This is a genomic window from Burkholderia sp. RF7-non_BP4, from assembly GCF_001521935.1.
Classification (GTDB): Bacteria; Pseudomonadota; Gammaproteobacteria; order Burkholderiales; family Burkholderiaceae; genus Burkholderia; species Burkholderia diffusa.
Genome location: NZ_LOTA01000048.1, coordinates 112,512 through 166,830, shown reverse-complemented (window position 1 = coordinate 166,830; position 54,319 = coordinate 112,512). Strand labels below are relative to the sequence as shown.

53 protein-coding genes and 1 tRNA gene (1 of these 54 running past the window's edge) are annotated in these 54,319 nt (G+C 66.9%); 17 read left to right on the top strand and 37 right to left on the bottom strand.

Features of this window, described 5'->3' with window-relative positions; all coding sequences use genetic code 11:
- Window positions 1–402 precede the first annotated feature (402 nt).
- A complete protein-coding gene (locus WS49_RS18245; protein ID WP_059531397.1) occupies window positions 403–936 on the bottom strand; it encodes a cytochrome b in 534 nt (177 codons plus the stop codon).
- Window positions 933–2,021: a catalase family peroxidase gene (locus WS49_RS18240; protein WP_059531394.1), complete on the bottom strand. Its 1,089-nt coding sequence runs from the start codon at window positions 2,019–2,021 to the stop codon at window positions 933–935. The genes WS49_RS18245 and WS49_RS18240 overlap by 4 nt, the downstream gene beginning before the upstream one ends.
- A 157-nt stretch (window positions 2,022–2,178) precedes the next feature.
- Between WS49_RS18240 and WS49_RS18235 the strand changes: the two genes are divergently transcribed.
- Window positions 2,179–2,697, top strand: coding sequence for a sigma-70 family RNA polymerase sigma factor (locus tag WS49_RS18235; RefSeq protein ID WP_059531391.1), 519 nt, complete (start codon window positions 2,179–2,181; stop codon window positions 2,695–2,697).
- Window positions 2,694–3,455, top strand: coding sequence for an anti-sigma factor family protein (locus WS49_RS18230; protein WP_059531388.1), 762 nt, complete (start codon window positions 2,694–2,696; stop codon window positions 3,453–3,455). The genes WS49_RS18235 and WS49_RS18230 overlap by 4 nt, the downstream gene beginning before the upstream one ends.
- A gap of 633 nt (window positions 3,456–4,088) precedes the next feature.
- On the opposite strand, the gene WS49_RS18225 is transcribed toward WS49_RS18230, so the two are convergent.
- Window positions 4,089–4,412: a hypothetical protein gene (locus WS49_RS18225; RefSeq protein WP_059531384.1), complete on the bottom strand. Its 324-nt coding sequence runs from the start codon at window positions 4,410–4,412 to the stop codon at window positions 4,089–4,091.
- Window positions 4,403–5,314 (bottom strand): Imm72 family immunity protein, encoded by a 912-nt coding sequence (locus tag WS49_RS18220; RefSeq protein WP_059531381.1) that lies wholly within the window; start codon window positions 5,312–5,314, stop codon window positions 4,403–4,405. Before WS49_RS18220 ends, WS49_RS18225 begins: the two co-directional genes overlap by 10 nt.
- Window positions 5,315–6,008: 694 nt before the next feature.
- Between WS49_RS18220 and WS49_RS18215 the strand changes: the two genes are divergently transcribed.
- Window positions 6,009–6,085 (top strand) — tRNA-Val (locus tag WS49_RS18215).
- 210 nt (window positions 6,086–6,295) lie between these two features.
- On the opposite strand, the gene WS49_RS18210 is transcribed toward WS49_RS18215, so the two are convergent.
- Both WS49_RS18210 and WS49_RS18205 read right to left on the bottom strand, forming a co-directional pair.
- The gene (locus tag WS49_RS18210) at window positions 6,296–7,177 is read right to left on the bottom strand and encodes a sigma-70 family RNA polymerase sigma factor (protein WP_059531379.1); all 882 of its coding nucleotides are present in this window, start codon (window positions 7,175–7,177) and stop codon (window positions 6,296–6,298) included.
- Window positions 7,177–7,653, bottom strand: a complete 477-nt coding sequence (locus WS49_RS18205; protein WP_059531377.1) for a carboxymuconolactone decarboxylase family protein — start codon at window positions 7,651–7,653, stop codon at window positions 7,177–7,179. Before WS49_RS18205 ends, WS49_RS18210 begins: the two co-directional genes overlap by 1 nt.
- Window positions 7,654–8,236: 583 nt before the next feature.
- Between WS49_RS18205 and egtB the strand changes: the two genes are divergently transcribed.
- From egtB to WS49_RS18180, 5 genes are all read left to right on the top strand, one after another.
- Window positions 8,237–9,466 (top strand): ergothioneine biosynthesis protein EgtB, encoded by a 1,230-nt coding sequence (gene egtB, locus WS49_RS18200; protein ID WP_059531374.1) that lies wholly within the window; start codon window positions 8,237–8,239, stop codon window positions 9,464–9,466.
- The gene (gene egtD, locus WS49_RS18195) at window positions 9,450–10,463 is read left to right on the top strand and encodes an L-histidine N(alpha)-methyltransferase (RefSeq protein WP_059531371.1); all 1,014 of its coding nucleotides are present in this window, start codon (window positions 9,450–9,452) and stop codon (window positions 10,461–10,463) included. Before egtB ends, egtD begins: the two co-directional genes overlap by 17 nt.
- Window positions 10,464–10,712: 249 nt before the next feature.
- The gene (locus WS49_RS18190) at window positions 10,713–11,015 is read left to right on the top strand and encodes a hypothetical protein (protein WP_059531368.1); all 303 of its coding nucleotides are present in this window, start codon (window positions 10,713–10,715) and stop codon (window positions 11,013–11,015) included.
- Between the two features lie 56 nt (window positions 11,016–11,071).
- Window positions 11,072–11,326, top strand: coding sequence for a hypothetical protein (locus tag WS49_RS18185; protein ID WP_059531365.1), 255 nt, complete (start codon window positions 11,072–11,074; stop codon window positions 11,324–11,326).
- 232 nt (window positions 11,327–11,558) lie between these two features.
- The gene (locus WS49_RS18180; protein ID WP_059531362.1) at window positions 11,559–11,933 is read left to right on the top strand and encodes a hypothetical protein; all 375 of its coding nucleotides are present in this window, start codon (window positions 11,559–11,561) and stop codon (window positions 11,931–11,933) included.
- A 227-nt stretch (window positions 11,934–12,160) separates the two neighbouring features.
- Here WS49_RS18180 and WS49_RS18175 read toward each other — a convergent pair whose 3' ends face one another.
- From WS49_RS18175 to WS49_RS18095, 17 genes are all read right to left on the bottom strand, one after another.
- Window positions 12,161–15,196 carry a type III restriction-modification system endonuclease gene (locus WS49_RS18175; RefSeq protein ID WP_059531359.1) on the bottom strand — a complete coding sequence of 1,012 codons (3,036 nt, stop codon included), beginning with the start codon at window positions 15,194–15,196 and terminating at the stop codon, window positions 12,161–12,163.
- Entirely contained in the window at window positions 15,196–17,202 is a 2,007-nt protein-coding gene (locus WS49_RS18170) for a site-specific DNA-methyltransferase (RefSeq protein WP_257127693.1), read from the bottom strand. Before WS49_RS18170 ends, WS49_RS18175 begins: the two co-directional genes overlap by 1 nt.
- A 349-nt stretch (window positions 17,203–17,551) precedes the next feature.
- Entirely contained in the window at window positions 17,552–18,682 is a 1,131-nt protein-coding gene (locus tag WS49_RS18165) for a porin (protein WP_059531353.1), read from the bottom strand.
- Window positions 18,683–18,931: 249 nt separating this feature from the next.
- Entirely contained in the window at window positions 18,932–19,609 is a 678-nt protein-coding gene (locus tag WS49_RS18160; protein ID WP_059531350.1) for a response regulator, read from the bottom strand.
- 12 nt (window positions 19,610–19,621) lie between these two features.
- Window positions 19,622–20,989, bottom strand: a complete 1,368-nt coding sequence (locus tag WS49_RS18155; RefSeq protein WP_059531347.1) for a sensor histidine kinase — start codon at window positions 20,987–20,989, stop codon at window positions 19,622–19,624.
- Window positions 20,990–21,062: 73 nt separating this feature from the next.
- Entirely contained in the window at window positions 21,063–21,920 is an 858-nt protein-coding gene (locus WS49_RS18150; protein WP_107938093.1) for an ABC transporter permease, read from the bottom strand.
- A gap of 24 nt (window positions 21,921–21,944) precedes the next feature.
- On the bottom strand, window positions 21,945–22,742 hold the full coding sequence (locus WS49_RS18145) for an ABC transporter ATP-binding protein (RefSeq protein WP_059531344.1): 798 nt from the start codon (window positions 22,740–22,742) through the stop codon (window positions 21,945–21,947).
- Between the two features lie 121 nt (window positions 22,743–22,863).
- The gene (locus WS49_RS18140; protein ID WP_059531428.1) at window positions 22,864–23,868 is read right to left on the bottom strand and encodes an ABC transporter substrate-binding protein; all 1,005 of its coding nucleotides are present in this window, start codon (window positions 23,866–23,868) and stop codon (window positions 22,864–22,866) included.
- A gap of 143 nt (window positions 23,869–24,011) precedes the next feature.
- Window positions 24,012–24,794, bottom strand: a complete 783-nt coding sequence (gene fliR, locus WS49_RS18135; protein WP_059531343.1) for a flagellar biosynthetic protein FliR — start codon at window positions 24,792–24,794, stop codon at window positions 24,012–24,014.
- Between the two features lie 28 nt (window positions 24,795–24,822).
- Window positions 24,823–25,095 carry a flagellar biosynthesis protein FliQ gene (gene fliQ, locus WS49_RS18130; RefSeq protein WP_006750427.1) on the bottom strand — a complete coding sequence of 91 codons (273 nt, stop codon included), beginning with the start codon at window positions 25,093–25,095 and terminating at the stop codon, window positions 24,823–24,825.
- Between the two features lie 16 nt (window positions 25,096–25,111).
- Complete coding sequence (fliP, locus tag WS49_RS18125) at window positions 25,112–25,873, bottom strand: flagellar type III secretion system pore protein FliP (protein WP_059465943.1); 762 nt, start codon at window positions 25,871–25,873, stop codon at window positions 25,112–25,114.
- 36 nt (window positions 25,874–25,909) lie between these two features.
- Complete coding sequence (fliO, locus tag WS49_RS18120; RefSeq protein WP_059531340.1) at window positions 25,910–26,479, bottom strand: flagellar biosynthetic protein FliO; 570 nt, start codon at window positions 26,477–26,479, stop codon at window positions 25,910–25,912.
- Entirely contained in the window at window positions 26,476–26,967 is a 492-nt protein-coding gene (gene fliN, locus WS49_RS18115) for a flagellar motor switch protein FliN (protein ID WP_059531336.1), read from the bottom strand. The genes fliO and fliN overlap by 4 nt, the downstream gene beginning before the upstream one ends.
- Complete coding sequence (gene fliM / locus WS49_RS18110; protein WP_059531334.1) at window positions 26,960–27,958, bottom strand: flagellar motor switch protein FliM; 999 nt, start codon at window positions 27,956–27,958, stop codon at window positions 26,960–26,962. Before fliM ends, fliN begins: the two co-directional genes overlap by 8 nt.
- A gap of 22 nt (window positions 27,959–27,980) precedes the next feature.
- Complete coding sequence (gene fliL, locus WS49_RS18105) at window positions 27,981–28,517, bottom strand: flagellar basal body-associated protein FliL (protein ID WP_059531331.1); 537 nt, start codon at window positions 28,515–28,517, stop codon at window positions 27,981–27,983.
- 179 nt (window positions 28,518–28,696) lie between these two features.
- Complete coding sequence (locus WS49_RS18100; protein ID WP_059531328.1) at window positions 28,697–29,419, bottom strand: LrgB family protein; 723 nt, start codon at window positions 29,417–29,419, stop codon at window positions 28,697–28,699.
- Between the two features lie 13 nt (window positions 29,420–29,432).
- Window positions 29,433–29,909: a CidA/LrgA family protein gene (locus WS49_RS18095; protein WP_059531325.1), complete on the bottom strand. Its 477-nt coding sequence runs from the start codon at window positions 29,907–29,909 to the stop codon at window positions 29,433–29,435.
- Window positions 29,910–30,049: 140 nt separating this feature from the next.
- Here WS49_RS18095 and WS49_RS18090 point away from each other — a divergent pair, with 140 nt between their 5' ends.
- Entirely contained in the window at window positions 30,050–30,976 is a 927-nt protein-coding gene (locus WS49_RS18090) for a LysR family transcriptional regulator (RefSeq protein WP_059531322.1), read from the top strand.
- 57 nt (window positions 30,977–31,033) lie between these two features.
- Here WS49_RS18090 and WS49_RS18085 read toward each other — a convergent pair whose 3' ends face one another.
- Together WS49_RS18085 and WS49_RS18080 are read right to left on the bottom strand one after the other, a co-directional pair.
- Window positions 31,034–32,596, bottom strand: a complete 1,563-nt coding sequence (locus WS49_RS18085) for a DHA2 family efflux MFS transporter permease subunit (protein ID WP_059531318.1) — start codon at window positions 32,594–32,596, stop codon at window positions 31,034–31,036.
- A gap of 174 nt (window positions 32,597–32,770) precedes the next feature.
- Complete coding sequence (locus WS49_RS18080) at window positions 32,771–33,259, bottom strand: MarR family winged helix-turn-helix transcriptional regulator (protein ID WP_059531315.1); 489 nt, start codon at window positions 33,257–33,259, stop codon at window positions 32,771–32,773.
- Between the two features lie 176 nt (window positions 33,260–33,435).
- Between WS49_RS18080 and WS49_RS18075 the strand changes: the two genes are divergently transcribed.
- The 3 genes from WS49_RS18075 (at window position 33,436) to WS49_RS35680 (ending at window position 35,923) form a co-directional block, all read left to right on the top strand.
- Complete coding sequence (locus WS49_RS18075) at window positions 33,436–33,720, top strand: multidrug ABC transporter ATPase (protein WP_082725537.1); 285 nt, start codon at window positions 33,436–33,438, stop codon at window positions 33,718–33,720.
- 275 nt (window positions 33,721–33,995) lie between these two features.
- Window positions 33,996–35,525 carry an efflux transporter outer membrane subunit gene (locus WS49_RS18070; protein WP_059531309.1) on the top strand — a complete coding sequence of 510 codons (1,530 nt, stop codon included), beginning with the start codon at window positions 33,996–33,998 and terminating at the stop codon, window positions 35,523–35,525.
- A 239-nt stretch (window positions 35,526–35,764) separates the two neighbouring features.
- A complete protein-coding gene (locus WS49_RS35680) occupies window positions 35,765–35,923 on the top strand; it encodes a hypothetical protein (RefSeq protein ID WP_179949172.1) in 159 nt (52 codons plus the stop codon).
- Window positions 35,924–36,076: 153 nt separating this feature from the next.
- Here WS49_RS35680 and WS49_RS18065 read toward each other — a convergent pair whose 3' ends face one another.
- Genes WS49_RS18065 through gspG form a run of 8 tightly spaced genes read right to left on the bottom strand, consistent with a single transcriptional unit; the run spans window position 36,077 to window position 42,049 of the window.
- Window positions 36,077–36,865, bottom strand: a complete 789-nt coding sequence (locus WS49_RS18065; RefSeq protein ID WP_059531306.1) for a type II secretion system protein N — start codon at window positions 36,863–36,865, stop codon at window positions 36,077–36,079.
- 31 nt (window positions 36,866–36,896) lie between these two features.
- Entirely contained in the window at window positions 36,897–37,403 is a 507-nt protein-coding gene (gene gspM / locus WS49_RS18060) for a type II secretion system protein GspM (RefSeq protein WP_059531425.1), read from the bottom strand.
- Window positions 37,400–38,773, bottom strand: a complete 1,374-nt coding sequence (gspL, locus tag WS49_RS18055) for a type II secretion system protein GspL (protein ID WP_059531303.1) — start codon at window positions 38,771–38,773, stop codon at window positions 37,400–37,402. Before gspL ends, gspM begins: the two co-directional genes overlap by 4 nt.
- 24 nt (window positions 38,774–38,797) lie before the next feature.
- Window positions 38,798–39,925, bottom strand: a complete 1,128-nt coding sequence (gene gspK, locus WS49_RS18050) for a type II secretion system minor pseudopilin GspK (protein ID WP_059531422.1) — start codon at window positions 39,923–39,925, stop codon at window positions 38,798–38,800.
- A gap of 2 nt (window positions 39,926–39,927) precedes the next feature.
- Window positions 39,928–40,632, bottom strand: a complete 705-nt coding sequence (locus tag WS49_RS18045; protein ID WP_059531300.1) for a PulJ/GspJ family protein — start codon at window positions 40,630–40,632, stop codon at window positions 39,928–39,930.
- Window positions 40,610–41,014, bottom strand: coding sequence for a type II secretion system minor pseudopilin GspI (gene gspI, locus WS49_RS18040; protein ID WP_059531297.1), 405 nt, complete (start codon window positions 41,012–41,014; stop codon window positions 40,610–40,612). The genes WS49_RS18045 and gspI overlap by 23 nt, the downstream gene beginning before the upstream one ends.
- On the bottom strand, window positions 41,011–41,553 hold the full coding sequence (locus tag WS49_RS18035) for a GspH/FimT family pseudopilin (protein ID WP_059531294.1): 543 nt from the start codon (window positions 41,551–41,553) through the stop codon (window positions 41,011–41,013). The genes gspI and WS49_RS18035 overlap by 4 nt, the downstream gene beginning before the upstream one ends.
- Window positions 41,554–41,596: 43 nt before the next feature.
- Window positions 41,597–42,049, bottom strand: a complete 453-nt coding sequence (gene gspG, locus WS49_RS18030; RefSeq protein WP_059531290.1) for a type II secretion system major pseudopilin GspG — start codon at window positions 42,047–42,049, stop codon at window positions 41,597–41,599.
- A gap of 177 nt (window positions 42,050–42,226) precedes the next feature.
- Here gspG and WS49_RS18025 point away from each other — a divergent pair, with 177 nt between their 5' ends.
- Window positions 42,227–42,637: a type II secretion system protein N gene (locus WS49_RS18025; protein WP_059448336.1), complete on the top strand. Its 411-nt coding sequence runs from the start codon at window positions 42,227–42,229 to the stop codon at window positions 42,635–42,637.
- A gap of 30 nt (window positions 42,638–42,667) precedes the next feature.
- Here the strand turns inward: WS49_RS18025 and gspF are convergent, their stop codons facing one another.
- Genes gspF through gspD form a run of 3 tightly spaced genes read right to left on the bottom strand, consistent with a single transcriptional unit; the run spans window position 42,668 to window position 47,713 of the window.
- A complete protein-coding gene (gene gspF, locus WS49_RS18020) occupies window positions 42,668–43,885 on the bottom strand; it encodes a type II secretion system inner membrane protein GspF (protein WP_059531287.1) in 1,218 nt (405 codons plus the stop codon).
- 4 nt (window positions 43,886–43,889) lie between these two features.
- Window positions 43,890–45,389 (bottom strand): type II secretion system ATPase GspE, encoded by a 1,500-nt coding sequence (gene gspE / locus WS49_RS18015; RefSeq protein WP_059531283.1) that lies wholly within the window; start codon window positions 45,387–45,389, stop codon window positions 43,890–43,892.
- A complete protein-coding gene (gene gspD / locus WS49_RS18010) occupies window positions 45,386–47,713 on the bottom strand; it encodes a type II secretion system secretin GspD (RefSeq protein ID WP_059531280.1) in 2,328 nt (775 codons plus the stop codon). Before gspD ends, gspE begins: the two co-directional genes overlap by 4 nt.
- 367 nt (window positions 47,714–48,080) lie before the next feature.
- Between gspD and WS49_RS18005 the strand changes: the two genes are divergently transcribed.
- A complete protein-coding gene (locus WS49_RS18005) occupies window positions 48,081–48,530 on the top strand; it encodes a lytic transglycosylase domain-containing protein (protein WP_059531277.1) in 450 nt (149 codons plus the stop codon).
- 158 nt (window positions 48,531–48,688) lie between these two features.
- Window positions 48,689–50,002, top strand: a complete 1,314-nt coding sequence (locus WS49_RS18000) for a GTP-binding protein (RefSeq protein WP_059531275.1) — start codon at window positions 48,689–48,691, stop codon at window positions 50,000–50,002.
- A 143-nt stretch (window positions 50,003–50,145) separates the two neighbouring features.
- On the opposite strand, the gene WS49_RS17995 is transcribed toward WS49_RS18000, so the two are convergent.
- Window positions 50,146–50,424 carry an HU family DNA-binding protein gene (locus WS49_RS17995; RefSeq protein ID WP_006401505.1) on the bottom strand — a complete coding sequence of 93 codons (279 nt, stop codon included), beginning with the start codon at window positions 50,422–50,424 and terminating at the stop codon, window positions 50,146–50,148.
- A gap of 389 nt (window positions 50,425–50,813) precedes the next feature.
- Between WS49_RS17995 and mnmC the strand changes: the two genes are divergently transcribed.
- Window positions 50,814–52,775: a bifunctional tRNA (5-methylaminomethyl-2-thiouridine)(34)-methyltransferase MnmD/FAD-dependent 5-carboxymethylaminomethyl-2-thiouridine(34) oxidoreductase MnmC gene (mnmC, locus tag WS49_RS17990; protein ID WP_059531272.1), complete on the top strand. Its 1,962-nt coding sequence runs from the start codon at window positions 50,814–50,816 to the stop codon at window positions 52,773–52,775.
- Window positions 52,776–53,450: 675 nt separating this feature from the next.
- Window positions 53,451–54,319 carry the 5' portion of a cation:proton antiporter gene (locus tag WS49_RS17985; protein WP_059531269.1) on the top strand. The gene runs 346 nt beyond the window's last position, so only the first 869 of its 1,215 coding nucleotides appear in the window; the start codon lies at window positions 53,451–53,453; the stop codon falls past the right edge of the window.

Below are 54,319 nucleotides of genomic sequence, written 5' to 3'. Positions count from 1 at the left end.
TTTTAAAGAGCATTTCTGCGAGAAACCTGGAGTTTCTCAGCAGCGCTGCGTTTTCAGCAGCAGAGAAGCGAGATTATCAACCGTTTTTTAAAACTCGTCAACAACTTTTTTAACTACTTCGTTGCGACGACTGCGGTTTAATTTCGTATGCACTGGAGTCGATAAAACCGACTTCAACAGCACCGCTTCCCTTCTTCCCCCCGCGCTGCGTTTCCGTTAGCGCGAAAGAGGCGTGATTCTAAGCACCCGCCCCAGTCTCCGCAACCCCCTTTGTGAAATATTTTTGACGTGCTATGCCGGGAGCCGCTGAGCCGCAGCCGCGGTCATAAATAAGCAACACGGCAGGAGCAGCCTCGGTCGCCCGTGAACCGCCCCGCCGCAGCGAACTCAACCTTCCGTCGATTACCGCCCAACCATCGCCCTCACCACCCCATCCCGCCGAATCAGTCCGTGATACAGCGCCGCCGCGAAATGCGCGAGGAACGTCAAGAAGAACAGATAGGCCAGCACGCGATGCGCGACCCTGAGCCAGGCGAACGTCACCGGATCAGCCGACACAATCGCCGGCAGCTGCACACCACCGCCCAGCGTCACCGGATACCCGCCTGCCGACAGCATCGCCCACCCGATCAGCGGCATCGCGAGCATCAGCGCGTACAGCACCAGATGCGACCCATGCGCGGCAACCTTCTGCCACCAGGGCAGATCCTCGGGCAACGCGGGCGGCTTCGACACGAACCGCACCACGATACGCACGCAAACCAGCGCCAACACGGCAATCCCCAGCGGCTTGTGCAACGCCACCAGGAAATCGTGCCGCCCCGAAACCGACGCCACCATCCCCACCCCGATGAACAGCATCGCGACGATCATCGCGGCCATCACCCAATGCAGCAGCCTCGCCGGCAAGCTAAACGTCGTCGTCGCCTTCATCATCGTCCCTCCGCACTCAGTCGCGCCGCGCCGGCCACGCCGGCTTCTTCACTCGTCCGGCGCAGATACGAATCCGCATACGCCGCGGACCGCGCCGCCAGCAACGGATCCCCCGACACCTGAATCCCCTGCGGCAACACCGTCGGGTCGTAATTCACGTCCCGGCACGGCCCGCTGTCCTGCGCCTCCACGCGATCGAGCACGAGCGTCCCCGCGTCGATCGTCGTACGCTGCGCGGGCCAGGTCTTCGTCGCGTCGTCCACCGGGTCGCCGGGCTCCGCCAGCGTGACCAGCAACTTCCACTTCTGCGCGCCGTCCGCGATGCGCCGCGTCAGGTCCTGCTGCAGCACGTTCGGATCCGCGGCCGTCGCGACGTCGCCGGCGCCCGTCGTCTGTTCCGGCACGACGCGCCACCTCACCGCCTGGCGCTTGCCGGCTGCATCGACGAAGTAGAACGCGTTCAGCCCGTAATAGCTTTCGGTGACGTAGCTCGCGCTCGGCTTCGCACCCTTCACCCAGGCGCGGAATGCAGCCGTCTCCGGATGCGCGCCGAAAAACGCCTTCACCTTCGCCGGATCGGGCTTGCCCGTCGTCGGATCCGGCCGGGTCGCCAGCAACTGCGCGTAGAACGCCTTCGGCGTCGCCACCGGAAACACCGGCATCGCGTTCATCCCGGTCCGCCATTGCTGGCCGTCCGGCGCGGTGAGCTTCAGCGCGAGGCTGCGGATCGGCACGCTGCTGTCGGGCGCATACGGATTCCCGCCCGGCAGCGCGAAGCGCCCGACCACGGGCGTGCGCACCGCCTCGAAGAACGGCGCGACGGAATACGCGCTCGCGGCGCCGTTGCCTTCGAAGTAACCGGTCACGCACACGCCCTTCGCGTGATTGCGCCGGAAACCCGGATGCTCGCCGCCGGCCGTCTGCAGCGCGTCGACGAGCCGGTGCGGGGTCAGACGCGCCGGCGCGAGCCAGCCGCCGACATACCCGAAGGCCACGGCCACGCCGGCCACCGCGCCGCCGATCACGGCCCAGCGCCACCACCCGCGCCCGGGTTCGCGCGGCGGCGAAGAAGAGGAAGATTGCTTCATGGATGCACTCCCGATCGTCAGATCATTGTCGAACGCGTGTAGGACGCCACCCGCGCCGCTTTATTCCATCAAGAAATTTTTCGTATGCTGACGGAATAAGCGGCGCCGACCGGCGTCCTACGCGGCATCTCCACGCTTATCGGCTCGCGCCCCGGCCATGCCCTCAAACGCCCCCGACGACGACGCATTGCGCGAACTCATCCCCAGGCTGCGACGCTTCGCGCTCTGGCTGGCGCGTGACGTCCACGCGGCCGACGATCTTGTCCAGTCGACGCTCGAGCGCGCGCTGTCGCGCTGGGCGAGCCGCCGCGACGACGCTTCGCTGCGCAGCTGGCTGTTCACGATCCTTTACCGGCAGTTTCTCGACGGCAAACGCAGCGCGAAGCGCTACGCGTGGCTGCTCGGCCGCATTCGCGACGACGACGAAGCGCACTGGCCGTCCGCCGAACGCGAGGCAACCGCGCGCGCGACGCTCGAAGCGTTCGGCCGGCTCTCCGACGAGCAGCGCAGCCTGCTGCTGCTCGTCGCGGTCGAGGGCTTCACGTATCAGGAAGTCGCCGACCTGCTCGACGTGCCGATCGGCACCGTGATGTCGCGACTCTCCCGCGCGCGCCGGGCACTGCGCCAGCTCAGCGACGGCGAGCTTCCCGCTCCTTCTCTCCGCTTGATGAAATGAACACGCTCCGTCCCGACGAACACGATCTCCAGGCCTATGTCGACGGCCAGCTCGACGACGATGCGCGCGCCGCGGTCGAGCGATATCTCGCGCTGCATCCGGAAAGCGCGGAACAGGTGAAGCAATGGCAGATGGATGCGCAGCGGTTGCGGGCCGCGCTCGAGAGCGTGCGGATGCCTGGCGAAAATCCTGCGCTCGATCCGGCGGCGCTTCGTGCGAAGCGTGCGGAGCGCTCGCGGGTGCGGTTCGCGATGGCGGCTTCGTTCGTGTTCTGTATCGGGCTCGGGACGTTTGGCGGGTGGCAAGCGCGTGGGTGGAACGCGGCGCCGCCGATCGCGCCGATGAGCGATGCGGTCGAGGCTTACCGGATGATGGCGGTCGATCAGACCGCGAAGGTGGACTTCCGGCCGACGAGTGCGAAGGATTTGCAGACGTGGCTCACCCGGCGCATGGGGGCGTCGGCGAGGCTGCCGGATTTGAGTGCGGCCGGGTTCCGGCCGGTTGGCGGGCGGTTGTTTACGACGGACAGCGGCGCGACGGCTGCGATGGTGCTTTATGAGGACGACGCCGGGCGGACACTGAGTTTCTATCTCCGACCGGCGGAATCGAAACATCGGCTGCTGCCAGCCGGGCAACGTGTGGATGGGTCGTTGCTGGCGCGGTATGGGTCGGTGAATGGGCTCAACTTCGCGGTGGTCGGGCCGGTGGATAATCTTGGGGAGCAGGCTGTCGTGCGGGCGCTCGATCAGCAGATTTGATCGGGGTTACGCGCTGCCTGCGATTCAGCCTAGGCGGTTCGATCAGTCTGATGGCGCTCACGCTCACCGTTCGAGTCCACAGCGTTTGGATTCGCTTTCGCGGTGGTTATCCACATCGTGAACATCGTCGCGATGCGATCGCGAATGGACGCACCTTCTTCGCTTTCGATGTCACAGGATTTGGCGTCGTTTCAGCGCGGGATATCCACATCGGCCGCAACAGCTTGGCATGCCATCTCTTGTCGAACCCCTCACCTTTGGGGGACACAGCATTTCGAGTGCCTTTGGGCCGGGATATCCACGCCGCCCTCACCGCGCTGGTACACAGGATTTCGATTTGGCTGCTCTCGGGTTGTTCATATGCGCGCGGGCGCTTCAGATCAATGTTGCCCGGTGGGATGCACAGCGTTCCTGATTGTTTTGCGTGCCGGTTGTCCACATGCAACTATCGGGCGCTACGGCGGCACGAACGTCACTTGGTCGAGTAAGCCCCGAGAATCTCGCCGGTTTCCGGGGACACGAATAGGCAGCCTTCAGACCGAGCAGCGTCGCGGTATCGAGATCGACGGAACACCGGCGGATGGTCCCGAAATTCAGCTTGGCCATCCGTCCCCCTGAGACATTGCGCTCAACTTACGCTTCTTTCTGCAAGGCCATCAATTCCCTTAAGCAATCAGCACACGTTGCCGTCAGTAGTCCGATGGCTGCTTCCATCGACTCGTCGTCGTTAAAGCGGTAGACACCCCCTCCTTCGTGCGTACCGCCCAGCTCGCGCACTTTCGCCTCTTCGGATTCCAGCATGTAGCCGGGATACTCGATTTCGTGCCGCACGAGCAGCAGCGGGACGATCCGACGGCCGCCCTTCCAGTTGCTGCGATCGTTAATGAGGTCGGATACGGTCCGCGTCACGAGCTCGCCGCCTACATGTCCGTGGGACGGGCAATTCATCAGCGGCATCGCGTCACCTGTTTCCTCGAAACTGCCGGTGGCTTCGCGCCTGCCTCGAGAAAATACGACGACTCGTCGGGAATGACGCCATCCACGTAACGCCTGTCTTCCCACAGCAAGCGCCATCGCGTGCGCACGGCCAGCTCCATTGCATCTCTGACCTTCGGCGCTCGCGTTCCTCTGCCCAGGTAATTGAAGCACCCCCTGTTCGGGAATACGCGGCAACCGCCCACCGGCACGATGCCAAGCCACTTCGATCGCTCGACGGTAACGGGTTCCCAGATGCCGTCGCAAGGCACTTTATCGCCGGACTTGATCATCACGCCGACTGGTTCCGGAATCTCCTGCAAGTCCTCCGGAAACACCGGATACGGCAGCGTGTAGAAGCTGTGTTCGTATGCATGCGGTGAAAGCAGCAGCCCAACCGAGCACAGTTGTGCGAGGTCGGTATATCCCGGCTCGAACGGCGCATACTCCATCTGGTATTCCGATGCGTGCAGCAGTCGAACAAGCGCATCGACCTTCGGCGGGTACGGGGCAATCTGCGCACCCCGATCCCAGTAATCCGGATGAGGGAAGAAATACGCATTCAGATGGTTGTACCGAGCAACCGCATATTGCAGCGGCTCACCGCGCCGCCAGACGAACCGGTGCCCTCGGGCCAGCTCGGACAACCCTCGATCGTAGGCCGCAAGGATCTCGAAGATCATCGGCAGATTATTTGCCGGCATGGGCTCCGGATCATCCGCGGACTGGTTCTTCACAGCGCTCTCATATTCATTCGCGAAGATCGCAAACGCATCACGCTTGCGCTTCCAGAGCGAAAAGCTGGTCAGGCGTTGAAGCAGCCAGACGATCCTGCGCCGCGTCGTGTCATCCGTCATGTCGTGTGACTGTGGCGTGTTTGTCATAACGGATCCTCGTGCAACTGCGGCCACATCGGGCATATGCACCTGCGGCGCAGCCAGCAATACCTGTCACCAGCCTCACATTGACGGGTGCCTTCATCGATCGTCGGGATCGAACCTCATGTTCAATCGCTCTTGTACCAACAACGATTCTGAACCCCGGCGATTCTACAGACACGAGCGTTCGAGCTGGTCACAGGCTTCGACTTCCATTGCTCCGTCTGCCGGACGAAGTGCATGCCGTGCCCGGATCACAGTCGATGGACTGTGCTTATCCAAAGGTGTTAACAGAGTTCGTATACATACGTAGTGATAGTTAACAAGCTCGGTGCCTCACAGTGGATAACCCCCGTAACGCCCTGAATTTCCAAGACGAATCGGAACGCATAACCACCGGCGATACACACGCAAAACTCTGTGAAGCACAGAACAACTTTTCGTCGATTCACAGCCACGCCGACATATCCTCAATCGTTCCACTGTGAATCCAGAGGCTTGCCGGACGGTTATGCAGAGGGCAATGTGGATAACGTCACAGCGCATCGACACGTTTTGCTGTGAGGCGAAGCAGTGAAGCCAACGTGCCCGGCATCGCGAGACTTCATCGATCATCGACACCCGAACACGCCCGATTCAAAAAATTTTCACGAAGGGACTTGCGCACCTCCAAAACCCTCTCTATAATTCGCGGCTTCTTAGGCTCGTAGCTCAGTTGGTTAGAGCACCACCTTGACATGGTGGGGGTCGTTGGTTCGAATCCAATCGAGCCTACCAACGAACAAAATGAAGGGGTCTGGCAGTACGCATTGCCTACGGGCAATCCGGCTCGCCAACATACGAACGCCACGCGGCAACATCGCGTGGCGTTTTTCTTTTTGCGGTCGAAATAGCGCATGCACGCGCGCGACGCTCCATGTGCGATACATGCGCGACTGGCGGCCAGCAATCGACAAGGCAGGGCGCAAAGCCCCCGCTCGTCAAGCATCAATGCAGATGCTTCAACTTGTCAGGATTCCGCACGACATAGATCGCGACGATCTTCCCGTCTTCGATCTCGAGCGCCGTGGTCTGCAACTCGCCGTCGGCCTCCAGCGTGACGAAACCCGGCAACCCGTTGACGAACCCGGCACGCACGAGCGTCGACGCATGCGTGGCGAACAGCCCGGCCAGGTATTCGTGCACCTTCATCACACGCTCGAAGCCGAACACCGGCTTGCCCGCGGCCGAGCGCTTGCCGCCGCCGTCCGAATGCAGGCTCACGTCCTCGGCGAGCATCGCACCGAGCGCACGCATGTCGCCGCTGCGTGACGCCGCGAAGAACGCCTCGGCCAGCTCGATCCCGCGCAGCTTCTCGACATGAAACCGCGGCCGCGCCTCGCGTACATGCGTGCGCGCCCGCGCCGCAAGCTGCCGGCATGCGGCCGGGTCACGCTGGATCGTCGTCGCGATCTCGTCGAATTCGAGGCCGAACACGTCGTGCAGAAGAAACGCCGCGCGTTCGAGCGGCGAGAGCCGTTCGAGCGCGAGCATCAGCGGCAGCGTGACGTCCTCCTGTTCATCTTCCTCGACGACCGGCTCCGGCAGCCACGGGCCGATATACGTCTCGCGCTGGTGCCGCGCGGACTTCAGCTGATCGAGGCACATGCGTATCACCATGCGTCGCAGGAACGCCTCGGGCACGCGCACGTCCGTGCGATCGACGTCCATCCAGCGGATGAACGCCTCCTGCACGATGTCCTCGGCGTCCGCGACGGAACCGAGCATCCGGTACGCGACGCGGATCAGCGTGCGACGCAGCGGATCGAAGCTCGCCGCAGCGTCGTCCTGGTCTTCGGCGCTGCCCGCGGCCGGATCGAGGTCCGTCATCAGGCCACCATTTTCGCGGCAGCGGCTTTCGCTTCAGCCGGATCGATCCACAGCCCGAAGCCGACGGCCAGCCGGTTCCAGCCGTTGATCACGTTGATCATCACCGTGAGTTTCACCTGTTCCTCCTGGCTGAAGTGGTCGTTCAGCGCCGCATACGCGGCTTCGTGCGCGCCATGGCCCTCCGACAGCCGCGTGAGCGCGTCGGTCCAGCCGAGCGCCGCGCGTTCGCGGTCGGTGTAGCAGGGCGCTTCGCGCCACGCGGCCAGCAGGTTGATGCGCTGCTCGGTCTCGCCTTGCTCGCGCGCCTCGACGGTGTGCATGTTAAGGCAGTTCGCACACGCGTTGATCTGCGACGCGCGGATCTTGACCAGCTCGATCAGCGTCGGCTCGAGGCTCCCGGCAGCGGCGACCGATACGGCCATCCAGTTCTTCATCAGCGCGGGGGTGGCGGCAAACGGATTGAGTTTCGCAGTCATGGTTCCTTCTCCTTTCGTGTGGGTTCCGTTGATATGACGAGCGAGACCCCCGCGCGTGTGACATCGATGCGAAAAATTTTTCAAAAGCCGGGAAGCGCACGGAGGGCAGGGCAGTTGAACATCGCACCGACGGCCGCGATGCCAACGTGCGGATCGGGGCCGATATCGACTGCGTGACGCCGTCCCTCCGGTGTGCCCCGGTCGTCGACCTTTCATGCGTGCCGCGCGGCTGTCATGAGGCGACGGTAATGCCGACGCGCAGGCATGCCCTTTGCGATCGACCTCCCAGCCCCGCCATCACGGGCATCGACGGTTTGTTACGCCGCCGCCGCTCGAAGCGCGAGTGCTTTCATTTGTCTTTCGTCTTCGTTTCGCCCGAAATCCGATTCGCGACGTTCACATTTCTGGCCCATACTGTTCTGCACGGGCAGATGAAGTGTCGCCGCACCAGCGGCCCGGCGCGCGCGCCGGCTGCCCGACGACGCAGCATTGAAGGTCGCACGTCAGCCGCGCGCATCCGAGCGCAAGGCTTTCCTTTTTCCGGCAACGCAACGCAGCGAATCGCGACGTGGACGGTAAACCGATGAGCCTCCTTGCATCCCAGCTTCAGCGCCGTTATCAGGACGTGCGCGCCCATAGCGTCGCGTTGACGGCGACGCTGTCCGCCGAAGACCAGGCCGTGCAGTCGATGCCCGACGCGAGTCCGGTGAAATGGCATCTCGCGCATACGACCTGGTTCTTCGAAACCGTCGTACTGATGCGCCGCGTGCGCGGTTACGCGCCGTTCGACGACGCGTTCCAGTTCCTCTTCAATTCCTATTACGAAGCGCTCGGCCCGCGCCATCCGCGGCCGCAGCGCGGGCTGCTCACGCGTCCGTCGCTCGACGAGGTGCATGCGTACCGTCAGTACGTCGACGACGCGATGCTGCGCGCGCTCGACGGCGCCGATCCGACGATGCTCGCCACGATCGCGCCCGAGATCGAACTCGGCCTGCATCACGAACAGCAGCATCAGGAGCTGATCGTCACGGACATGCTGCATGCGTTCTCGTGCAACCCGCTGAAGCCCGCGTTCCGGCCGCGCAATGGCACCGACGGGCATGCGGCCCTGGCCGCGGGCGATGCCGGCCCGTTGCGCTGGCTGCAACAGCCGGGCGGACTCGTCGAGATCGGCCACGACGGCGACACGTTCTCGTTCGACAACGAACGGCCGCGCCATACGGCGCTCGTGCGTCCGTTCGAGATCGCGAACCGTCTCGTGACGAATGCGGAATTCGCGTCCTTCATCGCGGACGGCGGCTACGCACGCCCTGAATACTGGTTGTCGGACGGCTGGGCGACGGTGCAGCGGGAAGGGTGGCGCGGGCCCGCTTACTGGATTTCCGACGACGACGGTGAGCCGGAAACCGTACACGCATGGCGCGCGTTCGGTCTGCACGGCGTGGAGCCGCTCGCGCCCGATGCGCCCGTGTGTCACGTGAGCTTCTACGAAGCGGCCGCGTACGCGGAGTGGGCCGGCGCACGCCTGCCGACTGAATTCGAATGGGAAGCCGCAGTCGGCGCGGACGGTATTCAGCAGATGCTCGGGCACGTGTGGCAATGGACGCGTTCGTCCTACGAGCCGTATCCGGGCTTTCGGCCGCTCGCGGGAGTCGCCGCCGAATACAACGGCAAGTTCATGGTGGGCCAGCAGGTCCTGCGCGGCAGCAGCATCGCGACGCCGCCGGGGCACGAACGGCCGACGTACCGCAATTTCTTTCCGCCGGCCGCGCGCTGGCAATTCACGGGAGTGCGACTTGCGCGAGACGTCTGATCTGACGGCCACGAGCGGTGGCCTGCAACCCGCCCGCGATTCGCGGCCGAGCGCGTTCGAGCGCGATCTGATCGACGGACTGTCGCGCACGCCGCGCAGCATTTCGCCGAAATACTTCTACGATGCGGCCGGCTCGGCGTTGTTCGACCGCATCTGCGAGTTGCCCGAGTACTACCCGACACGCACGGAACTCGGCATCCTGCGCAATCGCGCGGCCGAGATCGTGCGGCGCGTCGGCCCGCATGCGGACATCGTCGAATTCGGCGCGGGCTCGCTCGAGAAGATCCGCGTGCTGCTCGACGCGTGTGCGGACAACTACGCGAACGCGCCGGCGCGCTACGTGCCGATCGACATCTCGGCCGATTACCTGCACGGCGCCGCCGCGCGGCTGCGTGCCGCGTATCCGTGGCTCGACGTCGCGCCGATCGCGGCCGACTACACGAAGGCCGAGCAACTGGCCGAACTGACGGAGACACCGCGCCGGCGCATCGGCTTCTTCCCCGGCTCGACGATCGGCAACTTCTCGCCGGAGGAAGCCGACGCGTTCCTGCGCGACGCCGCGCGGCTGTTGCGCGGCGGCGGCCTGCTGGTCGGCGTGGATCTCGTGAAGGACGCGCGCACGCTGCATCGCGCGTACAACGACGCACAAGGCGTGACCGCGCGGTTCAACCTGAACCTGCTCGCCCGTGCGAACGCCGAGCTCGGCGCGGACTTCGATCTCGACGCGTTCTCGCATTACGCGTTTTACGACCGGGAACGGCAGCGCATCGAGATGCATCTCGTCAGCGATATCGCGCAAGCGGTGCACGTGCGTGGCCACGCATTCCGCTTCGAGGCGGGCGAGCACATCCACACGGAGAACTCGCACAAGTTCACGATCGACGGCTTCCATGCGATCGCGCGCCGGGCGGGCTTCGAGCCCGACACCGTGTGGACCGACGCGGACAATCTGTTCAGCGTGCACTGGCTGCGCAGCGTCGACGATATCCGCGCGTGACGTCGTTCGATCGGCGCGCACGGCGTGCGTCGCCGGCGCGCTTTTCGGCAAAAATTCCCGCCTTGGCCGATTCGATGCGCCGTCGCAACGGCGTGTCGAATCGCCCGCCACCCTTGTCCTGCAAGGCTTTGCGCCTCCCCGTAAACGTCCGTTACCGGTCTCGCAGACCGGTTTCACCTGTGTCGGCGCCCCGTGCCTAGACTCCGAACCGTAGTCACATGACGCACGACACGTGCAGGGAGTCGCGAAATGAGCAAGAAACTTATCCTCGGTGCAGTTCTCGGTGTAGCGGCGCTGGCAGCTTCGGGTGTCGCATCGGCCCATGTCGACCTGTCGGTCGGGATCGGTGTGCCGGGCGTTTATGAGGCGCCGGCGCCGGTCTATGTGGCGCCGCCTCCGCCGGTGATGTACGCGCCGGTGGGTTACCGCGACGACGACTGGCGTGCGCGTCAATGGCGTGAACACGAGTGGCGTCGCCGTGAATGGCGCGAGCACGAGTGGCGCGAGCGCGCCTGGCGTGACGGCGACGGCTGGCGCGGCCGCTGGAACTGAACCGGGCGACCGGCTCACGAGAATACTGATCACGACGACAAGAGGAGAGTGATCGCATGATGCCCATTCGACACATCAGGTCGTGCGCGGCGGCCGCCGTCGTTGCGCTCGCAACGATCGGCAGCGCGCACGCGGCGGGCTGCATGAAGGGCGCGGTGGTGGGCGGCGTCGCTGGCCACTACGCGGGACATCACGCCGTGGTCGGCGCGGTCGGTGGCTGCATCGTCGGCCACCACATGGCGAAGAAGCACGAGCAGGAGGTGGCGGCGCAGCGCAAGGCCGCCGCGCAGGGCGTGCAGCCGGCGCAGTAAGCGCGCACAACGGCGGAAACGGCGAGACGGTGCCACGGTGCCGTTCCCGCCTTTCATCTCCCTTCGTCCGACGACGGCCGGCCACGCAGTCCGCTCGCGCATCCGGCATGTCGCACATTGATCTGACGAATGCGCATCTCGCGCACCGTTACGATCATTTACAACGTCGAGTCGCGCGGAAACCGCGAGTTCCTAGAATGCAATCATTCGAACACGCTCCAGGGAGCAAACAATGAAAACGCAACGATATCTGTCCGTACTGGCCGCCGCGCTCCTCGCACTCGGTGCCGTTTCCGCGAATGCGGCAGCCGGCGGCAATGGTGGTGGTGGCGGCAACGGTGGTGGTCACGGTGCCGGCGGCATGGGTGGCAACGCGGGCGGCATGTCCGCCGGCCACATGAGCGGCGAAGCACTGAGCAATTCGAACAGCGTGCACGCGGGCGACCGCGACAAGGGCCTCGCACGCGCAGCCGACCGCTCCGACACGATCGCCGATCGTGCAGGCACGCAGCCGGGTCACGGTCACGCACATACGCACGGCCATACCGCGCATGCGTCGACATCCACGCATCACGCACATCGCAACGCATTCGGCCGCACGCTGTAACTGCGGCGCACGCATGTGGAGAAAGGGCGCTTCGGCGCCCTTTTTCGTTGCGGGGAGAAAACGGAGGTGCTGCGCACCGCGATCGCATCGACCCCGATTTGCAACCAGCCGTAACCACACGCGCGAACCCGCTAGGATACGAATCGCTTTCATCCGTATGACAAGCGGATTCATCGCAGCCGGATCGATGAAACGAAAAAAAGGGCGGCTCGTCGCCGCCCTTCGTTTCAGCGTCCCGCGCCCGCCAGCGGCGCGACGGCTGTGACCGGCTCGAACAACGCATCGGCCTGCCTGACGCGCACGAATCGCGCGGCCTCTCCGCCGTCCACCAGCGCACGGAAATGCGCCTCGCCGCACACGAGCTTCGCGCGCTCGTGCTCGCTCGTCACGTCGCCGTCGGCATTCGGCGTATCGACGACGAAATACAGCCGCTCGCCGCCGTCCTGCTCCGCGAGCACCGCCCAGTCCGGGTGATAGCTGCCGAGCGGCGTCGGCACGCGGAACCACGCGGGCAGCTTCGCGTACAGCTTCACGCCGTCGTGCGCTTCGAGCGCATCGGCGAACGCACGCTCCGCGTCGGTCTCGCACACGACGGCCTCGTGGATCGACTTCCGCGCATCGGGCCGCAGATTGCGCAGATAGCCGGTCAGCGCCTCGCTTTCGAACGACTCGAGCGCATGCACGTGGCGTTCGCCGAGCTTGCGGTACGCGATGCCCGCAACTAGCGCAAGCCGCTTGCAGCGGTTGATCGCCTCGGCGGCCAGCGCGATGAACTGCTGCGGATTCACGCGGAAATCGTCGAGCCGGCCGCTGTCGGCCAGGATCGTCGCGAGCGAGCGGCGCGTGAGCTGCGTGCGGTCCTGCAGTTCGGTGAGCAGGTCAGGCAGCGGCAACTCGCCTTCGTCGATCAGCACCGTGCCGGCGCCCGCCACCTCGATCGCCTCGATGCCGGCCTTGCCGATGTCGATCTCGGCCTTGCGCCATTGCAGCCGTGCGCGCGCGATGTCCGGCGCGTCGCGCAGCGCGGCCGTGCAATCGCGCACGAGCTTCGCGTTGTCGAACTCGACGCTGTACACGGTGCGATGGCGGATGCGGTCCCACAACGCGCGGAAGTCGTCGCCGAACACGACGGCCTTGCCCGAAGCATCGCGCCGCAACGCGATCGCGCGACGCTCGTCCGCATTGCGCACCGCGAAGCGGCCCGACAGCTTGCGCAGCGTCGCGACGATCGGCGCGCGCAGCGTCTCGAACGCGACGGGCAGCACGAGCGCGCTCTGGCGCAGCGCATCCTTGAGCCGATCGAGCACCTTGCCCTGTGCGTCGACGTAGCCCTGCTCATGCAGATGCGTCCACAGCACGCGCGACAGCTCGATGCCGAGTGCGTGCGCGGGCCCGTCGCCTTCCTGCACCGGCAGCGCCGCGAACTGGTGTTCCTCGACGATCCCGAAGCGAATGCCCGTATCGGCCTCGATTTCCTTCTGCAGGTTCTCCGCGAACGACTCGTAGCGCTCGGTCGCGATCACGGTGAGCGTGTTGACGCCCGGGTCGCGCACGCGTTCGCCGTCCTGGTCGACCGCGAGGCGCAGCCCGCGGCCGAGCGTCTGGCGACGCTCGCGTTCGGTCTGGATGTCGCGCAGCGTGCAGATCTGGAACACGTTCGGGTTGTCCCAGCCTTCCTTCAGCGCCGAATGCGAGAAGATGAACTTCAGCGGCGTGTCGAACGACAGCAGCGCTTCCTTCTCGCGCATGATGAGGCCGTACGCGCGCTCCGCGTTCTCGCGCGCCGCGGCGCTGCTTTCGCTCGTGTCGGTCCAGCCGCCCTTGCGGTCGATCGAGAAGTAGCCGTTATGTGCGCGCTCGACTTCGAGCGCGACGTCGACGCCGTCGAACAGCGCGCGGTAGGCCGGCACGCGCGCCGCGCGCGCGTATTCCTCTTCGAAGATCAACGCGTAGTCGCCCTTCACGGGCATCCCGTTTTCGTCGTAGCGGCGATAGCGCTCGACCGAATCGACGAAGAACAGCGACAGCACCTTCACGCCGCGCTCGGCCAGGCGCAATTCCTTGTCGAGATGCTCGCGGATCGTGCGGCGGATCATCTCGCGCTGCACGGCGAGCGTGTCGATGTCGCCGAACGCCTCGCCGAGCGACAGGAACGCCTCGCCTTCCGGATGGCGCAGCTCGACGTATTCGGCACCCTTCACCGCATGCACCTCGCCGATTCGCAGCCCCGCGTACAGCGCGCGCCTGGTCAGGCGTTCGAGATCGTCGCCGTCGGTCGCCGACACGATCTGGCGCTTCACGCCGGCCGCGGTCGCGACGTCGAGCTCGATGCGCGCGCTGATCGCGCCGCGCCGGTTCGACACGCCGACGAGCCGCACGTACGGCTTGTTGTGCGCATCCTCGACGATCGCCGACGCGATCTCGATCTGCTTGACGAGCTTGCGCTCGTACGCGTCGACCGCGTCGAGCCGGTACACCATGTGGTGGCGGTCGACGTGCGTCGCCGAATAGCGCAGCGTGCAGAGCGGCGCCATCGCGGCGAGCGCTTCGCGCCCGCGCCCCTCGAGCCCGCCGTCGACGCTTTGCGGCTCGTCGACGATCACGATCGGCCGCGTCGCGCGGATCAGGTCGATCGGCTTCTCGCCGCCGGTCTTCTCGCTGTCCTTGTAGAGGTTGTTGATCTCTTTCTTGTTGATCGCGGCGACCGTCATCACCATGATCTGGATCGCCGCGCTCGCCGCGAAGTGGCGCACCTGGCCGAGCTTCGCGGAGTCGTACAGAAAGTAGTCGTACGGCACGCCCGCGTACAGCGCGCGGAAATGGTCCTCGGTGATCGAAAGCGTCTTGTGCACGCCTTCCTTGATCGCGATCGACGGCACGACGATCACGAACTTCGTGAAGCCGTAGCGGCGGTTCAGCTCGAAGATCGTGCGCAGATACACGTAGGTCTTGCCGGTGCCGGTCTCCATCTCGACGGTGAAGTCGCGCGAGCCGGGCAAGCCGGACGGCGGCAGCCCGCCGCGCAACTGCACGTCGGCGAGATTGCGCGCGAGCGCGTCGTCGGTCAGCGACAGCCGGTTGCCGACGCCTTGCTCCGACACCGCGAAGCCGAGCGAGCCTTGCGCGGCGGCCGTCGTGCCGGGCGCGGCGTTCGCGAGCACGCTGAAGTCGCCGCGATACGATTCCTGGCCGCGAAACAGGTCGCAGACGGCGTCGATCGCCTCGCGCTGATAGTCGAGATCCGCTTCGAAATGCAGCCGCATCACAGGCTCCGCACGCGCTTCACGCCGTGCTGTTCGAGCAGCGCGGCGAGATTGAGCTTCGCGACGTCGTCGACGAAGCCGCTGTCGCGGAACAGGCACGTGACGTCGCGCGTCGCGCCGGTCGCGTCGAGCAGCTCGACGATGCCGTCGGCGAGCGGGCCCGCGTCGTCGCGCGAAATGCGCGCATCGAAGCACGCGACGATCGAGCGGCCGATCAGGTGCACGGTCTTGCCCGCGACCTGGTGATGCCCGACCGGCGTGCACAGGTCGAGGCCGAGCTTCAGCGTCAGCTCGGCGAGCAGGTCGTCCTCGCTGCGGCCGGTCTTCACGTGCTCGACGGACGCGAAGAGCGCGTGGTCGAAGTCGTCGCGGCGCGGGTCCCACTCGATCACGTTGGTCGTGTCGAGCCGGTACACGCGGAAACCGAGGTCGCCATAGCTTTCCGGATAGTCGCGCGCGACCTGCTGCGCGGTGCGGCGCAGGCGCTCCTTCGTGATTTCCGCGAGCGTCAGCGGCTTCTTCAGCTTCGCGCAGAAATCGGCGGCCGCCAGCTGCGTCTTGTCGCGGCGGTCGAGCGCCTCGGGCAGCTGCACGAGGATGTAGCGGCGCGCGCCGCCGTCGGTCGCGTTCACCTGCATCACCGCGTGGCCGGTCGAGCCGGAGCCGGCGAAGCAGTCGAGCACGATGTCGTCGCCGCGCGTGCACCAGCCGATCACGGCCGCCGCGAAATCGACCGGCTTCGGCTGGTCGAACGGGATGCCGAGCGTCTTCAGCAGCGCGTCGTCGGAGCCGGCGAACGGCAGCACCGACGGCACGTTCTCGTACATGTTCTCGTCGAGGTAGTAGATCCGCTGCGGCTGCGTGGTTTCGTCCGGACCGAATTCGATCTGGCCGCGCTCGATCAGCGCCTGCATCGTCGCGGGCGGGTTGCGCCAGCCGCGCGCCGGCATCGCGCACGGCTTGCCGGTGACCGGGTGGATCAGCGGCGTGAAATACTCTTCCGGCGCCTTCTTCTTGTTCGGCCACGCCATCGACACGAGGCGGTACACGCGCCCGTCGGCCGACAGCCGGTCGTACATCACCTCGCCGCCCGACAGGTTGGTCTGCGCCTTCATCCACGCGCGGTAGGCCTTTTGCGCGTCCTTCGCGTTGCCGCTGCGGTACACCGCGTCGTGCGCGGCATCCAGCATGCGCTGCGCGTTGCGCTTCGGGCGCTTCAGCGGCGCCTGCTCGAGCAGCGTCTCGGCGTTGCGCGCGAACAGCACCAGCGATTCGTGCTGGTACGCGACGCCGCGCGCATCGCCTTTCGGGTTGCGCTTGTCCCACACGGCGACGCCGAGCTCGTTCTCCTCGCCGAAGATCTCGCGCAGCATCAGCACGAGCGCGTGCACTTCATGCTCGTCGATGTGCACGGCGATCAGCCCTTCGTCGGACAGCAGCGCGTGCGCGAGCTTCAGGCGCGGATACATCATGTTCAGCCAGTCGGTGTGGAACCGGCCGTTCGCCTCGGTGTTGGTGCTGCGCTTCACGCCGCCGTCGGTCTGGCCCGTCATCGCCAGGTAGTGGCGGATGCTGTCGCTGAAGTCGTCCGGATAGACGAAATCGCTGCCAGTGTTGTACGGCGGGTCGATGTAGACGAGCTTCACCTTGCCCGCGTAGCTCTTGTGCAGCAGCTTCATCACGTCGAGGTTGTCGCCCTCGATCACGAGATGGCGCGTGTCGTCCCACGCGACGCTGTCGCCGGGGCACGGACGCAGCGTGCCCGTCGACGGCGTGAGCGCGGCCTGGCGCGCGCTGCGCTTGCCGTGCCAGTGGAAGCCGTAGCGCTCGTCGGCGTCGCCGACGGTGCGCTCGCCGACCAGCGCCTTCAGCACGTCGACGTCGACCGACGCGCCGTCCGGGCCTTCGGTCACGAGTTCGGGGAACAGCGCCTTCAGGCGCGCGACGTTGTCGGCGGTGAAATCCGTCGACATCGCCTGCGGGCTCGCCGCATCGAGTTTCTGCATCGTTTTTTCCATCGGAGCCCGGCCGCGTGCGCCAGGACGTCGGGCGCACTCACGGCACCGGCGGCAATGGCCACCCGGGCAAACCCGAAACGCTAGCGAGTCGGTCGGCGCAGGTCAAGCACCGATGTGAGGCGATCGTGCGTGCATCGGCCGCGATCGCCCGTCCCGTGGGCCGCAAGCGGCTTCGGGCCGGTTGTCGCGGCGCCGGCCGACCGCCGTGTCGCGGGGGCCCCGCACGGGCCGAAAAACGACGAAAAAAAGGGCACGGTCGGCGCAATGCGCCGGCGTGCCCGCATGGAGAATCCCGAACGAAGTGCACGGCGGGGCGCGGCGCGCCCCGGCCGCGGGGTCAGAAGCGCGTGCGGATGCCCGAGGTCAGTTCGAGCTGGTTCTTCGCGCCGAACGTCGACGACACCTTGTAGCCGCCATGCAGCTTCATATAGTCGCCGGCCAGATACACCTCGGTGCGCTTGCTCAGGTGGTAGAACACCGACCCGTAGATCGTCTCCTTGAAGCCGTTGCCGACGCCATTGGTCAGGCTGAATGCGCCGAGGTTCGCGTTCGGCGTGAAGCCGTCGGCGTTGTACGCGGCGTTCTTGACGCGCATCTGCTGATAACCGAGCTCGTAATCGAGCGCGCCCTTCGGCGCGATCTTCATCGACACGGTCCACGAATCGTCGTGGCGCTGGCCGAGCGAGCCCTGGTCGCCGTTGTAGCGGAAGTAGCCGGCATTCAGGCGCACGATGCTGAACGAGTAGTCGCCGCCGACCGAGAACGTCTGGTTCCTGAAGCCGTTGTGGTTCACGTGGTTGTAGAAGCCCGACACGGCGAACGGCCCGCCGTTGTAGCCGAGCGCGACCTGGTATGCGGAGCCGGTCGCGAACGAGGTCGAGTTGCTGAACTGGTAGCCGGCGCTCGCGAAGATGCCGTTGCTGAACAGCTTCTTCCACGCGAGGCCGTTGTTGTAGCGCGTGCCGGTCGGGCCGGCCGCGTAGAAGATCATCTGCTTGAAGTTGTTCGAGTTGGTCCAGCCGCCTTCCTCGGTCGTGAGCTTCGCGGAACCGTACGCGTCGCCGTAGATCGCCGATGCGTCGCGCGCGATCGTATTCTGGAAGCCGGCCGTCAGCTTGCCGAAGCGCTCGTCCTCGACGCCAACCCACGCGTCGCGGTCGAAGATCTGGCCTTCGTCTTCCATCTGGCCGTTCGCGACCACGAATTCGCTTTCGAGGCGGAAGATGATCTTCGTGCCGCCGCCGATGTCCTCGGCGCCTCGCAGGCCCCAGCGGCTGCCGCTGAACCACGGTTCGCCCTCGTTGCCCATGCCGATCACATGATTGCCGTTCGCGTCGGCGTGGGTCCGGTAGGTCGGAAAGCTCAGGTCCATCAGGCCATAGAGCTGCACGCTCGACTGCGCGTGCGCCTGGGTGCCGGCGCACAGGCCTGCCGCCGCGATGGAAAGGGCAAGGGTTTTTCGTTTCAAGATCGTCTCCTCCGAGCTGCCGCATTGAAATCTGTTTGTTGGCAGTACGTAATGTATGCCAGCTGTTGCCGACCACAGCGAGGGGGCCGACATGTAGCATCGTAGAGGGTGGAATCCTTCACGCCGCTTTCCCGGAGGAAAGAATCGGATCGGTGAAAACACCGAACGCGCAACAATCGCGAATCGGGCAGGCGGCCCGCGGGCTGCGAAGACGTTACGTGCTACGAATCGACGCCGGAGGCGGGGCCGTCAGTCCTGCGCGTTCTTCTCGCGCAGGATGTAGCCGAGCCCGCGCAGCGTGATGATTTCGGCCGTGCTGCCCGCGAGATGCTTGCGCAGCCGGTGGATATAGATGTCGATCGCATCCGCGCTCGGTTCGTCGTCGAGGGCGAACACGCTGTCCATCAGCCGCGCCTTCGATACCGTCTTGTTTTGCTGCAGCATCAGCGTTTCGAGAATCGCATGCTCGCGGCGGCGCAGCGCGAGCACCGCGTCGCCGCAACGGAATTCGCGCGTGCCGAACGCATAGACGAGATCGCCGCATACGAGCTGCGTCGTGCCCACACCGGCCTGCCGGCGGATCAGCGCGCGGATCCGCGCGACCAGTTCGCGCGATTCGAACGGCTTGACCACGTAGTCGTCGGCACCCGCGCCGAAGCAGTCGACCTTGTCGTCGACCGAGCCGTGCGCGGTCAGCATCAGCACCGGCACGTTGTCGTTGCGGCGCCGCAATCGCGCGAGCACTTCCTTGCCGCTGATGCCGGGCAGCCGCATGTCGAGCAGCACCGCGTCGTAGCGTTCGGTCTTCAGTACCGTGTCCGCGCGTTCGCCGTCGCCGACGCAGTCGACCGCGAAATCCTCGCCGCGCAGCAGGTTCACGATCCAGTGCGCGAGTTCGGCGTTGTCTTCGACCAGCAGGAGTTTCATGGCGACTTCTCTTCAGGCGTATGCGGGCAGCCGCACGGTCACGACGATACCGCGATTGCCGGGCCCCGGTGCGAGCGACGCGCTGCCGCCGTGCGCCTGCGCGATCTCGCGGACGATCGCGAGGCCCAGGCCCGAGCCTTCGGTGTCGGCCGACACGCGGTAGAACCGCTTGAACACGTGCGGCCGCGCTTCGGCCGGAATGCCGGGGCCGTTGTCGACCACGTCGAGCACGACGGCGTCGCCGTCGCGCTGCGCGGCGACCGTCACGCAGCCGCCCGGTTGCGTATAGCGCACCGCGTTGTCGACGAGGTTCATCACCAGCGCGGTCAGCAGGCTGTCGCTGCCCGCGACGTCGAGCCGTTCGCCGAGATCGGCGCCGAGGTCGATGTCGCGCTGCTGCGCGAGCACGATCGTTTCCTCCAACACGCTCGATACGACGGCGGCGAGATCGACGCGATGCGTGAGCAGCGTCGACGGCGTCGCTTCCGCGTGCGCGAGCAGCAGCAGCTTGTCGGTCACGTCGGCCATCTTGCGGCTGCTGCGCTGCATGCTGTCGAGCACCGACGCGAGTTCCCCGTCGTTGTGCTCGCGCTGCCGCGCGTACTGGATCTGCGTATCGAGCACGGCGATCGGCGTGCGCAACTGGTGCGCGGCGTCGGCGATGAAGCGGCGCTGCGTGGCCGTGTGCGTATTGAGCCGCGCGATGCACTGGTTGATCGCGTCGACGATCGGCCGCAGCTCGTGCTGGAGCCGCTCCGGGCGAATCGGCTCCAGCTCCATCGGCCCGCGGTCGGCGACGTCGTCCTTCAGCTTCATCAGCGGGCGCAGCTCGAGCGTGAGGCCGAGATAGACGAGCACGACCGCGAGCACCAGCATCAGCGACAGGCGCACGAGCTGCGGCCGCCAGATCGTCGCGACCATCGCATCGTGCGAGCGCGTCGTTTTCGCGACGATCACCGTGACCGTCTCGATCTTGCCCTCGTTGTACAGCTGGCGGTCGTAGACCACCGCGCGCAGCGGCACGTCGTCGAGCGTCGTGTCGTACAGCGTCGGCTCGATGCCGTGCCGCTCGGGCAGGGCGAGCGCCGGATTGCCGGCGAGCAGCCGCTCGCGGCTGTCGATCACCTTGTAGTAGACCGAATCAGCCGACGGCGACTCGAAGATCTCCAGCGCGGCAGGCGGCACGTCGGCCGCGAGATAGCCGTCGCGCCATTCGACGTCCTCGCCGATCGTGCGCGCGGACGCGACGAGCGCGCTGTCCTGCACGAGCCCGGCCGTGGTCCGCGCTGTGTCGTACGACATCGCGCCCGCGATCAGCACGAACACCGCGAGCGGCAGCAGCAGCCACCACAAGAGCCGCCCGCGCAGGCTGTGCGCCATTCCTTCTCCTCAATGCCGAACCGCGCCGGGGCAACCGGCGCGGTTCGGGCGTGTGATCCGATGCGTGCGCTGCTCAGAACGCGGCGGGGCGCCACTTGAGCAGACGCTTCTCGAGCCAAGTCAGCAGATAGTCGGCGGCCAGCGCGACCACGGCCAGCACGATCATCGCCGCGAACACGCCGCTCGCGTTGAACGCGCCCTGGGCGGTGGAGATTAGCAGGCCGATGCCCTGCTTGGAACCCAGGAATTCGCCGACGACCGCACCGACCAGCGCGAAGCCGAAGCTCACGTGCAGGCTCGCGAGAATCCACGAGAGCGCGGACGGGATCACGACCGACGTGGTGATCTGCCGGCGCGACGCGCCGAGGATCTGCGCGTTCGCGATCAGGTAGCGGTCGGCTTCGCGCACGCCCTGGAACGCGTTGCCGAACACGACGAAGAACACCATCACGACGGCCAGCGCGATCTTCGATGCCATCCCGAGGCCGAGCGCGATCACGAACACCGAGCCCAGCACGACGCGCGGGATCGAGTTCGCGATCTGGATGTACAGGCCGAACACGTCGGCCATCAGCTTGTTGCGGCCGAGCACGATCCCGCAGATCACGCCGGCGACCGAGCCGATCAGGAAGCCGATCGTGGTTTCCTCGAGCGTCACCCAGACCTGCGTGAGCAGCGGCCCCTGCGACGTGCCGTTGACGAACCAGTCCTGGATCTGCGCGAAGATCAGCGTCGGCTGCGAGAAGAAGAACGAATCGATCCACTTGAGCCGCGCGGCGAGTTCCCAGCCGCCCAGCACGACGACGAGCACGGCGATCCGCAGGCCGATGATCAGTTGCCGGCGGCGGCGCAGCCGGGTTTGAGCGGCGCGCGACTCGTCCTCGAGCGACGTTGCCGGAATGGCGGTGGGGGGAAGCGTCATATCGGTCATGCTCCTGTCCTGTCCTTGCTGCTGTCAGCCGATCTGCACTTCTTCGCGCAGGTCGTGCCAGATGTCCTTGGAAATTTCGATGAAGCGCGTGTCGTAGCGAATCTCCGACGTGACGCGCGGGCGCGGCAGGTCGATCTCGTACACGCGCTTGAGCGTCGCGGGGCGTGCGGTCAGCACGAACACGCGGTCGGCGAGCGCGATCGCCTCCTCGAGGTCGTGCGTGACGAACACGACCGAGCCCTTGTTCGCGGACCACAACTGCAGCAGCTCGTCCTGCATCAGCGTGCGCGTCTGCATGTCGAGCGCCGAGAACGGCTCGTCCATCAGCAGGATTTCCGGCTGGTTGATGAAGGTCTGCGCGAGCGCGACGCGCTTGCGCATCCCGCCGGAGAGCTGATGCGGGTAGTGCTTCGTGAACTTGTCGAGGCCGACCTTGCGGATCCATTCCTCGGCCTGCGCGTACGCGACGTCCTTCGAGCGGCCGCGAAACAGCGGGCCCGCCGCGACGTTGTCGATCACGTTGCGCCACGGGAATACCGCGTCGGCCTGGAACACGAAGCCGATGCGCGGGTCGATCCCGTCGACCGGGCGGCCCATCACGCGTACCTCGCCCGACGCCGGCTTGAGCAGGCCGGTGATGAGGTTCAGCGTGGTCGACTTGCCGCAGCCGGTCGGCCCGACGATCGCGATGAACTCGCCGCGCGCGACGTTCATGCTGAAGTCGCGCAGCGCGACGGTGGCCTTGCCTTCCGGCGAAATGAAGCGGCACGACACATTGCGAAACTCGATCGCCGGTGTGCTCGGGGAAACTGCCTGATTCATCGCATTCGTCCTGCGGGTGAGGAGGGCGCCGCATCGTGGCGACGCCGGGCCGGTCAACCGGGCCGGAACGGGGAACGCGCGGCGGCGGGATCGCCGCCGCCGGCGCCTGTATCGCTCTCGATTACTTCGCGTTCACGAAATCGTTGGTGTAGGTGCGCGCCAGGTCGATGTGCTTGCCCTTCACCGACGGGTTGAACGCCGACAGCACCTTCAGCACGGTTGCCGGGCCGTCGGCCGGCATCTTCGCGTCGGCCGTGTACATCGGCAGCGACGCCTTCAGCGCGGACACATACAGCGCCTTGTCCTTCTGATAGTCGGCCGGCATCTTCGCGGCGATTTCCTCCGCGCTGTGCGTGTGGATGAACTGCATCGTCTTCGCGAACGCGTGCGCGAGCTTGGTCGCTTCGGCCTTGTGCGAATCGGCCCACGCCGACTGCACGTACAGGCTCGCGGCCGGATAGGTGCCGCCGAGCGCGGCGCGCGTGCCTTCCAGCGTGCGCAGGTCGACCAGCACCTTCGCGTCGCCCATCTTCTCGAGCGCGGACACCGTCGGCTCGGTCGTCATCCCGGCGTCGATGCGGCCCTGCTTGATCGCGGCGATGAAGCTCGCGTCGGCGCCGACCGGCAGCATCGTGTACTGCGTCGACGGCACGCCGTGCTGCAGCGCGAGGTATTGCGTGAGGAAGCTCGTCGACGAGCCGAGGCCCGTCACGCCGAGCGTCTTGCCTTTCGCGTCGGCCATCGACTTGAAGGTGGGGGCGGCCTTGGTCGACACCATCTCGACCTCGCCCGGCACCTGGCCGAACACGGCGATCGCCTTCACTTCCTTGCCTTTGCTCTGCAGGTCGATCGTATGGTCGTAGAAGCCGACGACGCCCTGCACGGCGCCCGCCAGCAGCTCGTTCTCGGCATCGACGCCGGCCGGCTGCGACAGCAGTTCGACGTCGAGCCCTTCCGCCTTGAAGTAGCCGAGCTCCTGCGTGAGCCGCGCGGGCAGGTAGATCAGCTTGGCGATCCCGCCGACCATGATCGTGACCTTGCCGCCGTCGTCGGCGAAGGCGGGGTGAGCGGCGAGCGCGCAGCTCAGGCTGGCTGCAACGGCGAGGGTGCGCAGGATGGGTCGCATCGGGGTCGTCTCCTTCGTTGTATTCGTTTGGCGCGATGCTTGCTGCATCGTCCTGACGAGTATAGGGAGGCGAAACCTTCCGCTACCTTTCGCGGTCCGGCGATTCCTTTAGGGGTTTTCCAGCAATCGGGGGCTCAAGCGGCCTACCGCCACCCCACCAGCACCCGCCCCATCGCATCCAGCCCCATGTCGAACAGGTGCGCCACGAACGGCACGAGGTTCGGGATCATCAGTTGCACGAGCAACAGCCCGACCAGCATCGTCACCGGAAAGCCGATCTGGAAGATGCCGATCTGCGGCGCCGCGCGGTTCAGGATCCCGAGCGCGAGGTTCGCGATCAGCAGCGCCGCGACCACCGGCAGCGCGAGCAGCAGCCCCATCTCGAACACGGTCGCGCCGAACGCGGCGAGCGTGCGCCAGCCGGGCGCGTGCAGCAGGTCGGCCGACACCGGCAGCGACTGGAACGACGCGGCCAGCGCCGCGAATACCTGCAGGTGGCCGTCCACGGCAAGGAACGCGAGCATCGCGATCGCGTTCAGGAAACGGCCCATCGCCGGCGTCGCGCCGTTCGAATGCGGGTCGAAGAAGGTCGCGAAACCGAGCCCCATCGACAGGCCGATGAAGTCGCCGGCCGCCTCGACGGCCGCGAACACGATCTGCATCGTGAAGCCCATCGCCACGCCGATCAGAAACTGCGTGACGACGATCCAGATGCCCTGCGCCGAGAACACGGTGACGGCCGGCATCGCGCCGAGCGTCGGCGCGACGACCAGCGCCATGAACGCGGCGATGCCGATCTTCACGCGCACGGGCACGGCCGCGTGGCCGATCACGGGCGCCGTCGCGATGAGCGCGAGCATCCGCACGAACGGCCACAGGAAAGCCGTCAGCCAGCCGTTGAGCTGCGCGTAGGTGACCGAGAACATCGCGGCGGTACGGAGCCTGGCGTGCCGCTCAGCCGGCGCCGAGCGTCGCGACGTGCAGCAGCGTCTGCCGCAGGTAGTCGAGCATCGTCGTCAGCATCCACGGGCCGGCGATCACGAGCGTCGCGGCCACCGCGAGCAGCTTCGGGATGAACGACAGCGTCGATTCGTTGATCTGCGTCGCGGCCTGGAACAGGCTCACGACAAGGCCGACCGCGAGCGCGACCAGCAGCAGCGGGGCGGCCAGCAGCAAGCCGACCATCATCGCCTGGTGCGCCAGCGTCATCACTTGTTCGGGCGTCATCGCGCGCTTCCTCCGCTTACGTGAAGCTCTGCGCGAGCGAGCCGATCAGCAGCTGCCAGCCGTCGACGAGCACGAACAGCATCAGCTTGAACGGCAGCGACACGGTGGACGGCGACACCATCATCATCCCCATCGACATCAGCACGCTCGCGACGACCATGTCGATGATCAGGAACGGGATGAAGATCGTGAAGCCGATCTGGAAACCGGTCTTCAGCTCGCTCGTGACGAACGCGGGGACCAGCAGCGACAGCGGCACGTCTTCCGGGCCCTGCATCGGCGCGGCTTTCGAAATCTTCGCGAACAGCGCGAGATCGGTCTCGCGAGTCTGCTTCAGCATGAAGCTCTTGAACGGCGCGACGCCGCGCTGCACGGCCTGCTCCATCGGCATCGCGCCGTCGGAGAACGGCTTGTAGCCGTCGGCGTACGCGCGGTCGAGCACCGGCGACATCACGAAGAAGGTGAGGAACATCGCGAGGCCGACCAGCACCTGGTTCGGCGGCGTCGTCGCGGTGCCGAGCGCCTGGCGCAGCAGCGACAGCACGATGATGATGCGCGTGAAGCTCGTCATCATCAGCAGCATCGCCGGCAGAAACGACAGCATCGTGAGCAGCAGCATCGTCTGCACGCTCAGCGAATAGGTGGTGCCGCCGTTCGGGCCCGGGCTCGTGTTGAACGCGGGCAGGCCGGCCGCCTGCGCGCATGCGAGCGCGGGGGCGAGGCCGAGGATCAGCACGGGCGCGAAGCGCGCCGCGTGACGCAGGAATTCGTGTTTCATCGAGATGCGAATACGGAAAGAGGGCGCGACGCCATGTCAGCGGTCCTTGCCGCGCCCGAAGCGCTTCGCGGCTTCGCCCGCGAGCGCATCGCGAAACCGCGCGCCGAACGTGCCGGGCTGGCCGCGTTCGTCCGATGCGACGCCGGCGGGGGCGTCGGCCGAAGCCGGCGCCGTCGTGACCGCCGCCGAGCCGGCCGGCAGCGTATGCAGCAGCCGCACGTTGCCCGGCGCGACGCCGAGCACGAGCCAGGTATCGCCGATCTCGACGATCGTCGCGCTTTCCTTCGCGCCGAGCCCGACGCTCGACACGACCTTCAGCGGGCCGCCGCGCCGCGCGGGCTGGAACCCGAAGCGGCGCGCGAGCCACGCGCAGCCGAACACGAGGCCGATCACGACCGCGAGCCCGACGAGCGTCTGCAGCACCGCGCCGACGCCGAGCGACGGCACGGCCGAGCCGACCGTCACGCTCGACGCGATGGCGCCGGCGTTGTTCACCGCGTTCATGTCGGCGGCGCCGGCCGGCGCGCATACGAACGACGCGGCGATGGCCAGCGTCGCCACGCTCGGCAAAAGGCGCGCGCCGCGGCCGGACTTCACGACGTTCACCGATTCAGCTTCCGGATGCGTTCGGCCGGCGTGATGATGTCGGTCAGCCGGATGCCGAACTTGTCGTTGACGACCACGACCTCGCCCTGCGCGATCAGGCAGCCGTTCACGAGCACGTCCATCGGCTCGCCGGCGAGGCCGTCGAGTTCGACGACCGAACCCTGCGCGAGCTGCAGCAAATTGCGGATCGCGATCTTCGTGCGGCCGAGTTCCACGGTCATCTTGACCGGGATGTCGAGAATCATCTCGATGTCGTTGTGCGTCGAGCTGGCGGCGGCCTTCGACAGCGGCTGGAACACGCCGGCACCGGTCGCGCCCGCCTGCACCGGCTGCTGGTTCTGCTCGGCCAGCGCGGCGGCCCAGTCGTCCAGGCTCGACTCTTCTTCCGCCGCGGCGGGGGCCGCCGGCACGGCCGCGGCCGATTCCGCGAGCGCCGCGTCGGCGAGCGCCTGCGGGTCGAGTTCGGGCGTCGGGTTCAGCTCACTCATATCCACCTTCCTTCATCGTGTCGCCCGCGCTGATCATCTTCTGCACGCGCAACGCATATTGACCATTGAAAATGCCGTAGCCGCATTCCATCACCGGCACGCCGTCGACCTTCGCGGTGATCGTGTCCTCGATCTCCAGCGGCAGCACGTCGCCCGCACGCAGGTTCAGGATCTTCTCGAAGGTCGACGGGATCTCGGCGAGATTCGCGCTCAGCTCGACCTCGGCCGACTGCACCTGCTGCGACAGCACGCGCACCCAGCGGCGGTCGACCTCGAGCGCCTCGCCCTGGATCGGCGACGCGAGCACGTCGCGGATCGGCTCGACCATCGAGTACGGCATGCAGATGTGCAGCGTGCCGCCCGTCGGCCCGAACTCGATCGAGAACTGCGTGACGATCACGATCTCGTTCGGCGTCGCGACGTTCGCGAACTGCGTATGCATCTCCGAGCGCACGAATTCGAACTGCAGCGGCCGCACGCTCTTCCACGCGGTCGTGTAGTGCTCGAACACCAGGTTCAGCAGCTTGCCGATGATCCGCTGCTCGGTGGCCGTGAAGTCGCGGCCCTCGACGCGCGTGTGAAAGCGCCCGTCGCCGCCGAACAGGTTGTCGACGACGAAGAACACGAGGTTCGGGTCGAACACGAACAGCGACGTGCCGCGCAGCGGCTTCACGTGCACCAGGTTCAGGTTCGTCGGGATCGGCAGGTTGCGGGTGAACTCGCTGTACTTCTGCACCTTCACCTGGCTCACGGAGATTTCCGCCGTGCGCCGCATGAAGTTGAAGATGCCGATCCGCAAGAGGCGCGCGAAGCGGTCGTTGATGATCTCGAGGCCGGGCATCCGGCCGCGGACGATCCGCTCCTGCGTCGCGATGTTGTAGGGGCGGACGCCCGACGTGTCGCGCTGCTCGTCGACTGAATCGGTTTCGCCCGTGACGCCCTTGAGGAGGGCGTCGACCTCCTCCTGGGACATGAACTCCTGGTGGCCCATGCGCGCTCCTTGTCCGGCCGCGTTATTGGACGACGAATTCGGTGAACAGCACGTCGTCGACCTTCGCGCGCTGGTTGCCCGGCTGCGTCGGCTGTTCGATCAGCTCCCGCAGTTCCGTCGCGAGCGAACGCTTGCCGTCCGGCGTCGCGAGATCCTCGGGATGCTTGTTCGACAGCGCGAGCAGGATCCGGCTGCGGATCTCCGGCATGCGCGCGGTCAGCTGCTCCTGCGCCTTCGGGTCGGTGAGCTTCAGCGACAGGCCGACGCGCAGGTAGTGCTGCACGCCGTCGTCCGACTGCAGGTTGACGGTCAATGGGTCGAGCGGGAAGAACACCGGCGCGGCAAGCGGCGCGGGTTCGGCGGGCGCGCTCGCATGGCCGACGCCTGCCTTGCTCAGGAACACGTACATGCCGCCCGCGGCGGCGGCGGCCGCGCCCAGCGCGATGACGGCGATGAGCGCGATGCGCTTGAACTTGCCGGACGAAGCCGGCTTGTCGGCGGTCGGGTTTGCAGTCGTGGAGGCCATGTGAATGCGTGCGTGATGTCTCGTAGCATGCATTGTTCGGCATCCGGGCCGAGCCCGATGGGCGGAAAAGAGGGGGGAATTGCGGCTATCTCAGCCGATTGTCGGGCGGGTGTCGGCTCGATGCAGGGCGGGAACGGCGGGGCGAGGCGCGGCCGGCGGGCGCCGGGGCTGCGCGGCGGAGCGGGCTGGCGGCGGCGCCCACCCGCGCGGTGTCAGATCGGCAACAGCGACAAGAGCGGCGCGATCAGCACCATCGCGACGCCAGCGATCATCATCGTGAGGCTCGACACGACGCCTTCCTCGCTGCCGATCTCGCGCGCCTTCGCGGTGCCCACGCCGTGGGCGGCGGCGCCGAACAGCGCGCCGCGCGCGAGCCGCGTGCGCATCGGCACCAGCGCCAGCACGATTTCGCCGAGCAGCATCCCGCAGATGCCGGTCGCGATCACGAAGAGGGCGGTGAGGTCCTTCGGGGCATGGATCTTGTCGGATACGGCCAGCGCGAACGGGGTCGAGACCGAGCGCGTCATCAGCGAGCGTTGCAGCTCGGGCGACAGGTGCAGCAGCTTCGCGAGCAGCAGCGACCCGCACACGCCCGCGCCGATCCCGACCGCGACGCCGACCGACAGCGACAGCCAGTGGCGGCGGATCAGGTCGCGGTACTCGTAGATCGGCACCGCGAACGCGATCGTCGCCGGGCCGAGCAGCCACATCAGCCAGCGCGTGTCGCGGAAATAGACCGAATACGGGATGCCGGTCAGCAGGACCAGCAGCACCAGCACGCCGGGCACGAACACGAGCGGCGAGAACAGCAGCGTCTTCCTGTACGCGTAAAGCCGCTTCGACACAAAATACAGGACGACCGTCAGCACGAAGCAGCCGACGGAAATCGCGGTATTCACCTGGTCGGCGGACAGGTTCGACAGCAGCGCAGGCATTCCAGGCTCCGGCTCAGTGGGCGGACACGGTGGCGAGGCGCGCGCGGCGGCGCTCGGCGAACACGCGCTGCGCGGCGAGCCGGCGTTCGAGCTTCGCGGCGAGGTCGACCGCCACCGCCACCGCGACCATCACGAAGGCGGTGCCGGCGAGCATGACCAGCGCGATGCGCCAGCCGTCCTCGCGGAACAGCCCGCCATACTGGACGGCCGCGACGGCGGCCGGCACGAAGAACAGCAGCATGTCGGACAGCAGCCAGTTCGCGCCGTCCTTGACCCACGCGGGCGCGACGCGGCCCGAAAACAGTAGCGCGAGCAGCACCGCGAGGCCGATCACGCCGGACGGCACCGGCAGCCCGACCGCGCGTACCGTCCAGTCGACGGCCATCCACAGCACGCCGAGCGCGGTGGCCTGAAGCACGATCCGGCCCGTACGCGCAACGTTGCCCGAAGCGGCGGGGCGGGCGGCGGCAGTGGCAGTCGGCTGGGTCATGGCGGGCTCCATACAGATGTTTCGTCGATGGTGTGAGTATAGGGTTTCCCCTAACCATAAATAAAATGACTTGTCTCTATCCTTATCATTCCAATTCGGAATTCAGTTTGTGTTCGCTGCACCAACCTGGGGAGTGATCGATGGAATTGCGCGCGCTGCGGTACTTCGTCGAGGTGGTCCGTCAGCAGAGTTTCACGGCGGCCGCCGACCGGCTGTTCGTCACGCAGCCGACCATCAGCAAGATGGTGAAGGCGCTCGAGGACGAAATCGGCTCGCCGCTGCTGCTGCGTGACGGCCGGCAGATGGTGCTGACCGACGCGGGGCGGATCGTGTTCCAGCGCGGCCAGGACGTGCTCGCCGCGCAGGCGCAGCTGCAGTCGGAGCTGAAGGATCTCGGCACGCTCGGGCGCGGCGAGCTGACGATCGGCATTCCGCCGCTCGGCGGGTCGCTGTTCACGCCGATCATCGCCGCGTACAAGCAGCGCTATCCGAACATCGAGCTGAAGCTGTTCGAGCAGGGCGCGCGGATGATCGAGGCCGCGCTGATGTCGGGCGAGCTCGAGCTCGGCGGGCTGCTGGAGCCGGTCGATCCCGCCACGTTCGAGCGGTTGCCGATGGTGCGCGCGCCGCTGTGGCTCGTCGCGCCGCGCGAGTCGCGCTGGGAGGACCACAAGGCCGTGCCGCTCGCCGATCTCGCGCGCGAGTCGTTCGTGTTCTACGCGGAGAGCCTCGCGCTGCACGATGCGGTGCTCGACGCGTGCCGGCAGGCCGGCTTCACGCCGTCGATCGTGAGCCGCAGCGGACACTGGGATTTCATGGCGGCCCTCGTGCACGCGGGCGTCGGCATCGCGCTGTTGCCGGAGCCGTACTGCCGGCGGCTCGACGCGCGGCAGTTCACGTGCCGGCCGATCGTCGAGCCGGAAATCACGTGGGCGATCGCGCTCGGCTGGCTGAAGAAGGGTTACCTGTCGCACGCGGCGCGTGCATGGCTCGAGGTCGCGCGGGCGACGCTGCCGATCGCGTCGGGCGACGATCTGGCGTTCGGCGGATTGCTGGCGCGGGAGTGAGACCCACCGCCGGGATGGAAGCGGAGCGGGCCGGCGCCGGCGCGGCCCGCCGCGCGTTCAGTGCCCCATCGCCGGCCCCGCGCCCTTCTTCGGCTTCGTGATCCACACGAGCGCCGCGAGCGCGATGAACACGCCCGCCGACAGGTGAAAGAAGTCGTTGGTCGCCATCATGAAGCCTTGCTGCGTGACGAGCTGGTTGAGCTGCGCGTTGGCCGTCTGCCCGACGATGCCGAGCTGCGCGAGCGCGCCCTGGTAGTCGGTCGTGCTCTGCGCGTAGACGCTCACCGATTCCGACAGCCGCGCGTGGTGGTAGATCGCGTCGTTCTCCCAGAACGTCGAGCTGGCCGCGGTGCCGATCGCGCCGGACAGCGTGCGCAGGAAGTTCGACAGCCCCGACGCGCTCGCGAGCCGCTCGTCGGAGATGCTCGACAGCGTGATCGTCGTCATCGGCACGAAGAAGCACGCGACGCCGATCCCCTGCACGAGCCGCGGCAGGATCACGTGGTTGAACGGCACGTCGAGCGTGAACGTCGAGTTCCAGATCGACACGCCGGCGAACACGACGAACGCGAAGCTCGCGACCATCCGCAAGTCGAGCCGGTGCATGTTGCGGCCGATCAGCGGCGACAACACGAGCGCGAGCAGCCCGACCGGCGCGGTCGCGAGGCCGGCCTTGCCGGCCGTGTAGCCCATCACCGTCTGCAGCCACAGCGGGAAGATCACGACCGAGCCGAAGAACGCCATGAAGCCGAACGAGATGATCATCGCGCCGAGCGCGAAGTTGCGGTCCTTGAACAGCGACAGATCGACCACCGGTTCCTTCTCGGTCGCCTCCCACACGAGCATGAACGCCAGCGACACGACCGCGATCAGCGCGAGCGCGACGATGAAGGTCGAGTTGAACCAGTCGCGATCCTTGCCGAGGTCGAGCATCATCTGCAGGCACGACACCCCGATCACGAGCAGCGCAAGGCCGACCGCGTCGATCCGCTGCCTGGTCGTCTTCGTTTCGCGGCCGCGCAGCAGGAAGTACGCGCAGGCCGCCGAAAAGATCCCGATCGGCAGGTTGATGTAGAAGATCCACGGCCACGTGTAGTTGTCGCTGATCCAGCCGCCCAGCAACGGGCCGAAGATCGGCGCGACGATCACCGTCATCGCCCATAGCCCGAGCGCGAGCCCGCGCTTCGCGGGCGGATAGCTGCGCATCAGGATCGTCTGCGACAGCGGCACCATCGGCCCCGACACGAGGCCCTGCAGCAGCCGGAACGCGATCAGCGTCTCGAAGTTCTCCGCGAGGCCGCACAGCGCCGACGCGATCGTGAACGCAAGCACCGACAGCGTGAACAGGCGCACTTCGCCGACCCGCCGCGCGAGCCAGCCGGTCAGCGGCACCGCGATCGCGGACGCGACCGAATACGACGAGATCACCCACGTGCCTTCGCTCGTCGCGACGCCGAGGCTGCCCGAGATGGTCGGCACCGCGACGTTCGCGATCGACGTGTCGAGCACTTCCATGAAGGTGCCGAGCGCGAGCCCGACGGTGAGGAGCGCGAGCGCGCCGCCGGTCAGCGGCGCGGGTTCGGCGGGACGGGGCGCGGCGGATGCCGTGGTGGCGGACATCGGAATCTCCTAGACGCGGCGCGCGCGACGCGCCGGCACGGCGCACGGGCGCACGATATCGCGCGGCCCGGCTGGTTGGAACGGGTGAGGGGAGAGACGGAGCACGTGCCTTGTCATCTTCTGCCCAGACAGAGAAATAAGCGACTGCTTAACCTAGACATCGGGCCTCCGTGCTCAACAATCCGGTTCGTCGGGCTTCGGGCAGCCGGTGTCGCCGGGCCCGTTGGCGATGAACCGCTGCAGCAGGCCGGTGAGCAGCGCGAGCTCGTCGGCCGAGAAGCCGGCGAGCTGCGCGTTCAGCGCGGTCGCGATCAGCGACGGCAGCGCGCGGGCCGCTTCGGCGCCGCGTTCGGTCAGCGTCAGCTCGATCACCCGGCGGTCCTGTTCGCTGCGCGAGCGTGCGATCAGGCCCTTGCGCTCGAGACGGTCGAGCATCCGGGTCATCGAGCCGCTATCGTACGACATCTTGCGCGACAGCTCGAACGGCGTGCGCGCATAGCCGCGCGACAACAGCAGGATCACGCCGATCTGCTGCGCGGTGAGGTCGTACGGCTCGAGCGCGCGGTCCATTCGCTCGACGAGCGCCTGCCGGGCCTTGGTCAGGTAATAACCGAGGCTCGTTTCCAGTGCGATGGTGTCGGGATCGTAGAGGCCGCCGTTCATGCGAATTGCGCGCGCAGCAATAGTGCGTTTCAGGTCAAAACGCGCCCAGTATCTTGAAAATTAATTGCTTAGTCAATATTATTTCAGGCAACCAGTTACGACGTGCATGTTGCACTGCCGGAGACGATGTTCTGACCGCTTCGCCCGCGCTGCCGGGCACCCCGAGGATGTTCGCGATGCTGTTCCTGAAAAATGCCGCCGGCGCGCTGCGCCGCAACCTGACCGATACCGCTCATCATGTGTTCTCCGGGCCGCACCGCGGCTGGAAGATCGCGCTGTACGTGACGATGCTGGTGGTACCGGGCGGATCGCTCGCGGCGCTCGGGTTCGCATGGTTCGATCACCGCCGGCAGCGCAACGCGAAGCACACCGCCCGCCGCACGAGCCAGCCGGCGGCAACGGAGCCGTCGACATGGCGGTCCGCCGCCGAGCCCGTCCCGGTGCCCGTGCACTGCCACTGACACCGCACCACCCCCGCCATCCAGACTGAACGCCGGCCGCATCCCCGCGGCCCGGCGCCGTCCGCGTCGCATTCGTTGCCCGCTCCGCGCGCAAGCGATCCGTAATGACCGGTAAACCGGCCGTCCGCGCCGGTAACACATTCGTGCCGCCGCGCACCGTACCCTTAGGGCTGCGCAGCTTTCCCGCCGTCAGTTACCATTTGTCCGCCAGCGGCACAACGACCGCATCGCGCGACGCCGCTCGCCGGCCATCGCGCCCAGACAGGAATACCACGATGCCGTACGCCCCCCTCCCGCGCGCCCTTCGCCCGCTGAGCGCCGTCGTCGCCGTTGCGACGGCCGTGCTGCTCGCCGGCTGCGCCGTCGGGCCCGACTATCACCGGCCCGACACGTCGATCCCCGCCGCCTTCAAGGAAGCGCCGGCCGGCTGGAAGGTCGCGCAGCCCGCCGACCGGGCCGACCGCGGCCCGTGGTGGACCGTCTACAACGATCCGCAGCTCGACGCGCTGATCGGCAAGCTCAACGCATCGAACCAGACCATCGCGCAATCGGCCGCCGCGTACCGGCAAGCCCGCGCGCTCGTCGCCGAAGCGCGTGCCGCGTACTTCCCGACCGTCGGGCTGACCGCGTCGGGCTCGCGCTCCCGCACGGGGCGCGCGTCGACGTCGAGCACGTCGGGTTTCGGCAGCAGCTCGTCGATCGGCAACAGCTACAGCGTCGGTCTCGATGCGAGCTGGGAGCCCGACCTGTGGGGCAAGGTGAGCCGCAGCGTCAGCGCGCAGCGCGCCGGCGAGGCGGCCGCCGCGGCCGATCTCGCGAACGCGCGGCTGTCGCAGCAGGCGCTGCTCGCGCAGACCTACTTCCAGCTGCGCACGTCCGATGCGCTGCAGAAGCTGCTCGACGACACCGTGAAGTCGTACGGCGAATCGCTGAAGCTCACGCAGAACCAGTATGCGCAGGGCGTCGCCGCGCGCGCGGACGTGATCCAGGCGCAGACGCAGCTGCAGAGCGCGCAGGCCGCGGCGATCGACAACGGCGTCGCGCGCGCGCAGTACGAGCACGCGATCGCGACGCTGATCGGCGAACCGGCCTCGACGTTCTCGCTGCCGCCGAATCCGCTCGCGGCGGAACCGCCGATCACGCCGGTCGACGTGCCGTCCGCGCTGCTCGAGCGCCGGCCCGACATCGCGGCGGCCGAGCGCCGCGCGGCGGCCGCGAACGAGCAGATCGGCGTCGCGATTGCCGCGTTCTTCCCGACGCTCACGCTGTCGGCCACCGGCGGTTTCCAGAGCTCGGTGTGGTCGCAGCTGTTCACGCTCCCCGCGCGGTTCTGGACGGTCGGCCCGCAGCTCGCGGCGACGTTGTTCGACGCCGGCCTGCGCGCCGCGCAGACCGATGCCGCGCGCGCGACTTACGATCAGGATGTCGCCGCGTACCGCCTCGCGGTGCTCACCGCGTTCCAGGACGTCGAGGACAACCTCGCGTCGCAGCGCATCCTCGCGCAGGAAGTCGACGTGCAGCGGCAGGCCGTCGACAGCGCCGAGCACGCGCTCGCGATCGTCACGAACCAGTACAAGGCCGGCACGGTCGCCTACCTGAACGTGCTGACCGCGCAGACCACCGCGTTCACCGCACAGCAAAAGCTCGCGACGATCGGCGGGCAGCGGATGGTGTCGTCGGTCGGACTCGTGAAGGCGCTCGGCGGCGGCTGGGATGCATCGGACATGGCGCGCGAAACGGGCGACGTGGCGGCGCCGGTGCCGGTGCCGGTGCCGGCGAGCAGCGCGTCGGTCGCGCAGAAATGAATATCACGCTCGATTGAACGGCTGCATGCCATATCGCTTACCAAAAGGACGGCGAAAACGGCATCTTTCGGTCACTTCCTAAAAAGGATAATCGAATTCGACAAAAATTATAAAACTTGATTTTCGTCATCTTGCAATTATCTCAAAATAAAATTCGCGAACTTATTAATGGCTCAGCCCACGAATTCATTGCATCAACACCATGATGCGAATTCACCATTAACAAGGAAACGATTGAAATGACTGCAAATATCGGAGAAAAATGCCCGCAGGGTGGTACGTGGTATCCCGTCGGAAATCCGAATGACACTCGCTCCATCGGTATCGGCAATATCATGCCACCTACACCGAACGGCGAGCGCTATTGGGTTCTGAAAACGCCGACGGGCGACAAGTAAGTTACATGGGCCGGTTTTGCCGGCCCTTCGTTTCATTGTCCGCGCCATCGATATCTGAATCGATGGAGGGATCGACGTATTGCAACCCGGCCGGCAGTGACTTCCGTGAAAATCATTCCAGCCGATCACATTTGTTTGAGCACACTTCGCGCGTCAGCGCGTCACGTCGCCGAAGATCAGCGACACCTGGTTGTTTCCGATCGGATGGCCGAGCAGGTTCAGCAGTCCGGCGAGATTCGCCTGCTGCTCGGGCGCCGCGTGCGCGGTGCCGCGAAACGAACCCTGACCGGGGCCGAAGCTGCCGTGCCCGTCGAGGAACAGCGGCCCCTGCGTCGTCGACAGGTCGAGATCGGCGTCCGCCCCCTTGGCCTGCAGCACCGCCCGGTACGACCCGAGCGGCTTCACGCGCGACACGCGCGAACTCATCGAATCGATCGTCACCGTCAACTGGCCGAACGCGTTGTTGCCGATCATCCGCCAGTCGGTCCAGCCGAGCCGCACGTCGCCCTGCAGGTCGAGCGTGTTGAACGGCGTGCCGAGCCCGGCGAGCAGCGACGCGGGCACGGCCATCGAGCCCGCCGACAGCACCGCGCCGCGCCACGTCGCGTCGAGTGTGACGGCATCGGGCATCGCCTCGGTCTGCCGCATGCGCATCTGCACGCGCCCGGTCAGGAGCGGCCAGAAGCCCGTGGTCCATTCGACCCGGCCCGGCAGCAGCGTCGCCGCGCTCTGGTCGGCGCCCGGCGCGAGCATCAGCGTGCCCGAGCCGTGCCAAAGCGATCCGTCCGGATCGACGAGATTGACGTGCCCGCCGGTCGCGCGCGCGAACTGCGGGGCGATCCAGGCGGCCGGCGCGAGCGCGACGAGCGTCAGCGCCGTCGCGAGCCCGCCCGCCACCACCCACGGCAATGCGGCGACGAGCCGCCGGATCCCTGGCCTCATCGGCCGACCGTCGCTTGTTTCATCCACTGCGTCATTTCTGCGTCGAGGGTTGCATCACGGCCGTCAGGTCGACCTGGCCGTCTTCCTTCAACGCGGTCACGTGCGCTTCGCCGACCTGCACCTTGAACTGCCGGCGCGCGTCGTCGAGCCACTGCGTCCACACCGGGAACGGCACGTTCTTCATCTGGACCTGCACGCCGTTACCGACGACCTGCACCTGCGCGCCCTGCAGCCCGTGATCGGACAGCGACGCGGTGAGCGCATCCTTCAGCGCGAGGCCGGTCGGCGCGACGCCTTGCGCGGCGGCCGTCAGCGACTTCGCCTCGGTGGCCTGCGCGGTCATCTGCGCGAGCTCGCGGCGCATCGTCGGCAGTTCGTGGCGGATCCGCGCGCGGCCTTCCTGCGCGGGCGACCACAGCACCGAATACGCGATCGCGACCGCCAGCACGGCGCCGCCCCAGCCGAGCAGCGTCCGCTCGCGCGGCGTGCGTTCGCCCCAGAACTGGGCCAGCGTCTGGTTCAGTTGTTCGGTCTTCATGAGCGGCTCCGGATCGTCCATTTGCCGGTGCTGCTGTCGACTTCGCCGGACAGCCCGTTGCGCGCGAGACGCTGCGGGAAATCGGGGTCGACCTTGACCTCCGGCTTGAAGCCGACGTCGAGCCGCCGGTCGTGATAATCGAGCGACGCGATTCCGTTCAGCGGCAGCGCGCCCATCGAACGCGACAACCCGCTCGACAGCGCGAGGAAATCGTTCGGCGACAGCTCGCCCGCCGCAAGGCGCAGCTGGTCGAGCTGACGCTGCATCTGCGCGGGCGGATCGAGCACCGTCGTCGTCTTCGGGAAGGCCGACAGCAGCGTCTCGGTGATCTGCGCGGACAGCGCGTCGCGCTCGCGCGACAGCTTCCACCAGTGCAGGTTCATCCCGATCACCGCGACACCGAGCGTGGCCGCGGCGAGGGCGATCGGCACGCGCAGGCGCTTCACCGTCGCGCGGTCGAAGCGCCACGGCTGGGATTCGAATTCGAACTGGCACAGATCGAAGCGCTCGGTCAGCGCACGCCGCGCGAATGCGTCGAACGACAGCGGTTGCGCGCCCGGCAGCAGCGGGCCGTCGGCACGACCGACCGACGCGAGGCGCGGCTCGGCGCCCGGTTCGCCGAGTTCGTACAGATCGACGTCGCCGCCACCGGCGAGCGCGGCCAGCGTGCCGCCCGCGCGGGATGCCGGCGCCGCGAAACCTTCGCCGAGCGCGCCGCGCGCGACCGCGAGCTCGAGACGCGGCGCACCGGCCGCAGCCGGCTGCGCGCCGGCTTCCACGAGCACGGGTTCGACCGTCGTCGCGAGGCCGAGCACCGCGGCCACCGCCGTCGGGCGAAGGGGCGGCTCGTCCGCCGCCGTGATTGCGTCGGCCGGCGTGGCCTCACCGTCGGCAGGCGCATCGGGCGCCGCGTCCGCCGCCGGTGCCCGCGGCGCGGGCAGGCAGCGCGTCGCGGGCACGGCGCTCAGGTGCCGGTGGCCGGCTGCCGTGAACGCGTCGCAGATCGCGCGGAACCACGCGCGATCGACGACGGCCAGCACGCGGCGGCCGTCCGGCAGCGCGACCGGATCGAGCGCGATATGGCAGCCGAGCGGATCCTGGATCAGCTGGTCCTCGACGATGTTGGGCAGCGCCTGGCGCAGCTTCGGCCCCTTGAGCGGCGGCACGGTCGCGGCCAGCAGCAGCACGTCGCGCGCGGCGACGATCAGCACCGTCGCGTTCGCGCGCGGCAGCAGCGCAAGCGCGGCGCGGCCCGCGCGCTGCACCTGGCCGGCCTTGTCCACGAGCGTGAACGGCAGCTCCGGCCACTGCCACTCCTGCAGCGGCACGGCCGGCTCGCGCGGCGGCAAAGAAACAATCAGCGTGCTCAAGAGCTCCTCTCCCGAATGGCGTCGTTATAGCTGGTCGCGGATGCGCACGACCCGCGTCGAGTGCGTGGTCGAATCACGATACACGAGCGAGGTGCGATCGACCTCCGCGCGATCGTGCTGAATCCGGCCGTGCACGATGAAATAGTTCGAATTGACGTCGACGAGGCTCGAGTCGATCGTCGCGTTCGGCGGCGCGCCGGCGCCGCGCAGCGCGAGCTGCACGTCGCCGACGTTGCGGAAAAACACGGTCTCGCGCCGCGCCACGAGCGCCTGCGCGGACGACACGCTCATCCCCGGCACCAGCGCCGCGATCACCTCGGCCGGCGCGGTGTTCATGTTCACCGGCGTGGTGGTCGGCAGCACGGTGACGAACGGGCGCAGCCGCGCGACCATCTCGGGCGTCACACCGTCGACGTCGAGCAGGCTGTCGACGCCGGTCATCTGGAGCGGCGCGGGCCCGCGATCGCCGTCGGACATCCCCGGTTCGTCGGTGATGTTGCCGGTCATGTCGCCGCCGGGCACCGGCGCGGTCGCGGCCGTACCGGCGCCGGGCAGCGTCGGCGTCTGGAAGCGCGTCGCCGAATGCATCAGGCCCGCGCGCATCTGCAGCGCGATCCGCTTCGCGAACGCGCCGTCGTAGCCGAGCGTCGTCAACAGCCGCTGGAACGCCTGGAGCTGCATCACGTTGAGCTGCAGCACGCCGGGCGCCGGCGACGACACGAGGTTGCGCAGGTTGTACTTCGCCTGCGCGTCCTCGATCGATCCGGAGATGTAGGTGTCTTCGCCGCCGTTGTCGTTCGGCGCGCCGATCCGGCCGAGGAAGTCGGACAGCTTGGTCTTCGCGATCGGCACGGCCCAGATCCCGCCGAGATAGGTGATGCCGGGCGCCGTGTCGCCTTCGGAGCGCAGGATCATGCGCGTCCAGTCGAGCGCGCCGCGCGCGACCCACTGCGCCTGCGCGATCACGCGCTGGTTCTCGATGCGGCGAATCTGCACCTGCTGACGCCACAGCATCCCCGACACGAGGATCGCCGACAGCGCGACGACGAGCAGCGCGGTGATGATCGCCGCACCGCGCTCGCGGCGGGTGCGTGCATGCGCGCGTGCGCCGCCACGCGCGGCGAACCGGGAACGGTGAGGGCGCGCGCGCATCGTCATTCCCCGACGAGGAAAATGCGCGTGACGGGCACGCGCAGCGACGTCGCGCCGATGCTGACCTGCAGCCCCGTCACCGCGCGCGTCGGCGGCGCGTTGCCGATCTGCGGCACCTTCAGCGCATCGTTGTTCTGCGACAGCGCGTCGCTGGCCGCCTGCAGGTTGGTGGTCCAGCCGACGCGCGGCACGTACAGCTTCGCGTCGATCGCACCGACGCCGCCCATCAGCGCGACCCAGCTCCAGCCGTCGACGCTGCTGTCCTTCAGCACGTCGCGCAGGCGGTTCGCGTCGTCGAGCGGCGGCGACGCATAGCGCACGACGCGCCCGCCGGCGATCCGGTAGCGGACCACCTGCAACCGCGGCGCGGCGCCCGGCACGTCGAGTTCGCGGACGATCTGCAGCGTGTTGCCGGCGACGCCGATCGCCGGCTGGCCGGCTTCGTCGTCGGTGGCGGCGAGCCGCGCGTCGATGCGCATCTGGTCGAACATCTGCGCGAAGATGCGCTCGTCCTCCATCGCGGACGCGACCTTGTCGCGGCCGCGCATGATCTGGTCGAGCCCGCGCCACGAGAGGATCGCGACCACCGCGAGGATCGCGATCGCGATCATCAGTTCGATCAGCGTGAAGCCGCGCACGCGGCGCGGGCCGACGGAACGCACGGGCCGGCGCCGCATCGGCGCGTCAGAGCGGACGGCTGGTTTCATTCGCGACCACCGTCACCATTTGCGCGAGCACGCCGGCGTGCCCCGGCATGCTCACCGACATCTGCACGCGCCGGAACACCGGGTTCGGCGTCGTGCTCACGCGCTGCGTGCAGACCAGCTGCACGTTGCCTTGCGAACAGTCGAAACTCTGCTCGCCAACCTCCGGCCACGCATGCGTGAGCCGCAACTGCGCGAGTGCGTTGTCGGCGCTCCAGCCGGCGAGCAGCCGGCGATGGAGATCGGATGCATTGGTCGCCATCGTGCCGACCGCGCGGATCGACGCGGCGAGCGCGACCGCGATGATCGCGAGCGCGACCAGCACCTCGATCATCGTGAAGCCTCGGGAAGGAGCCGGGAAGGGCAGGCGACGACGCATCGTCATTGCACCTCGTAGCGGCCGTTGCCGGTGCCGACGATCGTCGCGCTGCCGACCGCCGAATGCAGCGTCACGCGTACCGGCGTGTCGACGCTTTCGATGCCGAACACGACGCGGCTCGCACGCGTGTCGGATCCCGGATAGTCGATGTCGGCGCCGGTGACGCCGCCGTCCCAGTCGCGCGGGCGCAGCACGTCGTCGCGCAGCGTGCGCCAGCCGTCGGGCGAGCTCACGTCGAAACGGAAGCCGTGCGCGGTCGGCTGCCACGCGATCGGGCGCGCGCGCACCTGCGCTTCGTCGCCGGCCGTCTCGAACAGCAGCGCGATGCGCTGCGCTTCCTCGCGCAGGTCGGTGCGCGGATTGCGCGTGAGCGACAGCGACGCGAGCGACACCAACAGGCCCGCGATCACGAGCACGACCAGCATCTCGAGCAGCGTGAAGCCGCGCGCGCGCGCCGCGGTCACGGCCGCGCCGCGGCGCACTCGGCCGTCGCGGGCATCGCGGCGAGCGCGAGCGGAGCGCAAGGGCGTGCGAAGGGCGGGCATGAAGTGAAGAAACGGGAAGAACGTCGGTCCGGTCAGCGCGCGCTTACTGCCACGAACCGATGTCGGAATCGTTGCTCTCGCCGCCTTCCTTGCCGTCGGCGCCGTAGCTGAACACGTCGATCTCGCCGTGCACGCCCGGGTTCAGGTACTTGTACCCGTTGCCCCACGGATCGTTCGGCAGGCGCTCGAGATAGCCGCCGTCCTTCCAGTTGTTCGGGATCGGATCGGTGGTCGGCTTCTGGGTCAGCGCGTTCAGGCCCTGTTCCTGGGTCGGATAGCGGCCGTTGTCGAGACGGTACAGCTTGAGCGCCTGCATGATCGTGCCGATGTCCTGCTTCGCGGCGATACGGCGTGCCTCGTCGGGACGGCTCATGATCTTCGGCACGATCAGTGCCGCCAGGATCCCGAGGATCGCGACCACCACCATGATCTCGATCAGCGTGAAACCGCGCTGACGGCGCACGGCCGCATTACGGCGAGTGATCCACGTTTGCATGACTGACTACCTCTTTCCAAAAAATATCGTCGATTGAGTGACGCACCCGGCGCATTCCGGACGCTTGCCTGACGGCCGGCTTCCGTTTCCCCGGGCGCGGAGCACGCATTGTAAGGCGCGCATTGCCGAGGGCTTTCACCCAACGCAAATTTCATATACATCCGTACAATAGCGCGCATGAACGCGCTCTCGATCCGGATCCTCTCCCTAGCCCTCTTCGCGGGTTTGTGCGCGACGGCCACCTACTGGGTCGTCACGCTGTCGGCCCGCGAAGCGCCGCTGCCCGCCGCCGCCGCGCGGTTGCCGATCCGCACCGAGGACGCCGCCGCGCTCTTCGGCGGACAGCTCGACAAGAATCCCGTGCAGGACATCCACCTGTTCGGCATTCTCGCGCTCGATCATGGCGGCGCCGCGATCGTCGGCGTCGGCGGCGAACCGCCGCGTGCCGTGTCGCTCGGCGCGGAAGTCACACCCGGCGCGAAGCTCGCCGAAGTCCGCAGCCGCTCGATCATCGTCGACCGCAACGGCGCCCGCGCCGAAATCCAGCTCCCAGCGAACACGCCGTCCCCCGCGATCTACATGCGTTGAACGGCGGCGGCCCGACCGGCGCCCGGGCCGTCACTGCACCATGTTGTTCAGCTCGATGATCGGCAGCATCACGGCCAGCACGATCACGAGCACGATGCCGCCCATCGCGAGGATCAAGAGCGGCTCGAGCAGGCTCGTCAGGAACATCGTGCGCCGCTCGAGTTCGCGCGCCTCGCCTTCCGCCGCGCGATCGAGCATCGTCGTCACGTCGCCCGTCGCCTCGCCGGAACGGATCAGGTGCACGAGCACCGGCGGAAACGTCTTCACGTTGTTCAGCGCGCGCGACAGCGCGGAGCCTTCGCGCACGCGCACGATCGCATCGTCGATGTTCGCGCGCATCGCGCGGTTCGACAGCGTCTCGCCGGCCGCCTGCAACGCGCGCAGGATCGGCACGCCGGCCGCGGTCAGGATGCCGAGCGTGCTCGCGAAGCGCACCGTGTTGTAGCCGCGCACGAGCTTGCCCGCGAGCGGCGCCGTCAGCACCCAGCGGTCGAACGCGAGCCTGGGCCCGTCGCGCGACAGCGTCGCCTTCACGAACCACACGACGAGCGCGACCGCGATCAGGATCGCCCACCACCAGTGCCGGACGAAATCCGACAGCGCCATCATCACGATCGTCAGCAGCGGCAGTTGCTGCTTCGTGCTCGCGAACACGTTGACGACCTGCGGCACGACATAGCTCAGCAGGAACGTGACGATGCCGAATGCGATCAGCGTGACGATTCCCGGATACGTGAACGCCAGCAGGATCTTCTGCTTCAGCGCATTGCTCTGTTCGATGTAGTCGGCGAGGCGCGACAGCACGATGCCGAGCTTGCCGGTGTGCTCGCCCGCCGCGACGAGCGCGCGGTAGATTTCCGGAAAGTCGCGCGGATGCTGGCCCAGCGCGTTCGCAAGCGAATGGCCGCCGAGCACTTCCGCGCGAATCGCGGCCATCAGTTCGCGGATGTAGTCGCGCTCGGCCTGCTCGGTGAGCACGCCGAGCGCCTCGTCGAGCGGCAGCCCCGCGATCAGCAGGCTCGCGAGCTGGCGCGTGAGGATCGCCTGCTCGCGCTGCGACAGCTTGCGGCCGAACGCGAGGCGCTGCGAGCGCGCGCCGCGGGTCGCGCTGGCGGCCGGCTCGACGACGAGCGGCGTGAGCCCCTGCGTGCGCAGCTGGCCGCGCGCGGCGCGCGCGCTGTCGGCGTCGATCACGCCTTTCTGCGCGCGCCCCGCCGAATCGATTGCTTCGAAACGGAATGCCGGCATCGCGCTATGCGCCTCCCGTCACGCGCAGCACTTCCTCGAGCGACGTCGCGCCGGCCGCGAGCCAGCGCTCGGCGTCGTCGCGCAGCGTGCGCATCCCTTCGGCGCGGCCCGCGGCGAGAATCTCCGCATCGGCCGCGTTGCGGTGGATCAGCGTGCGGATCGAATCGTCGACCACCAGCAGTTCGTACACGCCGCGCCGGCCGGTGTAGCCCGAATGCCCGCACTTGTCGCAGCCGACCGGATGCCACACGGTGCGGCCTTCCTCGTGCCGCTCTTCCTTGCAGACCGGGCAGAGCTGGCGCACCAGGCGCTGCGCGAGCACGCCGAGCAGCGACGACGCGAGCAGGTACGGCTCGACGCCCATGTCGGTCAGGCGCGTGACGGCCGATGCGGCATCGTTCGTGTGCAGCGTCGCGAGCACGAGGTGGCCCGTCAGCGATGCCTGCACCGCGATCTGCGCGGTTTCCAGATCGCGGATTTCGCCGATCATGATCACGTCCGGGTCCTGGCGCAGGATCGAGCGCAGCGCGCGGGCAAAGGTCATCCCGATCCGCTCGTTCACCTGCGTCTGGCCGATGCCGGACAGGTCGTATTCGATCGGATCCTCGACGGTCATGATGTTGGTCGTCGCCGTTTCGAGCCGCGACATCGACGCATACAGCGTCGTCGTCTTGCCCGAACCGGTCGGGCCCGTCACCAGCACGATCCCGTGCGGGCGGCCGATCAGCTTGTCGAACTGGACGAGCGTGTCGCGGCCCATCCCGAGCGCCTCGAGGTTCAGGCGCTGCGCATCCTTTTCCAGCAGACGCAGCACCGCGCGCTCGCCGTGCCCGGTCGGCAGCGTCGACACGCGCACGTCGACCGGCCGGCCGCCGACGCGCAGCGTGATGCGGCCGTCCTGCGGCAGGCGCTTCTCGGCGATGTCGAGCTGCGCCATGATCTTGATCCGCGAGATCAGCGCGCCGTGCAGCGCCTTCTTCGGGCGCACGACGTCGCGCAGCGTGCCGTCGACGCGAAACCGCACGACCGATGCGTTCTCGAACGGCTCGATGTGAATGTCCGATGCCTGTTCGCGCGCCGCTTGCGTGAGCAGCGCGTTGATCATCCGGATGATCGGCGCGTCGTCTTCCGATTCGAGCAGATCCTCGACTTCGGGAATGTCCTGCATCAACCGCGACAGGTCGACTTCGCCTTCGACCTCGCCGACGATCTGCGCCGCGCTGCCGTCCTGGCGCGCATAGGCCTGGTTGATCGCCTGCGCGAGCTCGTCGGCCGGCACGCGATGCACGGAGATCGAGCCGAAGTTGCGCGCGATTTCGGCGAGCGCCGCGTCGTTCGTGCGTTCGCTGATCCACACCTCGAGCGTGTCGTCGAGCTGGTGCGCGATCAGCACCTGGCCGCTCTTCGCGAAGCCGTACGGCAACAGGCGCGCGGCGAGCGGCGACGGCGGCTGCCGTTCGCCCGGCGCGCCGTCGTGGGCGGAGGACGCGAGCACGTCGGTCACTGCGAGGCTCCCGGCGTGGCGGTCAGCGGCTGTTGCGGCACGGCCTGCTGCGGCACGCTCTGCGGCTGGGCGGGCGTCGCTTCCGGCAACGGCTGGGCCGGCACCGGCGCCACCTGGCGCTGCAGTTGCTGGCGACGCATCTTGTCGAGATCGAACAGGTTCCCGGCGGGCGTGCCGCCCTGGCTCGGGCCGAGCGGCATTGGCGGGACGACCGGATCGTCCTTGTCGCGCATCACGTTGTTGTCCGACTTGTACGCGCCCGTCACGCCCTGAATGTAGTCGTAGCGGTTAGCCGTGACTTGCTGCGCGACATTGCGATCGTTGATGATCACCGGGCGCAGGAACACCATCAGGTTGGTCTTCTGGCGGTTCTTGTTCTCCGAGCGGAACAGCTGGCCGATCCACGGGATGTCGCCCAGCAGCGGCACCTTGCTGTTCGACACCGCGTAGTTGTCCTGCATGAGGCCGCCGAGCACGATGATTTCGCCGTTGTCCGCGAGGATCGTCGACTGGATCGAGCGCTTGGTGAAGGTCGGACCGTTGACTGCGGTCGCAGTGGAGGTCACGACCGCCGAATCCTCCGTGTAGAGTTGCAGCTTCAGAATACCGCCATCGGTGATCTGCGGCTTCACGTGCAGCGTGAGACCGACGTCGCGGCGATCGTAGGTATTGAATGCGTTGTTCGTGTTGCCGCTCGTCAGGTTCGAATACGAACCCGTCGGAATCGGCACGTTCTGGCCGACGACGATCTTCGCCTCTTCGTTGTCGAGCGTGATGAGGTTCGGCGTCGACAGCACGTTCGCGTCGCTCACGCCCGCGAAGTAATTCAGCAGCGCGCCGAGGCCCTGCACGCCGAACATGTTGTGCAGCCAACCGACGTTGAGGCCCGGCAGGAGAGTCTGCCCCAACGCGCCGAGACCCGTCGCACCGCCGGCTGCAACCGCGCCCGACACACCGAGGATGTTGCCGGTGGGTGTACCGGGAGCGCTGAAGTTCGTGCCACCGAGAAACTGGCCCTGAGCGATCTGCCACTGAATGCCGAGGTTGCCGGACGTGTTCGAGTTCAGCTCGACGATCAGCGCTTCGATATAGACCTGCGCGCGCCGTGCGTCGAGCTGGTCGATCACCGAGCGCAGGTTCCGGTAGACCGGATCGGACGCGGTGATGATCAGCGAGTTGGTCGCCGAGTCGGCCTGGATCATCCCGCCCGGCTGGTTGTCGTCGCCCTTGTCCTTGTCGCCGCCGAGCAGGCCGCCGGTACCGAGGCCGCCGCTGCCCGTCGCGCCGCTGCCGTACGACGAGGACGACGAACCGCCCAGGCCGCCCGACGGCAGCGGCGGGGTGCCCGACGTACCGGTCGAGAAGTTGCCGCTCGACGACGAGCCGCCGCCCTGGTTGAAGCTGTTCGCATCGTTGGACGACGCCGACGAACCGCTGTCGCTGCCGCTTCCCTTGCCGAGCATGCCGCGCAGCGTCTTCGCGAGCTTCACCGCGTCGGCGTTGCGCAGCGGCACGACGTGCATGTTGCCGGGCACCGCGCTCGGCGCGTCGAGCTGCTGCACGAGGCGCTTCGCGGCTGCGAGGCGCGACGCGCTGGACGCGCGCAGCATCAGCGAGTTGGTGCGCGGATCGGCCGTGACCGACACCTTCAGCGTCGCGTCGCTGTTGCCGATCGCGCCGGGGTCGAGCATCTTCTGCAGTTGCGCGGCAAGGTCGATCGCGTTTGCGTTGCGCAGCGGCACGACCTGAACCTGCGCGCCCGCGGCGCTGTCGACACCCGAGATGATCTGCGCGATGCGGCGCACGTTGTCCGCGTAGTCGGTGACGACGATCGTGTTGTTCGCCGGGTAGGCGGTGACCGTGTTGTTCGGCGAGATCAGCGGCCGCAGCACCGGCAGCAGGTTGTTCGCCGATTCGTTGCGCAGCTCGAACACCTGCGTGATGACCTGGTCGCCGCGCGCCTGCGGCGCATTGCCGACATAGGTCGGCACGCCCTGCAGCTTCGCGTCGGCCTCCGGCACGACCTTCAGCACGCCGTGATCCTGCACCAGCGCGAAGCCCTGCATGCGCAGCGCCGACTGCAGCGTCTTCAGCGCCTGGTCTTCCGGCACCGGCCGTTCGGCCACGAGGTTGAGCTGCCCCTTCACGCGGGGGTCGACGATGATGGTCTTGCCGGTTGCGGCGCCGATCGCCTTGGCGACCTGGTCGATATCCGCATTCACGAAATTGAGCGTGACCTGAGCGTAGGCGGCCTGCGAGACGATGATGCCGGCGACCATCAAGGTCGTGGCGATGCGCCGCATAACGAAGCGATTTCTTGTCATGGATGATTGGGTCGATGCCGGCTCAGGCCACTTCCGGCGGTAGTGCTGGGATCCAGGTCCTAAAGGCGCGACATTAGCAGTTTTTCATGTCCGAAATATCACATTGATCCGAAGACTGTCTCACATACGACATGTATCCTGCACACCGTATGCAATATGTAAGATTTCGGCAATGCCCCGGCATTCAGGTCATCGCCGTCGTTTTGCGATGAATCGACACGAAAATGCGGTATAAACGGGCTGCCGCCTTTCGCTTGTCGTCACGCGACGGACTGTCTGTATGATACGGGCGGCGCGTTTCCAGTCGTACGAATAACAGACACGGGTTTTCCCGATCCTTGCGTCATTTCCTTTTCGTTTCCGCAACATGAACAGACGGTTCGCTTCGATCGCGTTGATCGCCGCCGGCGCGTGGTTCGCCTGCGGAAACGCTCGCGCGGATTGTTTCGACGAGGCCGCCCGCTACCAGAAGGTCAATCCGCTGATCCTGCGCGCGATCGCGTGGCAGGAGTCGCGCAACCGGCCCGACGCGCTGAACAAGAACACGAACGGCTCGGTCGACTACGGTCTGATGCAGATCAATTCGATCCACCTGCCGACGCTGTCGCGCTACGGCATCGGCCGCGACACGCTGATGCAGCCGTGCAAGAACGTCTATATCGCCGCGTGGCACCTGCGCCAGAAGATGAATCGCTACGGCAACACATGGCAGGCCGTCGGCGCCTATCATTCCGAAACGCCGTCGCTGCGCGACAAGTACGCGCGGCAGATCGCCGGAATCCTGGCGCAGTGGAAGCTGCTGCCGCCCGAGCAGTGACGCCGCGCCGCAGCGCCGGCTGACGCCGTGCCGCTCGGCCGGCGCGCGTTTGATGCACAATGCGCATCTCACGCCGCGATTTCGACCGGCCCGGGCCGATCGCGCCCCGCCAGGGCGCCGCGGCCGCTTTTCCCTCTTTTCCGTTGGTGCAAATCGTTATGAATCCGGCAATGAACCAGCCGTTGCCCGTCACCGTGCTGTCCGGTTTCCTCGGCGCCGGCAAGACCACGCTGCTCAATCACATCCTCGCGAACCGCGCGGGCCTGAAAGTCGCCGTGATCGTCAACGATCTCGCGGCGGTCAACATCGACGCGTCGCTCGTGCGCGATGCGCAGGCGCTGTCGCACGTCGAGGAGCGCCTCGTCGAGATGTCGAACGGCTGCATCTGCTGCACGCTGCGCGACGACCTGCTCGTCGAGATCCGCAATCTCGCGGCGGACGGCCGCTTCGATGCGATCGTGATCGAATCGACCGGCATCGCGGAGCCGATGCCGATCGCCGAAACCTTCACGTTCGTCGACGACGACGGCGCGTCGCTGTCGAGCGTCGCGCGCCTCGACACGCTCGTCACCGTGGTCGACGCCTACAATTTCCTGCGCGACTACGGTTCCGACGACGCGCTCGCGACGCGCGGGATCGCCGCATCGGACGAAGACGATCGCACGCTCGTCGAGCTGCTGATCGAGCAGATCGAATTCTGCGACGTGCTGGTGATCAACAAGGCCGACCTCGTCGGCGCGGACGAACTCGCGCGCCTGCAGCACATCCTTGCGCGGCTCAACCCGCGCGCGCACCAGGTCGTGTCGACGTTCGGCAACGTGGCGCTCGGCGAAGTGCTGAACACCGGCCGCTTCGATTTCGACGAAGCCGCGAACGCGCCGGGCTGGCTCGCGTCGCTCGATCGCGATCACACGCATTGCGACGATCCCGAGTGCCACGATCCGCATCACGCGCACGTGCATGGCGAGGCCGACGAATTCGGCATCGGCAATTTTGTTTACCGCGCGCGCCGGCCGTTTCATCCGGCGCGACTCTGGGCGCTGCTGCATCAGGAGTGGCCGGGCGTGCTCCGCAGCAAAGGCTTCTTCTGGCTCGCGACGCGCAACGACATCGCGGGTTCGCTGTCGCAGGCGGGCGGCGTGTGCCGGCATGGCCCGGCAGGTCTCTGGTGGGCCGCGCAGGATCGCGCGGAATGGCCGGACGACGACGAGTTGCTCGCCGAAATTCGCACGGAGTGGCAGGGCGACCTCGACGACCGCTCGGTCGGCGATCGCCGTCAGGAACTCGTGCTGATCGGCATCGGGCTCGATGCCGACGCATGGCGCGCGAAACTCGACACATGCCTGCTCACCGATGCGGAATTCGCGCTCGGCGCGCCGCAATGGGCCACGTTCGACGATCCGTTTCCGGTCTGGGATGTCGATTCGCACGACGACGAAGACCCGGGCGACACGCAGATCGTGCACGCGTAATACACGGTAAAACTCGGGGAAAACGGCTGCGGACAGTAACCGTTAAATCTTGCAAGAGTGACGCGAACTGTGGCGAAAATGCCGCGCGCGCCCAACAAAAAACCCGCCGGAAGGCGGGTTTTTTTCCTGGAACAGGCGCTGAATTAACGCTTGTTGACGGCGTCCTTGAACGCCTTGCCAGCCGTGAACTTGACCGTCTTGGCTGCCGGGATCTTGATGGTTTCGCCCGTCTTCGGGTTGCGGCCCGTACGTGCTGCGCGCTTGCCCGAACCGAAGCTGCCGAAGCCGATCAGCTGAACCGCATCACCCTTCGACACGGCCTTCTTGATGACTTCGAGCAGCGTGTCCAGCGTTTCGCCGGTTTGAGCCTTGCTGGCGCCCGTTTGGGCGGCGACGGCGTCGATCAGTTCCTGTTTGTTCATTAAGGTTCCTTTTTCAGGTTAGGTTTGACACGAACAGCGCGAACGCGCCGATTATACGTGCGCGAACCGTGCCGTCGAGAGTCAGACTCCGACGGCACAGCGCCGAATCCTGGCCCGCGCGACGTGCCGTCCGGCTTGCCGGCGGCCACCCCGCGGTACGGCGTTGCTATGATAGCGCAGCGCAAACCCAATAACGACAAGGGTTTCAAAGATTTTCATCGGTATTTCGCCGAATGAATCGTCGATTGCCTGTTTTTTGACCTGCGCCAACCGGACAGGATACGCAGCCGGGTCCGCCGTCGCGCAACGCCGTTGGTTTTTGCCAACGGCCCGCCGGACGCCTCCGCGCAATCCCTTGCCAGGCTTGGCTGCCACGTTTTTTGTTTCGCATGCCCGACCGACTCGTTCCCGCCACGCTCGCGTTTCGCGACGACGGCACCCTCGTCTCGCCCGCGTACGGCGACATCTATCACAACGTCGCGGGCGCGCTCGCGCAGGCGAGCCACGTGTTCATCGCGGGCAACGCGCTGCCCGCGCGCTGGCAAGGCCGCCGCACGTTCACCATCGTCGAGACGGGGTTCGGCGCGGGCGCCAACTTCCTCGCGACCTGGGCCGCCTGGCGCGACGATCCCGCGCGCTGCGAGCGGCTGCATTTCGTGTCGTTCGAGAAACATCCGTTTTCGCGCGAGGATCTGCGCCACGCACTGTCAAAGATAGTTGCGAACACAACCATGTCGGCAGAAGCGGGGATGCTCGCCGATGCGTGGCCGATGCTCGTTCCAGGTTTTCATCGCCTCGAATTCGACGCCGGCCGCGTCGTGCTCACGCTCGCGCTGGGCGACGCGCGCGAGATGCTGCCGAAACTGGTCGCACGCGCCGATGCGTTCTATCTTGACGGCTTCGCGCCCGCGAAAAACCCGGAGCTCTGGTCGGCCGATGTGTTTCGCGCACTCGCACGCGTCGCCGCCGACGATGCGACCTTTGCGACGTATTCGAGCGCGGGCGTGGTGAAACAAGCGCTCCTCGACGCGGGTTTCACGTATCGCAAGATCGCCGGGCTGGCCGGCAAGTTCGCGATGCTCGCGGGCGAATATGCACCGCGCTGGCGGATGCGCCGGCACGAACCGCCGCGCGCATTGCCGGTCGCCGCGCGCGATGCGATCGTGATCGGCGCGGGCCTGGCCGGCTGCGCGGTCGTCGAACGGCTTGCGGCACGCGGCTGGAACGTCACGCTGATCGAGCGGCACGCGCGGATCGCGAGCGATGCATCGGGCAATCCGGCCGGTGTATTTCATCCACTGATGACGCGCGACGACAACGTCGCGAGTCGCCTCACGCGCAGCGGTTTCCTGCATGCGCTCGCACGCTGGCGCGCGCTCGAGCAGGCCGGCCATGCGTTCGCGCGCAGCACGCGCGGAATGATTCATCTCGCGGAATCGGCCGACGATTTCGTGCGGATGCGCGAGGCGTTCGATGCGCTCGGCGCACCGTCCGACTACGTGTCGCTGCTCGACACCGACGCCGCACGCGCGCATCTGAACCTGCCCGTCGCACATGGCGGCCTGCTGTTTCCGCACGGCGGCGCCGTATGGCCGGCAGCGCTCTGCGCCGCGCAAGTCGCGGCGGCCGGTGAGCGCGTGAAACTGCTGGCCGGCACCGAGGTCGCTCGACTCGAGCGTGACGGCGACACGTGGCGCGCCGTCGATGCGGCGGGCGCGACACTCGCCGAAGCGCCGGTCGTCGTGCTCGCGAACGCGGGCGATGCCGTGCGTCTCGCCGGCCTGCGGCACGTCGCGCTGCAGCCGGTGCGCGGCCAGTTGACGCTGCTGCCGCCCGGCAGCACGGCGCCGCTGCCATGCCCGGCGATCGGCGACGGCTATGCGGTGCCGCTCGACGACGGCACGCTGCTGATCGGCGCAACGTTCGAACCCGATGACCTCGATCCTGCGATGCGCCCCGCCGGACATATCGAAAATATCGAGCGAGTGCGGCATCTGCTGCCCGGCCTGATCGGCGAGCTGCCGGACGTCGGGACGCTGCGCGGGCGCGTCGCGTTTCGCTGGGTCGTCGCCGACCGTGTGCCGGTGATTGGCCCGCTTGCCGACGAAGCGCAGACCGTCGCGAACGCACGCGTGCTGAGCGGTGCGAAGGCGCGCGACCTGCCGCGCACCGCTGGGCTCTACGGCGCATTCGGCTACGGCTCCCGCGGTTTGGTGTGGGCGGCGCTCGGCGCCGAGCTGATCGCGTCGCAACTCGAAGGCGAGCCGCTGCCGCTCGAGCGCGAACTCGTCGATGCCGTCGACCCGGCCCGTTTCCTGATCCGTGCGCTGCGCGGCCGCCAGATCGGCTGATCTCGTCAGCCGAAATCTCACAGTCCTTCGATTTTTTCGCGCAAAGTTATCCACTCGGCGCTGTGGATAACCGCGCGGAATCCACGCGCGGTTCGTGTGCAATCACAGTGGACGTAAACTGGGCAACTCGGCACAGTCGTCGAACGGCTCGAAAGTTGCTCAACTCAAACCGCTGTGAGCAAACAGCCTGTGCAACGGGTTATCGCTGTGCCAACACCTTGATCTTGTTGCGTAAACCGAAGTTATCCACAGAACTGTGCGCGCCTTGTTAACTTCTACTACGTATATATACAAGTAAACCATTGAAACCAAAGACCTGTGGTGCCTCACAGGGCCGCGAGTCGATTCGATCGATTCCGGAGCGAAAAAGCTGTGGCACAATCGGTTTCCTTCGCGTTCGTTCGGCCAGGCGCCGGACATGCTTCAATGGAACGGTCGGCACGATTTCGAATCTGAATCTTCGAGACTGCGCAGTCCGTTCACACACCAGGCCGACAATCCAGATCGGCAGCCTGAACGACAGTTCCGCCGGACGGCGGAAAAAGGCGGATCCCATGTCCCGCCGTCGTCGACCACAACAATCACATTCGGGGCGATACCCAGCCGGCGCGCATCTCATTTCTGACGCTTGACCCCGCGCCGCTGGCGATTGCTTCCAAAGGAGAAGTCACCACGATGAAGTCGGCGTTCTCATTCCTGCCCAACTGGCCGCTCGCGCCGGATGCCGTGTTCTGGGCCGGGCTCGCGTTGTTCGCGGCCGGTCTGTGCGGCGAGCTGTGCTACCGCGCATGGCGGTTGCCGCGCATCACCGGCTATGCGGTGATCGGTCTCGTCGCCGGTTCGTTCGGATTCGGCGTGATCGACGCAAGCACCGACGAAACCTCGCGGCTGCTGATCGACGTCGCGCTCGGCCTGCTGTTGTTCGAGCTCGGCAGCCGTCTCGACCTGAAGTGGATTCGCCGCAATCCGTGGCTCATTGCGTCGAGCCTTGCCGAGGCGACGCTGACGTTCGTGCTCGTGCTGTTCGTGATGCTCGCGCTCGGCGTGTCGGGCATGGTCGCGCTCGTGCTGTCGGCGATCGCGATCGCGACGTCGCCGTCGATGGTGATCCAGCTCAAGACCGAACTGCGCGCGGAAGGGCAGGTGTCGCAGCGCCTCATCACGCTGACCGCGCTGAACAGCGTGTACGCGATCGTGCTGACCAAGCTCGTCACGAGCTGGCTCCACCAGGAGGCGTACGGGAACGTCTTCGCGACGATCCTGCAGCCCGTCTACCTGATCGCCGGTTCGTTCATCGTCGCGTACCTGGTCGCGCGCGCATGCAATTACCTGTTCCGCCACATGACCTCGACGATGCGCGACGAGCATTCGTTCGTCGCGCTGTTCGGCCTCGTGATGCTCGCGATCGCGGTGGCGCAGGCGCTGAAGCTGTCGACGCTGCTCACGCTGCTGCTCGCCGGCATCATCGTGAAGAACCTCGAAGCGCGGCCGCAGCTGTGGCCCGAGCATTTCGGCACGGCCGGCTGGCTGCTGACGGTGGTGCT

Coding starts and splice junctions, on each gene's coding strand:
- WS49_RS18090 (WP_059531322.1), top strand. CDS start 30,050: ATGGAATTGCGCGCGCTGCGGTACTTCGTCGAGGTGGTCCGTCAGCAG.
- WS49_RS18170 (WP_257127693.1), bottom strand. CDS start 17,202: ATGCAGAAACTCGATGCGGCGAGCCCGCAGGCGATGTCGACGGATTTC.
- WS49_RS18100 (WP_059531328.1), bottom strand. CDS start 29,419: ATGCCTGCGCTGCTGTCGAACCTGTCCGCCGACCAGGTGAATACCGCG.
- WS49_RS18035 (WP_059531294.1), bottom strand. CDS start 41,553: ATGCCCGCCCTTCGCACGCCCTTGCGCTCCGCTCGCGCTCGCCGCGAT.
- WS49_RS18025 (WP_059448336.1), top strand. CDS start 42,227: ATGAACGCGCTCTCGATCCGGATCCTCTCCCTAGCCCTCTTCGCGGGT.
- gspG (WP_059531290.1), bottom strand. CDS start 42,049: ATGCAAACGTGGATCACTCGCCGTAATGCGGCCGTGCGCCGTCAGCGC.
- WS49_RS18160 (WP_059531350.1), bottom strand. CDS start 19,609: ATGAAACTCCTGCTGGTCGAAGACAACGCCGAACTCGCGCACTGGATC.
- WS49_RS18045 (WP_059531300.1), bottom strand. CDS start 40,632: ATGAAACCAGCCGTCCGCTCTGACGCGCCGATGCGGCGCCGGCCCGTG.
- fliR (WP_059531343.1), bottom strand. CDS start 24,794: ATGTTCTCGGTCACCTACGCGCAGCTCAACGGCTGGCTGACGGCTTTC.
- WS49_RS18240 (WP_059531394.1), bottom strand. CDS start 2,021: ATGAAGCAATCTTCCTCTTCTTCGCCGCCGCGCGAACCCGGGCGCGGG.
- WS49_RS18210 (WP_059531379.1), bottom strand. CDS start 7,177: ATGACGGACCTCGATCCGGCCGCGGGCAGCGCCGAAGACCAGGACGAC.
- fliL (WP_059531331.1), bottom strand. CDS start 28,517: ATGCATGCTACGAGACATCACGCACGCATTCACATGGCCTCCACGACT.
- WS49_RS18140 (WP_059531428.1), bottom strand. CDS start 23,868: ATGCGACCCATCCTGCGCACCCTCGCCGTTGCAGCCAGCCTGAGCTGC.
- WS49_RS18070 (WP_059531309.1), top strand. CDS start 33,996: ATGCCGTACGCCCCCCTCCCGCGCGCCCTTCGCCCGCTGAGCGCCGTC.
- WS49_RS18205 (WP_059531377.1), bottom strand. CDS start 7,653: ATGACTGCGAAACTCAATCCGTTTGCCGCCACCCCCGCGCTGATGAAG.
- WS49_RS18145 (WP_059531344.1), bottom strand. CDS start 22,742: ATGAATCAGGCAGTTTCCCCGAGCACACCGGCGATCGAGTTTCGCAAT.
- WS49_RS18005 (WP_059531277.1), top strand. CDS start 48,081: ATGAACAGACGGTTCGCTTCGATCGCGTTGATCGCCGCCGGCGCGTGG.
- fliN (WP_059531336.1), bottom strand. CDS start 26,967: ATGAGTGAGCTGAACCCGACGCCCGAACTCGACCCGCAGGCGCTCGCC.
- fliM (WP_059531334.1), bottom strand. CDS start 27,958: ATGGGCCACCAGGAGTTCATGTCCCAGGAGGAGGTCGACGCCCTCCTC.
- gspK (WP_059531422.1), bottom strand. CDS start 39,925: ATGCGCGCGCGCCCTCACCGTTCCCGGTTCGCCGCGCGTGGCGGCGCA.
- gspI (WP_059531297.1), bottom strand. CDS start 41,014: ATGACGATGCGTCGTCGCCTGCCCTTCCCGGCTCCTTCCCGAGGCTTC.
- WS49_RS18225 (WP_059531384.1), bottom strand. CDS start 4,412: ATGCCGCTGATGAATTGCCCGTCCCACGGACATGTAGGCGGCGAGCTC.
- WS49_RS18220 (WP_059531381.1), bottom strand. CDS start 5,314: ATGACAAACACGCCACAGTCACACGACATGACGGATGACACGACGCGG.
- gspD (WP_059531280.1), bottom strand. CDS start 47,713: ATGACAAGAAATCGCTTCGTTATGCGGCGCATCGCCACGACCTTGATG.
- WS49_RS18085 (WP_059531318.1), bottom strand. CDS start 32,596: ATGTCCGCCACCACGGCATCCGCCGCGCCCCGTCCCGCCGAACCCGCG.
- WS49_RS17995 (WP_006401505.1), bottom strand. CDS start 50,424: ATGAACAAACAGGAACTGATCGACGCCGTCGCCGCCCAAACGGGCGCC.
- WS49_RS18190 (WP_059531368.1), top strand. CDS start 10,713: ATGAGCAAGAAACTTATCCTCGGTGCAGTTCTCGGTGTAGCGGCGCTG.
- WS49_RS35680 (WP_179949172.1), top strand. CDS start 35,765: ATGACTGCAAATATCGGAGAAAAATGCCCGCAGGGTGGTACGTGGTAT.
- WS49_RS18230 (WP_059531388.1), top strand. CDS start 2,694: ATGAACACGCTCCGTCCCGACGAACACGATCTCCAGGCCTATGTCGAC.
- fliP (WP_059465943.1), bottom strand. CDS start 25,873: ATGAAACACGAATTCCTGCGTCACGCGGCGCGCTTCGCGCCCGTGCTG.
- gspM (WP_059531425.1), bottom strand. CDS start 37,403: ATGAAGACCGAACAACTGAACCAGACGCTGGCCCAGTTCTGGGGCGAA.
- WS49_RS18185 (WP_059531365.1), top strand. CDS start 11,072: ATGATGCCCATTCGACACATCAGGTCGTGCGCGGCGGCCGCCGTCGTT.
- fliQ (WP_006750427.1), bottom strand. CDS start 25,095: ATGACGCCCGAACAAGTGATGACGCTGGCGCACCAGGCGATGATGGTC.
- WS49_RS18175 (WP_059531359.1), bottom strand. CDS start 15,196: ATGCGGCTGCATTTCGAAGCGGATCTCGACTATCAGCGCGAGGCGATC.
- WS49_RS18095 (WP_059531325.1), bottom strand. CDS start 29,909: ATGACCCAGCCGACTGCCACTGCCGCCGCCCGCCCCGCCGCTTCGGGC.
- WS49_RS18080 (WP_059531315.1), bottom strand. CDS start 33,259: ATGAACGGCGGCCTCTACGATCCCGACACCATCGCACTGGAAACGAGC.
- WS49_RS18150 (WP_107938093.1), bottom strand. CDS start 21,920: ATGACCGATATGACGCTTCCCCCCACCGCCATTCCGGCAACGTCGCTC.
- mnmC (WP_059531272.1), top strand. CDS start 50,814: ATGCCCGACCGACTCGTTCCCGCCACGCTCGCGTTTCGCGACGACGGC.
- egtB (WP_059531374.1), top strand. CDS start 8,237: ATGAGCCTCCTTGCATCCCAGCTTCAGCGCCGTTATCAGGACGTGCGC.
- WS49_RS18000 (WP_059531275.1), top strand. CDS start 48,689: ATGAATCCGGCAATGAACCAGCCGTTGCCCGTCACCGTGCTGTCCGGT.
- gspF (WP_059531287.1), bottom strand. CDS start 43,885: ATGCCGGCATTCCGTTTCGAAGCAATCGATTCGGCGGGGCGCGCGCAG.
- WS49_RS18245 (WP_059531397.1), bottom strand. CDS start 936: ATGATGAAGGCGACGACGACGTTTAGCTTGCCGGCGAGGCTGCTGCAT.
- WS49_RS18180 (WP_059531362.1), top strand. CDS start 11,559: ATGAAAACGCAACGATATCTGTCCGTACTGGCCGCCGCGCTCCTCGCA.
- WS49_RS18155 (WP_059531347.1), bottom strand. CDS start 20,989: ATGGCGCACAGCCTGCGCGGGCGGCTCTTGTGGTGGCTGCTGCTGCCG.
- WS49_RS18075 (WP_082725537.1), top strand. CDS start 33,436: ATGCTGTTCCTGAAAAATGCCGCCGGCGCGCTGCGCCGCAACCTGACC.
- WS49_RS18065 (WP_059531306.1), bottom strand. CDS start 36,865: ATGAGGCCAGGGATCCGGCGGCTCGTCGCCGCATTGCCGTGGGTGGTG.
- WS49_RS18235 (WP_059531391.1), top strand. CDS start 2,179: ATGCCCTCAAACGCCCCCGACGACGACGCATTGCGCGAACTCATCCCC.